Origin of the sequence: Streptomyces asoensis, assembly GCF_013085465.1 — a bacterium.
In the GTDB taxonomy this organism is placed as follows: Bacteria; Actinomycetota; Actinomycetes; order Streptomycetales; family Streptomycetaceae; genus Streptomyces; species Streptomyces cacaoi_A.
In genome coordinates, this window is the sequence record NZ_CP049838.1 from 8,697,336 (window position 1) to 8,755,006 (window position 57,671).

A 57,671-nucleotide genomic window follows, 5' to 3' on the forward strand; every position below is an offset into this window, starting at 1 on the left:
CCCGCCTCGCCAAGTACGGCCGGCGCGCCGACCAACTGCTGATCCTGCCCGCCGCGAGCTTCGTCCTGGGCGACACCGACGCCGAGGCCGAGGAGATAGCCAAGGACGTACGCCGCCAGCAGGTCAGCGGCGCCACCGCCCTCAAGCACCTGGAGTTCGTCTGGAACAGGGACCTGTCCGGCTACGACCCGGAGGGCCCGCTGCCCGACATCGACCCGGATCTCGGCGAGAACCACATCGCGCGCGGCCGCGCCCAGGTCCGGATGTACCGCGACCCGCTGGCCACGGCCCGCGAATGGCGGGAGCTCGCGCAGGCCAACAACTGGTCGATCCGCGACCTGGTCATCGAGACCGGCAACCGGCAGAACTTCGTCGGCTCCCCGGCGACCGTCGCCAGGACGATCAACGAGTACGTGCAGGCCGACGCCGCCGACGGCTTCATCCTCGTCCCGCACATCACCCCGAGCGGCCTCGACGCGTTCGCCGACCAGGTCGTCCCGCTCCTCCAGGAACAGGGCGTCTTCCGCACCGAGTACGAGGGCACCACCCTCCGCGACCACCTCGGCCTCGCGCTCCCCCACTCTCGGCTCCGCTCGAGCGGGGGGACCCCCATCGACGAGGCGGCCGGCACCGCGCGGGCGGCCTCGTGAAGTTCCTCGCCATCACCCTGATCGTGCACCGTCCGGACCCGGTCACCGGCATCCGGAAGCCGACCCGGGACCGCTTCCGCGAGGTGCTCGACAACGCCCTGCTCGCCGAGGAACTCGGATTCGACGGCTTCGGGGTGGGGGAGCGGCACGAGCGGCCGTTCATCTCCTCCTCCCCGCCGGTGGTGCTGAGCCATGTCGCCGCCCTCACCCGTCGCATCCGGCTCTTCACCGCCGTGACGACCCTCAGCCTCCTCGACCCGGTCCGCGCCTACGAGGACTACGCGACTCTCGACCACCTCTCCGGCGGCCGCCTGGAGCTGATCATCGGCAAGGGCAACGGCGCCGCCCAGCGCGAGCTGTTCCAGGTCACGCCCGACGACCAGTGGGAGCGCAACGCCGAGAGCTACGAGGTGTTCCGGCAGATCTGGCGCCAGGACAAGGTCACCGCGGCCACCCGTTTCCGCCCCGAGCTGACGGACGCGGAGGTGTGGCCCCGGCCGTACCAGCAGCCCGTCCGCGTCTGGCACGGCAGCGCCACCAGCAAGGAGTCCGTCGACCTGGCCGCCCGCTACGGCGACCCGCTGTTCTCGGCGAACGTCACCCACCCCATCGAGCCCTATGCCGAGCTGATCCGGTACTACCGGGAGCGCTGGGAGCACTACGGCCACGACCCGGGCGCCCTCGCGGTCGGCGCCGGCTCGGCGGGACTGTACGTGGCGCGCACCTCCCAGGAGGCCGTCGAGACCTACCGGCCGGTCTTCGAGGGCACGCTCGCCTTCCAGAGACAGGCCGGGCTGCCCGTCGTCTTCGAGACGGTGGAGGACTTCGTCGAGCGCAGCTCCGCCCTGATCGGCAGCCCGCAGCAGGTCATCGACAAGGTGCACCGCTACCACGAGCGGTTCGGCCACACCGTGCTGCATGTGCACGCCGACGCGAGCGGCCTGACCGACCCCCGGCACCGCGACTCGCTGGAGCTGTTCCAGTCGGAGGTGGCGTCCGTGCTGCGCAAGGACATACCGGACCCGCCGTTCGACTGGGGGCCGGTGCTTCCCACACCGTCGACCACCGAGGAGCCGGCCCATGTCTGACATCCCCCTCGGCGTGCTCGACCTGGCCCCGATCTCCTCGGGCTCGACGGCCGCGGACGCCCTGCGCAACTCCATCGACCTGGCCCGGCACGCGGAACGGCTCGGATACGCCCGCTACTGGTTCGCCGAACACCACCTCAACCCCGGTGTCGCGGGCACCTCCCCGGCCGTCGTCCTGGCCCTGACCGCGGCCGCCACCTCCACCATCCGGCTCGGCTCCGGCGCCGTACAGCTCGGACACCGCACCGCCCTGTCCACGGTGGAGGAGTTCGGCCTGATCGACGCGCTGCACCCCGGCCGCTTCGACCTGGGCCTGGGCCGCTCGGGAGGCCGTCCGCCGGGGGGCCAGGCGAGCCCGCCGGCCACGGCCACCCCGGTCGTCGACGGCCGTGCCCCGAACGGTCTGCTGATCCCGCCCCGCTTCTCCTTCGAACGTCTCCTCGGCTCGCCCCGGATCGCCCTCCAGCGCAGGCTGCTGCTCCTGCCGGACGCCACCTCGCAGGACTACGCCGAGCAGATCGACGACATCCTCGCCCTGCTGGCCGGTACCTACCGCTCCCCGGAGGGCGTCGAGGCGCATGTCGTACCCGGCGAGGGCGCCGACGTCGACGTGTGGATCCTGGGCAGCAGCGGCGGCCAGAGCGCCGAGGTCGCGGGTGCCCGGGGCCTGCGCTTCGCCGCGAACTACCACGTCAGCCCGGCCACCGTCCTGGAGGCGGTGGACGGCTACCGGGCCCGCTTCAAGCCCTCCGCATCCCTCGACGCGCCCTATGTCAGCGTCTCCGCCGATGTCGTCGTCGCCGAGGACGACGCCCGCGCCCGCGAACTCGCCACCGGCTACGGCCTGTGGGTGCGCAGCATCCGCACGGCCGAGGGCGCGATACCGTTCCCGACCCCGGAGGAAGCGCGCGCCCACGCCTGGACCGACGAGGACCGGGCGCTCGTCCAGGACCGGGTCGACACCCAGTTCGTCGGCTCCCCGGCCCGGGTCGCCGACCTCCTGGAGCAGCTCCAGGAGGCCACCGGCGCCGACGAGCTGCTCGTCACCACCATCACCCACGACCACACGGACCGTGTCCGCTCCTACGAACTCCTCGCCGAGGAGTGGCGCCGCAGGGGTCACTCCGCCCCGTCGAGCTGATCCACCGGCTACCGCAGGGTGCTCGCCGTGGCTCGCCCGCGCTCGGCGCCGACGGCATGGGCCACGACGTCCAGCAGGCGTCCGCCGTCGTCGCCGGCGAACCACTCGGCGTGCCCCACGCAGTACTCGTACGCCAGCCGGGTGTTCTCCGCGGACCGCGTGACGCCGTGGAAGTAGCCCAGCTCGGACAGCGCGAACTCGGCGTGCACCAGGGGCAGCAGTGCGGGGAGCGCGGCCGATTCGGCGGGGGTGAGCGGTCGTACGGACTGGTAGCCGTCGACGAGCGCGGTCACGTCCTCCTCCCTCACCGGACAGCCGGGCCGGAGCCACTGCACGGCGTTGCGTTCGATCGCCGTGGCCAGGTCGTGCACGGCCGTCGTGCGGTCGCTCATGCCGAAGTCCAGGACGGTGCGGACCTGTCCGTCGCCGCCCCACAGGAGATTGGAGGCGTGCCAGTCGTTGTGGGTCCACAGGGGTTCCAGGCCGGACAGCCGGGGTGCGAGCCGTTCGTGCAGCGGCAGCAGCACCCGCCGGACGTCCTCGCGCCACGGGAACCGCCGGATCCCCGAGGCCAGTTGGGGCCGCTCGGCCAGGAACCGTTCCAGTGCGTCCCAGGGATCCTGCGCGGCGAACACCGTGAACGAGGCGACGAGCGGCTGCACCCGACGCCGTGGCGCGTCGAACCCCCGTGCCGCCAGATGCAGTCGGGCCAGCGCCGCGCCCGCCGCCGTGGCGTGCGCGGAGGAGTGGAAGGGCGACCAGGACAGCGCGTCCCGGTACAGGTCCTCCCCGGCGCCGGTCGAATGCACCTCGTACGTCCACGTGCCGCGTGCCTCCGTGTGCAGCACCTCCACCACCGGCGCGCCGTGCTCCCGCAGGTGCCGCAGGAAGGCGTGCTCCTCGGCCAGCCCTTCCGGGGAGCGCACGCCGACGTGGTGCCGCTTCACGAACAGCCGCCGGCCGTCCCTCTCGACGACGGCCGCCGCGGACAGCGGGCGCGGGCTGCGCCACACCACCCGGGCGCCCGCCCCGACGACGTCCGTCACCTCGTCGTCGGTCAGCGGCGCCCAGTCGGGCTCGACCGGGTCGGTGCCGAGACCGTGGGCCAGATGTGAACTCACGGAGTCTTCACCGCCGTTGTGCCGCGCAGCGCTTCCAGGACCCGGCGCTCGGTGGCCGCGAACTCGGGCGCCGTGAAGTCCTCCGCCCCGCGCGGGCGGGCCAGCGGCACCTCCACGCGTGCGACGACGCCGGCCGGGCGCGGCGACAGGACGTGCACGGTGTCCGCGAGCAGCACCGCCTCGCGGATGTCGTGGGTGACCAGCAGCACCGTCCACCGGTGGCGTTGCCACATCTGCGCCAGCCACAGCTGCATCTCGGTGCGGGTCAGCGAGTCCAGCGCCCCGAACGGCTCGTCCAGCAGCAGCACCGGACGCTCCAGGACGACCGTGCGCAGCAGCGCCGCCCGCTGCCGCATGCCGCCGCTGAGCTGCGAGGGATACGCCTTCTGGAAGCCGTCGAGCCCGAAGTCGGCGAACAGCGCGTCGGCCCGCGCCCGGGCCTCCTTCTTGCGCACGCCCTGCGCCTCCAGGCCGAGCGCGGTGTTGTCCAGCACGGTCCGCCACGGGAACAGCAGGTCCTTCTGCGGCATGTAGGCGACCTTGCCGGATTCCACCCCGGCCGGTTCGCCCTCCACCAGGACCCGGCCGGTCGTCGGCCGGTCGAGCCCCGAGACGAGGTTGAACAGCGTGCTCTTGCCGCTGCCGCTCGGCCCGATCACGGCCGCGAACTCGCCCGGCCCCACCGACAGTCGGAGACCGCGCAGGACCTCCAGCGCGCCGAAGGACTTACCCACCTCCTCGATACGCAGACTGCTCATGACCTCTCCTCCCGCTGCGCCCGCTCCCACGGCAGTACCAGCCGCTGAAGCAGGCAGGTCGCCCCGAACAGCGCGATGCTCAGCGCCGCGGTCACTCCCACCGCCGCGAACACCAGGTCCGTCCGGAACGCGCTCTTCTGGGCCTGCATATAGATCCCGAGCCCGGCCTCCGCGCCCGCGTACTCCGCGAACACCGCGCCGACGACGGCGTAGGTGATGCTCACCCGCAGCCCGGCGAAGAAGTACGGCATCGCGCTCGGCACCCGCACCAGCCGGAACGTCCGCAGCCGGCCCGCGCCCAGCGAGCGCAGCAGCCGCATCGCCTCACGATCGGTCGCGGCGAACCCGGCGGCCAGGTTGGCGGCCAGCGGGAAGAACGTCGTCAGCGTCACCACCAGCATCTTCGGCAGCAGCCCGAAACCGAACCAGATGATGAGCAGGGGAGCCACGGCGACGATCGGGACGGTCTGCGAGGCGACCAGGAGCGGGTACAGCCCCCGGCGGGCCGCCGACGAGAAGTCCAGGAGCACGGCGACCAGCCAGGCCGCAGCGAAGGACAGCGCGAAGCCGAGCAGGGTCTCCTGGAGCGTGGGGACGGTCTGTGCCCACAGGTCCGTGCGGTTGGCCCAGCCCTGCTCCAGCACCCGCGCCGGCGACGGCAGCATCGTCGGATCGACGCCCGCGCCGGTGACGTACAGCTGCCAGCCGCCGACCACGACGGCCAGCACCAGCAATGGCGGCCACAACGACCGCAGCACCGACCTCACTTGGCGCTCCCGGCGTCCTTGGAGTCCGGCAGATAGGCGTTGGTGAAGAACGACGCGGCGTCCGGGGCCTCGGTCAGCCTGCTGCCGTTCGCGTCGCTCAGCAGCCCCGCCCGGTACTCGAAGTCGGCGAAGGCCTGCCAGCGCTCCTCGCTCTGGGTGCCGATCGTGCCGTCGGCGGCCCGGTAGTACTCCTTGGCGAGCAACTCCTCGCTCTTGCGCACGAGTTCGGTGTTGGTGAGCACGCTCTTGTTGGCGTCGATGAGGAGATCCGCGGCCTGGTCGGGGTGGTCGGCCGCGTACCGGTACCCCTTGTCCACGGCGGCCAGGAACTTCCTCGCGACCTCCGGGTTCTTCTTCAGGAACCGGTCGGAGGACGCGAGGAGCGTCGAGTAGATGGCCGGGAAGCCGTAGTCGGACAGCTGGAAGTTCTTCAGCGGCTTGCCGCTCAGCTCCGCCTCCAGCCCCTCCCAGGTGGGCATCGGCATCGCGAAGTCCGCCTTGCCCGCGTAGAGCGCCGCGTACGCCGAGGTGCTGAGGGTGACCTGCTTGAAGTCACCCTTGCCGCCCGCGTTGCGGATCACCTTCTGAAGGAGCGGCTTCTCGTAGGGCGCCCCGAAACCGGCGTACGTCTCGCCGTCCAGGTCCTTGGGGGACGCGATGTCCGTACGGCCGGCGCGCACCGCGATGGTGACGTTCGTCTTCTGGGTGACCGCGTAGACGGAGGTGATGTCCTGTCCGGCGGCGCGCGCCGTGGTGACGCCCTCCTGGTAGGAGATGCCGAAGTCGGCCTTGTGGCCGGCGATCAGCGTCTCGGGCGCGGTCGAACCGTAGGGCACGATCTTCAGATCGATGCCGGCGGCCTTGAACCAGCCCCTCTGCTGGGCGACGTAGATGCCGGTGTGGTTGGTGTTCGGGGTCCAGTCCAGGGCGAGGGTGACGGTCGTGGTGCCGTCCTTCGCGGTGGCGTCGGCCGAGGGGTCCGCCGAGCAGCCGGTCGCGGCGAGGACGGCCGACGCGGCTATGACGGACAGGACGGTACGGCGGTGCATGAGGGTTCCTTCGGGGGCGAGGGGGGTCGGGGCGGCGTCGGCGCGGTCACGCCCGGCGACACAGCGCGCTGTCCACCCGCTTGAAGTCGACGGCCAGCCGCCGGGTGAGCCCCCGCGCCTGGCAGGACAGGACACTCATGCGGTCACGGCCGGCAGCAGCGCGTTGGTGAAGGAGCGGTCCCAGTCCCGGTCGTGCGCGAGGGCGCCGTGCTCCGCGAGCCAGTGCGCGTACGGGCCCGTGCGCGCCGGGTCGATCACTCCCCAACGGCCTTGCGGGTCGGTCCAGGTGGGTGCGATCAGGGCGAGGGAACGGGCTATCAGCGGGCGCGGGAAGTAGGGGATGACCCCTTCGAGCAGCTCCAGCGTCCGCTCGGTGTCCTGCGCGGCGGCCGCGTAGCCCCGGGCCGTGACGGCGAGGAAGTCCCGTACGAGAGACGGCTGTTCGGCGAGCAGGCGCTCGTTCGTGCCCAGCAGGTAGCTGTGGTAGAGGGGTGCGCCGATCTCGTCGACCGGCCAGGTCACGCGCCGCTCCTCGGGGAGGTCGCCGCGCAGCGCGTCCCAGGACCAGTAGGTGCCGAAGGTGGCGTCGGCCTCGCCCGCCTCGATGTCGTCGACGGTCAGCTCGCGCGTGCCCGCGTCGATCGTGACGACCGCGTCCGGGTCGCCGCCGTCGGCCGCCACCAGATGGCGGACCATGGCCAGGCCGCGCGGGGTCGGGTTCAGGGCGAGGCGACGGCCCGCGAGCTCACGGGGGCGGGTGATCCCGGTGGACGCGGTGGTCTGGATCGCCTCCAGACCCCGGTGGTTGACGGCGGCCACGGCGATCAGCGGCTGGCCGTGCGCGGCGCGCCGGGCCAGCAGCCGGTTGGGCGGGAAGACACCGAAGTCCACCTCGCCGCGTGCCAGGTACTCCAGGGTGTCACCGCGTCCCGGGTCCTGGACCACGAGTTCCACGTCCAGTCCGGCCTCCGCGAACCAGCGGCGGGCACGGGCCACATAGAAGCCGGAGGAATTGGGCCAGGGATGGAAATAGTCGAGCATGACCCGGATGTGCGGCATGAGGGAACTCCGAAGGCGGCGCGCGAGAACGCGGAAATGGCGGAGGGGGAGAAAAGGTGTGGCGTGCGGGGCGGTGCGCGGTCAGACGGACCGGCGACAGCGGCACCCGCGACAGTTGCGCGTGCGACAACAACAGGAGCTGCCCGCCGGGGTGGAGACCACCGGAGGCTTCGGCTCTACTGCTGCGGACACGTGAACTCCTACGCGGGGCGCCAGGGCGCGATTCGTGCGGTCGGCGTCCCCATGGGGACCGCGTTCGACGAACGGATCCCAGACGCCCTCTCAGCCCGTCCGGGGAGGGGCTCCCGCGTAGATGGCCGAAACCATAACGGCAGCCGACGGTCCTTGCGCAACCTTGATCCGAAATATGAGACGGCCATGATCAGTGGGTAAGACGCCCAGCTCACGGGCGTACCATCGGCCGCCATGACCACCTCCCCGCTGCCCGGCCCCCTCGTCGACGACACCTGGCTGGCCGCCCGGCTCGACGATCCCCGGCTGGTCGTCCTCGACGCCACGGTGCTGCTTCCCTCACCCCGGCACGACGGTGACCACCGCAGTGCGAGCGGCCGTGAGGGATGGCTCCGACGACACCTCCCCGGGTCCCGGCACGCCGACCTGACCGGGGACTTCTCCGACCGCGACGCGCCCTGCCACTTCACCGTGCCGGGCCCGCAGGCGCTGGCTCGCGCGCTCGCCCGGGTCGGCGTGGGGGAGGGGAGCGCGGTGGTCGCGTACGACACCGGGGGCGGGATCTGGGCGGCCCGGCTGTGGTGGATGCTGCGGGCGATCTCCGTGCCGGTGGCCGTGCTCGACGGGGGCCTCGCGGCCTGGGAGTCGGCGGGACGGCCGCTCGCGTCCGGCGACGACCCGGCGCCGGTGCCCGAGGTGACCCCCGTCGCGCCCGTCCCGCGTCCCGAACTGTGGACAGATGTCCACGAAGTGGGGGCCATCAGCCGGGGTGAGCAGCCCGGCACACTGGTCTGCGCGCTGCCCGCGGCCGGCTTCGACGGGTCCGTGCCCACCCGGTACAGCCGACGCGGACACATCCCCGGCAGCCGCAGCCTTCCCGGTCGCGAACTCCTGGACGCCGAAGGGCGCGTGCTGCCCGCGGCCGAGCTCGCCGCGCGCGTCGGTGCCGGTCTCGACGCCGCCGACACGCCGGTCGTCCTGTACTGCGGCGGCGGTGTCTCGGCCGCCGGGGTCGCCCTCGCCCTCACCCTGCTCGGGCGCGAGGACGTGTCCCTCTACGACGGTTCCCTGGAGGAGTGGTCGAAGGATCCGGCACGACCACTGGAACTGGGCGGCGCGGCCCGGCCCCGACCGGAACAGGGCGACTGACCCGCCGACGACCTGGGTCGTGTCCGTAGAGTCCCGCCTGGTTCGCGACGCCCGGCACCCGCTCGTTGTGTGGTCGGGATCGCCCACGTACACCCGGTAGGAGGGCGACCCTCCGCCTCGCGATCGCACGCACCGGACGCCGCGAGCCCTGCCATCCGGGCAGACGGCGCCACTTTGCGGACTCGACCTACGGCGCCTCGCTCGACGTACGGTCCGCAGCCCCCGCACGCCCGCGTACCCGTCCCGCACCGGACGGGACGCGAGGCAGCGCCAGGCTCACCGGCAGGGCCGCCGCCAGCAGGCCCGCGCAGACGACCGACGCGACCGCGAACGCCGTCCTCGGCACGCCCTCCGTCGAGGACGCACCCCTCAGGTAGATCCCGGAGACCGCGCTGAGGCACACCGCCGCCGCGATCCGCTGCGTCATCTGGAGGATGCCGCCCGCCACCCCGGCCGCCTCGGCCGGGGCGTGCTGGAGGACGCGCGCCTGGTTGGGCGAGACGGTCAGCCCGGACGCGGCCCCCGAGGCCACCTGGACCGCCGCCAGCACGGGCGGCAGCGCGGCCAGCGGCAGCGTCACCGCCGCCAGGGCGCCGCCCAGCAGGGCGACGACACCCACCGACAGGCCGAGGGTGACCGTACGGGCGCCGATCCGCCGCACCACTCGCCAGGCCACCGCCGACGACACCCCCATCGCGACCGCCGACGGGAGCGTCACGGCAGCCGTGGTGAGGGCGGAGAGGCCGAGCCCGCTCTGGAGGAAGAGCGTCAGCACCAGCCCGGCGGCGAGGGACGAGCCGAAATTCGCCATCGCGACCAACGTGCCCAGCGTGTACGGCGCCGAGCGGATCAGCGAGGGGTGCACCAGCGGCACCCGCCCCCGCCGGACCCGCCACCACTGGCCCAGCACCAGCGCGCCCGCCGCGGCCGGCGCCGCCGCTCCCCACAGCGCGGCCGCGCCGCCGCTGTCCGGCGTGCTGATGAACGGCAGCATCAACGACAGGGTCAGGGCCGCCACGCACAGCAGTCCCCACAGGTCGGGACGGCCGGGCGCCGCGACCCGTCGGGGCGGCGGCAGCCGGCGTGCCGCCAGCCACAGGGTGACCGCTCCGCACGGCGCGCTCAGCAGCAGACACAGCCGCCAGCCCGTCCCGGGACCGCACAGCGCGACCAGCGCCCCGCCGAGCGCCGGGCCCAGCGCAGCCGCGACCCCGCCGGTGACCGCGTACAGGCCCAGGGCGCGGGCCCGGTCCAGGCCGTGGAAGACGTCCTGGAGCGTACCGATCACCTGGGAGTTGACCAGTCCGGCGCCCGCCCCCTGCACCAGCCGGGCCACGACCACCGTGGCCGGGTGGGTGCCGGTGGCGGCGACCAGGCCGCACAGCACGAACGTCGAAAGACCGACGAGGAACAGGTGTTTGCGGCCGCGTACGTCACCCAGGCTGCCGCCCGGCACCAGGGCGAGCCCGAAGGCCAACGAGTAGCCGGAGACGATCCACTGCACGTCCGTGGCGCCGGCGGACAGTGACCGGCGCAGCGCGGGGACGGCGATGTTGAGGACCGACTGGTCCAGCAGGGTCGTCGCCCCGGCAGCCAGACAGACCGTCAGTACCCGCCGGGCCGCGCGATCATCTCCCGGAAGCATGCCGTCATGCTCACACCGGCCGGACGCTCCTGTCCCCGTCCCGGCCGGCCTGTTCGCACGATGGAAACACGCCGGGCGGGCCCGCCCCTGAACGGCGGACCCGGTGTGGCCGGGGACGCGTCCCCCTCCCCCGAAGGCGACGCGTCCCCGGCGCTTCCCCCGGCGCCGGACTGTGGTTTCCGGGTGGCCTCTCGGCTCACCAGCACATGACCGCCGTCTCGCCCGAACCCCAGCCGGAGTACAGGCGTACGCGGACGAAGTAGCGGCGGTCCCTGACGAGCCGGACCCTGATCGTGGCGTTGTGCGGAGTGCCTCCGTCGTCGTGCCCCGCGAGGAAGCGGGGCTCTCCGTCCCGCTCCTCGAAGACCACGACCATGGAGTCGCTCTCCCCGAAGGTGGCGAAGGTGTACTCGCGGGTCTCGCGCGGCTCGACGGTGAAGTCGACCTGCTCGCCCGGCCCCAGCGACAACGGCACCGAACGGAACGGCACCAGCGTCGGCGGCCGCGCCCCGCCGGGCGGCGGATACCAGCCGAGGACGAACTCCTTGTCCAGCGGCGACAGCCCGCCGGACGGATGGACACCCCCGCGGAACTGCTCCGGCTCCAGGATCAGCCCCGCCGAGAAGGGGTACTCCATGACGGACTGCGAGTCCCACACCGACCCGTTCACCTCGGCCGGGTCCAGCTTGCGCAGGATGTTGAACCAGGTCCGGTCCCGGCTCCAGTGGTTGGGCGGGCCCGCGAGATCGGCGTACACGGCCTCGTCGTCCCAGTGGAGGCCGGCGAACGGGCTCTGGTGCTCGTGCTGCATGCCGAGCGCGTGGCCGATCTCGTGCAGGGCCGTCGCACGCTCCCCGGGCGCGGTCAGGTCCCAGCCGAAGTTCATGGTGCGCTCGTTGAGACCGGCCGACAGCGCGTCCCGGCCCACCGCCGACCAGGAGCCGTCACCCGGCTGGAACCCGATGCGCAGCTCCGCCTCCGAGCGGTCGGCGACCTCGGCGAAGGACACCCCGATCCCCAGCTCCCGCCACTCGCGGAAGCAGTCCCGCACGACCTCCCGCTGGTCCTCGCCGCCGACCCACGACACCCAGCGGGTCCCCCCGGAGCCCGGCAGGGCGATGACCGACCCGTCGCTCTCGCCGTCGAGGAAGCAGTAGTGCAGCACCGTGCCGTTGACCCACATCCGCCGCCCGCTCAGCAGCGCGCCGAGCCGCTCGACGGCCAGCCCCGGCGCGAAGGCGGGGGCCGACTGCTGGGCGAGCGAGCAGTAACGGGCGGTCATGGGTTCCAGGTTGCCGTGCGCGGCCGGCGCCCGGCCTGAGTCGGGGGCTACTCAAGTCGCCCTGTATCAGGCGTGAGTATGCCGACTCCAGTTGAGGTGAAGACGTTCGAACCGCAATACAGGACCCTGCGACTGCCGTGGCCGTTCACGGGCCGGGACGAGGAACTGGAACTCGTCCGCCGCTCCTTGGCCGTGGGCCGGCCCGGCATGGTGATCACCGGACCGGCGGGCTGCGGCCGCACCCGGCTGGCCATGGAGGCGATCCGCGGCACCGACTGTGCCCGGGTGGCCGGCACCCCCGGGACCCGCGACCTGCCGTTCGCCGCCTTCGCCCACCTGCTCCCCGAGGGCGTCACCCTGCACAAGGCGGTCCAACTCCTTTCCGGCGTGCGGCAATTGCTGGTCGACGACGCGCATCTGCTGGACGACTCCTCCGCTGCCCTGCTCCACCAGCTGGCCGTCCAGGGCCGCACCCGGCTGCTGGTCCTCGTCACGGACGGAGCACGCCCGCCCGGCGCGGTCGCCCGCCTGTGGACCGGCGAACTGCTGCCCCGCCTCGCCCTGGAGCCGCTGCCCCGCGAGGAGACCACCCCACTCCTCGACGCCGGCGCCGGTGGCCCCCTGGAGCCCCTCGCCGTCAACCGCCTGCACCGTCTGTGCGGCGGCGACCTGCGCCTCCTGCGCGACCTGCTGGACGCGCTGCGCGAGCAGAGCCTGCTGACCAGGGACGCGGACACCGACGAGCTGAAGTGGCGCGGCCGCGTCCCGGTGACCCCGGCCCTGCGGGAACGCGCCGCCGCCGTGCTCGCCCGCAGCTGCCCCGACGAACGCGAGATCCTCGACCGGCTCGCCTTCGCCGAACCGCTGGCGCCGGCGGCGGACACGCTGGACCTGCGGATCCTCGAACGCCTGGAGGCGGACGGCCTCCTCGACGTCGACGACGACACGACCGTCCGCCTGGCCCACCCCCTGCACGGCCCGGTCCTGCGCGCCGAGGCCGGCCGGCTGCGCGCGAGGCGGCTCACCGGCCGTCGACGGTCCACCGCGTCCGCCCTCGACGCCGAGGCGGCCGAGCTGACCCGCCGTATCGAGCGGGCCGACGTCCGTACGACGCCCACGCCCGTGGGGGAGTGGCTCGTCGCGGAGGGGGAACCGGTACCGGCGCGGTACGCCGCCGTCCGCGCGCGGTTCTCACGGCTGCGGGGAGAACTGCGCGAGGCGGCGGCCTGGGCGAGGGAGGGCCTGGCCGCCGCCCCGCAGGACCGCGCCTGCCGCACGGAACTCGCCCTGGCCGCCGCCCAGTCGGGCGAGACGGGCGCACCGATCGACCTCCTCGCCGAACACCCCGCCACAGCCGCCTGGCCACCGGCCGCCCGCGGAGACCTCGACACGGCCCTGAAAACACTCGAAGAGACCGACACCGACACCCGGACCGGCACCGACACGGGCACCGGGACCGGCACCGACACGGGCACCGGGACCGGCAGCGACACGGGCGTCGGGACTGGGACCGGCAGCGACACGGGCGTCGGGACTGGGACCGGCACCGGGACCGGCACGGGCACTGGGCCTGGGGCTGGGACCGGCACGGGCACTGGGCCTGGGGCTGGGACCGGCACGGGTACGGGCACTGGGACCGGGACGGGCACCAGCACCGGCACCGGGACCGGGACGGGCACCAGCACCGGGACGGGCACCGGCACCGGGACCGGGACGGGGACGGGCACCGGCACGGGGACGGGTACCGGGACCGGGACGGGTACCGGGACCGGGACGGGTACCGGCACCGGGACGGGTACCGGCACCGGGACCGGCACCGGCACCAGCACCGGTATCCGCGACGCCCACGCGACACGCGACCTGCCCGCAGGGGGCCACACACGCCTCCACGACCCCGACGCGGCCCACGACTTCCGCGCGGCTCGCGACCCCCACGGGCCACACGACCCTTACACCGCCTACGACGCCGTACGCCTCGGCGCTCCCCAGCACGCCGTTCGGCTGCTTCCCCCCGACGGTTCCCTCGCCCGGCACGCCCGGGCGCTGGCCCGGGGTGACGGACCCGCGCTGGACCTGGTGGCCGCCGAGCTGGAGGAGCGCGGTTTCCTTCTCTTCGCGGCCGAGGCGTACGCGCAGGCGGTACGCGTCCACCGGGACGCCGGCGCGGCCCGTACCGCCCGTACGCGTGCCGTCGCCCTGGCCCGGCGGTGCCAGGGAGCCTGTACCCCGGCCCTGTCCGGTCTGGTCCTGGGCGAACTCACCGCCCGCCAACGGCAGATCGTCACCCTCGCCGCGGCCGGCCTCAGCAACCGGCAGATCGCCGAACGCCTCACCCTGTCCGTCCGGACCGTCGGCAACCACCTCTACGGCGCCTACACCCGGCTCGGTGCCGGCGACCGCGGCGCCCTTCCATGGCTGGTGCAGCAGCCGGCCTGAACAGGCCGGGCGCGGGGTCGGCTCACGCCGCGCCGAACGCCGTGAACGCCCACCCCGTCGCCTGGTGCAGCGCGTCGTCCGGCAGCGCGGCACGGGCGTCCCGCAGGGCCTCGGCCAGGGAGAGACCCGCGCTGATGCCCTTGTGCAGGGCCAACATCAGCGGGACGACCGCCGCGTCGTTGACGGGCGCGCTGCTCGCCAGCACACCCGCCGTACCCAGCGGCAGCAACGCCGTGACCAGGCCGAGGAGTTCGTCCGCGCCGACCGAGGCGAGCCGGGCGGTGTCGCAACTGGAGAGGATGATCCGGTACGGGCTGCGGGCGAGCCGCTCGAAGTCGTGGACGATCAGCGGCCCGTCCGCCATCCGCAGCGAGGAGAACATCGGGCTGTCGCCGCGGAACGTGCCGTGCGCGGCGATGTGCGCCAGCGCGGCCCCGTCCAACTCCTGGAGCACGCGCGACACATGGGCGTCCTCCTGCTCCAGTACGATCGGCCGGCCGTACCGCCCGGCGACCTCCGGCACCTCCGCCCCGCAGGACGCGAGCCCCGGGCCCCGTACGAGGACCTGCCGCCCGCCCGGGGGCGGTTCGGTCTCCCGCGCGCGCAGCCAGCCGCTGGCCGACGGCGACACACTGACCACTCGCTCCCGCAGCGACGGCAGCAGCGCCCACGGCACCCGGTGCAGCCGGGCCGGCGGCACCACGACCAGCGGACCCGGGCCCAGGTGCCTCGCCGCCTCGCCGAGCAGCAGTTCCTCCAGCTTTCGCCCCGCCGCCTCCACCACCGGCAGTCGGCCCTCCGCGCCGGGGTGGGCCAGCCGCCGCAGCCCGGCCTGTACGTGTTCGGCCTCCCGCTCCGCCTCGGCCAGCAGCCCGCCCGCGAACCGGCGCACCCGCCCGCCCCCGCACAGCAGCACCTGAACCCGCCCGTCCAGTACGGCCAGTTCGACCAGCCGCCCGTCGCCGAGCCGCTCCAGCAGCCGGCCCGCGTCGAACCGGTCGCCGCCCCAGGGCGTGACCCCGCGGATGTGCAGGGTCCGGGACCGGATCTCCCGCTCCAGGCGCCGCTGTTCACGCTCCAGCGTCGGCACCGGCTTGCCGTCCATCCGGGCGGCCTCCGCGCGGGCGGCGATCACCCGGAAGGCGGTCAGCCCGCTCAGCAGCGCCGGGTCGGCCGGCGGCCGGGTGGGCGGCGTCGACAGCGCCGTGGCCCGCCACCGCTCGCTCCACACCAGCAACTGCCGTGGCCCGCCCCGCTCCAGACTGACCTCCTGGGCCAGCGCGGCGAGCTCGGCGCCCTGTGCGGTGGCCCGGGCCCGCAGCTCCGAGGCGCCCAGCGTCGTCCGGTGGTCGTCGAGGACGTCGAGCCCGCGCCGGCAGGCCTCCAGCACGCCCCGGCCCGAGCCGGTGGCCCGCGCCCAGAGCGCCTGCGCCGCCCAGCCCGTCATCCGAGCCAGCGGCGGCCCGCTGCGCCGGCTGCGGGCCGCGATCTGGAGATACCGTTCGGCGTCCGTGGTCCAGTTCAGGTCCAGCGCGATCCGGCCCGCGAGCAGCCAGGCCTCCGGTGCGGCCGGCGCCTGGAAGGCGGCCAGCCGTTCGGCGAGCCTGGCGGCGTCCGCGACCAGCCGCCCCGAGGCGCGTCCGGTGGCCACCCGCGCCTCGATCAGCACCAGCCGGGCGTGCGTCTCCCACCAGGTGCGCCGCTGTCCCGCGAAGAGCCGCTCGGCCACCGCCGCGCGCGCGATCGCCGTCCCCGGATCGCCCGCCAGCCGCGCCGCCCTCGCGGCCGCCAGCAGCAGCTCCGCCTTGCGCGTGGACTGCCCGCCGATGCCGTCCAGCACCCCGATCGCCGCGTCCGCCTCGGCCAGCGCCTCCGGCGCGAGACCGGCCGCCATCAGGACCTCGCAGCGCCGGATGTTGAGCATGAACGTCGGCGTGCCGAGCTTGGCGTACCGCTCCTCGGCCTCGTCGAGGAGCCGCAGGGCTGCGGGCACGTCACCGGAACGGAAGGCGGCGAGCCCCCGGCTCTCCACCGCGTCCGCCTTGTCGTGTTCCTGGCCGGTGGTGTCCCACAGCGCCTCGGCCGCCGTGAAGTCCGCCTCGGCCCGGTCCACCGCCCCGAGGGCCAGGTGCACGGTGGCGCGCAGGGTGAGGGCACGCGCCGTCCAGATGACGTCGTCGGCCTGACGCAGCACGGGGATCGTCCGGCGTACGTCCTCCAGTGCCTCGCGATGATGGCCGAGGACCCACAAGGAGTAGGCCCGCCGGTACATCACGCGCGCGCGGGTGTGGCCGGTCCCGCGCTCGACCCCCCGCTCGAAGGCGGCGAGCCCCTGCCGGGTGCGGCCCGCGTGCACCAGCGCCACGCCGAGCGTGCCGAGGACGTCCGCCTCCCGCTCGGCCGAGTCCGCGCGCGCCGCGAGGTCCCGGGCGCGCCGCAGATGGTCCAGGGCCAGACGCATGTCGCCCCAGTCCCGCTGCCAGATGCCGATCACCTGGTGGGCGACCGAGGCGTGCAACGGCGTCGGATCGGTGTCGAGCACTCCTTCCGCCCGCGACAACGCGTCGCCCGGGGCGGCGAACACCATCGGCAGCAGTTCGAGAACCGAGTCGTTTCCCGCTGTCACTCCACGGATGGTAGTGCTCAGGCCTGCACGCCACACCGGTTCGGCACTGTATCCACCAGTAACAATTGGACGTCGTGTCAACGGAGTCGGCATCGTGAGGGGGCGCGCGGCCGCAACCGCACCACCCCCATCCGCCGTCGCACCACCTGTATCAGACGGCCGTCCCGCGGGTCTTGCTGTCGACCACCGGCACAGGGGAGGACACGCCATGGCACCACAGCGATTCCACGAGCAGTTCGACCACCTCCAACGTTCGCTGCCCGACGTCCCGTTGGCGATGGGGCCGGACGACTCCGCCGAGTTCATCTACGAGAAGGGCGTCGTCCTCGCACGCGACGGCGAGGAGGCCCGGGTCGTCGAGGACGCCGTCCGCTCGCACTTCACCGCGACCGAGGGCCTGGTCCCCGACCATGTGCGCCGGGCGGGCCCGGAGACCAACCGCTCCGGCATCACCCGGATCCGGGTCGGCGACCCCGGCGAGGGCGGCCGCGGCGCCGACCACACCGTCGCGGGGGCCCTGCGCGCGCTGCGGGAGACGGAGGGCCGCGCGGGCCGCCGCCTGATCAGCCGCAACCACCTGGTGTCGATCGCCGTCAACGCCTGCCCCGGCGACGAACCGGTGCCCGCCCCGCGCAGCGCCCAGCCCAACCCCGGCGCGGCACCGGCGGCCGACGGCGCGGAGGACGCCGACGCCGTCGGCGTGCTCGTCGTCGACACCGGCCTGACCCACGACTACCGCTCCTACCCGCTGCTGGCCCGCACCGAGGGCGACGCCCAGGTCAGGGAGACCGACGAGGACGGGATCCTCCAGCAGTACGTCGGCCACGGCACGTTCATCGCCGGGCTCGTCGCGGCCGTCGCGCCGAACACCGACGTCACCGTGCGGGGCACCCTCAACGACGCCGGCGCGATCCTGGAGTCCGAGTTCGGCGAGCGGCTCTTCGACGCCGTCCAGGACGGCTGGCCCGACATCATCAGCCTCTCCGCGGGCACCTCCAACGGCCGGGTGGACGGCCTGCTCGGCGTGGCCGCGTTCATGGAGGAACTCCAGTCCCGGGGCACCCTGTTGGTCGCGGCCGCCGGCAACAACGGCAGCGCCGCGCCCTTCTGGCCCGCCGCCTACGCCTCACTGCCCGAGTACGCCGACGCGGTGCTGTCGGTGGGTGCGCTGCGCGGCGACGGCGAGTTCGGCGCCTGCTTCAGCAACCACGGCCCCTGGGTGAAGGTCTACGCCCCCGGCGAGCGCCTCACCAGCGCCCTCACCGGGTTCGACACCCCCGTCCCGTACGTCTACCAGCACTCCACCTACGAGGCCTGCCGCTACGGCTTCACCTACTCCTGCACCTGCCGCTCCCCGCGCCACACCGGTGTGTTGAGCGAGGCGCAGCAGGTCAGCCCGGGCAAGCCGGACCAGGTGATGTTCGAGGGACTGGCGTCCTGGAGCGGTACGTCCTTCGCGACCCCCCTGGTGGCCGGGCTGGTCGCGGCCTACATGACCGCGCACCGGCTGACCGATCCACGGGCCGCCGCCCGCCGGCTCCTCGCCACCGGTTCCGAGTTCGCGGAGGTGCGGGGCGCGCACGTCCCGGCACTGCTTCCGCCCACCTGGCAGCCGGTCGAGGTCGGTACGGCGTGAGGGCGGCATGACGTCCGAGAGGGGCCCCGCCACGGCGTACGATGACAGGCCGTACACGAGGGGTGGGGCCGTGGACCGTACTGATGTCGGTGCGCTCGTCCAGTCCGCCGTCGACGGTGACACGGCGGCCTGGAAAGCGCTGGTGGACGGGCTGAGCCCATTGGTGTGGTCGGTCGTGCGCGCGCATCGGCTCTCCGATGCCGACGGGCACGAGGTGTACCAGACCGTGTGGTTCCGCTTCGCCCAGCATCTCGGGCGGATCCGGGAGCCGCACAAGGCCGGTTCGTGGCTCGCGAGCACCGCGCGCAACGAGTGCCTGAAAGTGATCAAGAGCTTAAGGCGGCTGACCCCGACCGACGATCCCCTGCTGCTCGACCGCGCCAGCGAGGACCTGACTCCCGAGCAGTCGGTCCTGGACTCGGAGGAGGCGGCCGCGCAGAGCGAGCGGGTCCGGTTCCTGTGGCAGGAGTTCGAGGCGCTCGGCGAGCGCTGCCGGCAGCTGCTGCGGGTCCTGATCGCCTCGCCGCCGCCCAGTTATCAGGAAGTGTCGGCCGCCCTGGGCATCGCCGTCGGCAGCATCGGACCGATGCGCCAGCGATGTCTGCGCCGCCTGCGCGCCCGACTCGACGCACGGGGAGCTCTGTGAACGGCATGAACGGCAGGAACGGTATGAACGGCAGGAACGAGGACGAGCAGGACGACATCTTCGGCGAAGTCCCCTTCGTCGACGAGGAGTTCGACCACGACCGGCTGGAGGAGGAACTCCGCCAGGCCGCCGCCATCCTGGACCCGGTCCCCGCCGAGCTGCGGCGGGCCGCCATCGAGGCCTACACGCTGCACGACCTGGACGCCCGGATCGCCGAGCTGACGTTCGACTCGTTGGTCGACGCCATCCCGGTGCGGGGAGCGGTGGACGTGCCGCGGATGCTGACCTTCCACACGGGTGGGCTGACGGTCGACGTGGAGGTGACCGACGAGGGGCTGATGGGTCAGCTGCTGCCGCCCCAGTCGGCCTCGATCGAGGTCCTGCACGGCCCCCGGGCGGGCGCCCCGCTCACCGCCGACGACATGGGCCGTTTCGCCTGCGACACGCCTCCGGGCGGCCCGTTCGCCCTGCGGCTGCGGACCGGCGCGGAGGTGGTCGTGACGGAGTGGCTGCGCGCCTGAGGCCGGAGGCGACGGGCGGGTTTGGCGGCCCCCGGACGACGGTCCTCCGCGGCGGGGCGACCCGGTCGGCCGGGACCGCGAGCCGCAGCCCCGGCAGCCGGCCGACGGCGCGTCCACCGGCGTGCCCACCGGCGGCCGGGGGCCCGGCCGACCGGCGCGGCGGTCTCCGCGGCCCCGGTCGTGCCACCCGCCGTCACCCGGCCCCGGCGGCCCGTCCGGTGCGGGTGCGCGGGCCGGAGGTCAGCCGCTGACGGCGTCCACGAGGGCTGCGAGTGCCGAGGCGAGCCGGGTGAGTCCCGGCCCGGCCGGTCCGCCCGGCTCGGTCATGTACGTGTCCCGCCGGATCTCCACCATCAGCGCGCTCACCCGCGGCTCCTTCCCGTAGTGCTCCAGGGGCACATAGGCCCCCGCGAACGGGCTGTCGAGCCCGATTTCCCCCACCGCCTCCCCGAACGCCTTCCGCGCGGCGCCGAGCAGCTCGGGCGGGGTGTGGAAGGCGTCGGTGCCGAGGCAGACCGGCGGCCGCGGTCCCTCGCCGTGCAGCTCGTAGGGCAGCGGTTCGGTGGGGTAGGAGTGCACATCGACGACCACGGCCCGTCCGACGGCCGCCAGCCGCTCGGCGACGGCGTCGGTCATCGCCTGCGCGTACGGCCGGAAGTAGCGGGCGACGAGCGGCTCGGGGTCGGTCTCCCGGGGCCGCAGCACCTCGCGGTGCGTGGTCCGCGTGTACACGGCGCCCATGCCGACGGCCCGCATCTCCTCGCGCTCGTCCGGGAACCGCTCCGGATCGACGACCAGCCGCGACAGCCGGTTCACGAACCGCCAGGGCGTCACCCCCGCCAGCCGCGCCGCCGCCTCGGCGAGCTCCGCGGTGTGCGAGTCGGTGATGTGGTCCAGTTCCCGCTCCAGCGCCCCGTCGTCCAGCACGATGCCCGCCCGCACCCCGGCCGGTATCTCCCGCGCCGAGTGCGGCACATGAAGGATCACCGGCGAGTCGGCGGCGCCGGGAAGGAAGGCGTAGGACGGTGCGGCAGGGGTCATGAGGCTGCTCCGGGGCGTTGTCGGTGGCATGGCGCATGATCAAGATGCCATATCCACCCGTCCGGGCGACATGTGCCGCTGTTGCCGTCACGAAAGCCGGTTTGCCCCGACCCCGGCGGACACACGGCCGCCCCGGCCGGGAGAGACCCGGCCGGGGCGGAGGTGGGTGTTCCGGTGCGTCAGCTCAGGGACGCCAGCGCCTCGTTCCAGGTGGTCGACGGGCGCATGAACGCCGCCGCCTTCGCCGGGTCGGGCTGGTAGTAGCCGCCGATGTCGGCGGGCTTGCCCTGGACGGCGTTCAGCTCGTCGACGATGGTCTGCTCGTTCGCCGCGAGGGTCTCGGCGAGCGGCGCGAAGGCCTTGGCCAGGTCCGCGTCGTCGGTCTGCGCGGCCAGCTCCTGCGCCCAGTACAGGGACAGGTAGAAGTGGCTGCCGCGGTTGTCGATGCCGCCGACGCGACGGGTCGGGGACTTGTCCTCGTTCAGGAAGGTCGCCGTGGCGCGGTCGAGCGTGTCGGCGAGGACCTTGGCGCGGGTGTTGCCCGTGAACCCGGCGTACTGCTCGAGGGAGGGCACGAGCGCGAAGAACTCGCCCAGGGAGTCCCAGCGCAGGTAGTTCTCCTTGACCAGCTGCTGGACGTGCTTCGGCGCGGAGCCGCCGGCGCCCGTCTCGAACAGACCGCCGCCCGCCATCAGCGGGACGACCGACAGCATCTTGGCGCTGGTGCCCAGCTCCAGGATCGGGAACAGGTCGGTCAGGTAGTCACGCAGGACGTTGCCGGTCACCGAGATGGTGTCCTCGCCGCGGCGGATGCGCTCCACCGACAGCTTGGTCGCCTCGACCGGGTTGAGGACACGGATGTCCAGGCCCTCGGTGTCGTGCTCCGACAGGTACGCCTCGACCTTGGCGATCAGGTTGGCGTCGTGCGCGCGGGTCGCGTCCAGCCAGAACACGGCCGGGCTGCCGGTGGCGCGGGCACGGGTGACGGCCAGCTTCACCCAGTCCTTGATCGGCGCGTCCTTGGTCTGGCAGGCGCGGAAGATGTCGCCGGCGGAGACCGTCTGCTCGATGACCGCGTTGCCGGCCTGGTCGACGAGGCGGACCGTGCCGGTGGTCGGGATCTCGAAGGTCTTGTCGTGGCTGCCGTACTCCTCGGCCTTCTGCGCCATGAGGCCGACGTTCGGGACGGAGCCCATGGTCGACGGGTCGTAGGCGCCGTTGGCGCGGCAGTCGTCGAGGACGGCCTGGTAGACGCCGGAGTAGGAGGAGTCCGGCAGCACCGCGAGGGTGTCGGCCTCCTGGCCGTCCGGGCCCCACATGTGGCCGGAGGTGCGGATCATGGCCGGCATCGAGGCGTCGACGATCACATCGGACGGCACGTGCAGGTTGGTGATGCCCTTGTCGGAGTCGACCATGGCCAGCGCCGGGCCCTCGGCCAGCTCGGCGTCGAAGGAGGCCTTGATCTCGGCGCCCTCCGGCAGGGACTCCAGGCCCTTGTAGATACCGCCCAGACCGTCGTTCGGGGTCAGGCCGGCCGCGGCGAGCGCCTGGCCGTACTGCGCGAAGGTCTTCGGGAAGAAGGCGCGGACCACGTGACCGAAGATGATCGGGTCGGAGACCTTCATCATCGTGGCCTTGAGGTGCACGGAGAACAGCACGCCCTCGGCCTTGGCCCGGGCGATCTGCGCGGTGAGGAACTCGCGCAGCGGCGCGACGTGCAGGACGGAGGCGTCGACGACCTCGCCCTCGAGGACCGGTACCGACTCGCGCAGCACCTTGGTGGAGCCGTCGTCGCCGACCAGCTCGATCCTCAGGGAGCCGGCCTCGGAGATCACGACCGACTTTTCGGTGGAGCGGAAGTCGTCCACCCCCATGGTGGCGACGTTGGTCTTGGACTCCGGCGACCAGGCGCCCATGCGGTGCGGGTGGGTCTTCGCGTAGTTCTTGACCGACGCGGGGGCGCGGCGGTCGGAGTTGCCCTCGCGCAGGACCGGGTTCACGGCGGAGCCCTTGACCTTGTCGTAGCGGGCCTGGATCTCCCGCTCCTCGTCGGTCTTCGGGTCGTCCGGGTAGGCCGGCAGCGCGTAGCCCTGCGCCTGGAGCTCGGCGACCGCGGCCTTGAGCTGCGGGATCGACGCCGAGATGTTCGGCAGCTTGATGATGTTGGCCTCGGGCGTCTTGGCCAGCTCACCGAGCTCGCTCAGCGCGTCCGGGATCCGCTGGTCCTCGGTCAGGTACTCCGGGAACACGGCGATGATCCGCCCGGCCAGCGAGATGTCCCGCGTCTGGACGGCGACACCCGCCTGCGAGGCGTACGCCTGGACCACCGGCAGGAAGGAATACGTCGCCAGGGCCGGGGCCTCGTCAGTGTGCGTATAGATGATGGTCGAGTCAGTCACCGGGTGCTCCGCTCCACGTCTGCAACATTGCTCGACATCAAGATATCTCGTGACCGGCGTCGGCTCGACAGGGGTCTCCTCACACGCCGGGATGTCCGGATGTTTCCGCTGGTGCAACCGAAGCGGCTGTTTTCGTGGTCATGCAGGTAGAGCGTCGACCTCATCCGACGGCCGGACCGACCACCCGGCCGCCCGAGCGAAAGCGGACCATGAGATATCGCAGCAGAGTGACGGCCCCGGCGGCCGCGCTGATCGGCACGGCAGCAGTCCTGGCCGGGGGAAACACGGCATTCGCGGACACGGACACCAAGCCCGGTGACACCCCGGGTCCCGAGACCCTCGGCGACCCCGTCTTCCCGGCCCTGGGCAACGACGGCTACCGCGTCGGCGCCTACCACCTCGACTTCTCCTACGACCCGTCGACCTCCCTGGTCGACGCCACGGCGACCCTGGAGCTGCGCACGACGCAGGCCCTCAGCCGCCTCTCGCTGGACGCCCTGGGCCTGGACATACGCACGGTCCGCGTCGACGGCCGCACGGCCACCTTCGAACAGGTGGACGAAAAGCTGCGGATCACCCCGGCCCGGCCGCTGCCCGCCCGGGCCCGGGTCACCGTGTGCGTGACCTACACGGCGGACCCGCGCCGTGCGCTCGCGCACACCGCCTGGGTCCCGACGGCGGACGGGTTCGCGATCTGTCCCCAGCCGGACTCGGCGCACACCGTCTTCCCCTGCAACGACCATCCGTCGGACAAGGCGGACTTCACCTTCCGTATCACCGTCCCCGCCGCCCTGCGGGCCGTCGCGAGCGGCTCGCTCGTGTGCACCGAGAACCTGGCCGGCGACCGGACCGCGTACACCTACCGCTCCCGCTCGCCGATCGCCACCGAACTGGTGCAGATCACCGTCGGCGACTATGTCGTGAAGGAGCGCCGGGGACCGCACGGACTGCCGCTGCGCGACGTCGTCCCGACCGCGCGGGCCGAGGCCCTGGAGCCCGCCCTCGCGCTCACCCCCGGCCTGGTCGAGTGGATCGAGGCACGGCTGGGCGCCTACCCCTTCGAGACGTACGGACTGCTGCCCTGCAACTCCGACGACCCGAACGCCTTCGACTTCACGGGCCTGGAGACCCAGACCCTCACCCTGTACAAGCCGAACTACCTGCTCCAGGCGGAGCCGAAGATCGGCTCGCACATGATGCACGAGCTGGTCCACTCCTACTTCGGCAACAGCGTCAGCCCCGCCACCTGGGCCGACCTGTGGCTCAACGAGGGCCACGCCGACTTCTACGGGCTGCTGTACCGCTACGAGCGGGGCTGGGCGGACTCCCTGGGCCTGACCACCTTCGAGGCCCGGATGAAGGACACCTACGCCCGCGGCGACCAGTGGCGCAGGACCTCCGGCCCGGTCGCCGCGCCGAACGCGGTCAACCTCTTCGACAGCCAGCGCTACCTGGGCGGCGTCCTCGTCCTGTACGCACTGCGGCAGCTCATCGGCGAGGACGCCTTCCACGCGGTCGAGCGGACCTTCCTGGCCCGCCACCGCAACTCCTCGGCGTCGACGGAGGACTACATCACCCTCGCCTCGCACACCTGCGGGCAGGACGTGTCCGGCTTCCTGCGGGACTGGCTGTACGGCACGACGACACCGAGGATGCCCGGCCATCCGGACTGGACGGTCACCCCGGTGACGCCGTCGCTCACCGCCCCGCGCCGGCAGGCGGGCGTGCGCTGGCACGAGAACTCGGCCACGCTCTGACCCGGCGGCCGACGCCGTCGGCCGCCGTCAGTCGTGCAGGGCGGTCATCCCGCCCTGCACGAAGTCGTCGTCGCCGGTCCGCTGCTGCGGGATGACGACCGTGCCCGACTGCAACGCCACCGTGCGGGCCGGCGCCGGGATCCGGATGCCCTCCTCGCGGTAGCGGCGGTGCAGCCGCTTGATGAACTCGTGCTTGATCCGGTACTGGTCGCTGAACTCGCCGACGCCCAGGATCACCGTGAAGCCGATCCGCGAGTCGCCGAAGGTGTGGAAGCGGATGGCGGGTTCGTGGTCCGGGAGGGCGCCGTCGACGCCCGTCATGACCTCCGCGATGACCTCCGAGGTCACCCGCTCCACATGCTCCAGGTCACTGTCGTAGGCCACACCCACCTGCACCAGGATCGTCAACTGCTGCTCGGGACGCATGTAGTTGGTCATGTTCGTCTTGGCGAGCTGCCCATTGGGGATGACGACGAGGTTGTTGGAGAGGGCGCGCACGGTCGTCTGACGCCAGTTGATGTCCTCGACATAGCCCTCCTCGCCGCTGCTCAGCTTGATGTAGTCACCGCGCTGGACGGTCTTGGAGGCCAGGATGTGGATGCCCGCGAACAGGTTCGCGAGGGTGTCCTGGAGGGCCAGCGCGACGGCCAGACCACCGACGCCCAGGGCGGTGAGCAGCGGGGCTATGGAGATGCCCAGCGTCTGGAGCACCACCAGGAAGCCGATCGCCAGGACCAGGATCCGGGTGATGTTCACGAAGATCGTGGCCGACCCGGCGACTCCGGAGCGCGAGGAGGTCACCGACTGCACGAGCCCGGCGACGACCCGCGCCGCCGACACGGTCACCACGAAGATCAGCAGCACCGTCAGACACTGGTTGACGGTGTGCTGGACGGCCTTCGTCAGCGGCAGCACCGCGGCCGCGGCCGCCGCGCCGGCGGCGATCAACGACCACGGCACCACGGTGCGCAGCGCGTCCACGACGACGTCGTCGCCGCTCCACTTCGTGCGCTTGGCGTGCTTCGCCAGCCAGCGCAGCAGGGTGCGGGACAGGAAGGCGGCCAACAGGCCGGTGGCCAGGGCGATTCCGGCGATGACTCCGTCGTCCAGGGTCAGGGCGCGGTTCACCGGTCACCTCCGGGAAGTCGATCCGCGGCACACGGGGCCGCCGACGGCCGGCTGTGAAGTCTCGTCACGATGTCACCTGTTCGGTTCCGGGATGTGCGGTCGGGCCCGCCGTTCGCGGAGCGGGCGCGACCGCTCATCCTGCCGTATCCGGCACGGGAGTTCGTACCCGAGGATCCGGTCGCGGTGGCGGGATCCCGCAGCTCAGACGATTCCCTCGGCCAGTTCGGCCTGCTCGCGGTCCGATCCGTAGGCCGCGGTGGTGGGCGTTCCGTACGAACGGCGGGCCACGAACCACCACACCGTGGCGAGGAGCAGTACGACGGCCAGGGCCACGGACGCGTAGTTCATCGTGTCCACCGTCACCGGCGACGACTGGGGCAGGCAGAACAGCACCGTCACACAGGCCACCCACACCACGGCGACCCACCCGACCGGGCGGCTCCAGCGGCCCAGATGCCACGGACCCGGCCGGAAACGGTCCCCGGCGCGCAGCCGCAGCAGCACCGGGATGGCGTACGCGGGCGTGATGCCGATGACGTTGATGGCGGTGACCGCGCCGTACGCCGTCGCCGAGTACAGGGACGGCAGGGCGAGCACACCCGCGACGACCACCGACAGCCACACGGCCGCGACCGGCGTCTGGGTACGGCTGTTGACCTTGCGCCACAGATCCGAGCCCGGCAGGGCGCGGTCCCGGCTGAACGCGAAGACCATGCGGCTGGCGGCGGCGACCTCGGCGTTCCCGCAGAACAACTGGGCGGTGATCACCACGAGGAGCAGCGCGCTCGCGCCGTTCGTGCCCAGCCCGTCGAGGAGGATCTGCGCGGGCGGCACGCCGGTGTCGGTGGCGCGGGTGGCGGCGTAGTCCTGGATGGCGAAGGTCAGCCCCGCCAGCAGCGCGAAGCCCGCGATCCACGACACCCAGATGGACCGCACGATGCCCTTGGCCGCCGCCACCGAGGCGTTGGAGGTCTCCTCGGAGAGGTGGGCCGAGGCGTCGTAGCCGGAGAACGTGTACTGGGCCAGCAGCAGCCCGATCGCGGCCACGTACACCGGGTTGTGCCAGCCGGTGTCGTTGACGAACTCGGTGAACACGAACGACGGCGACCGGTGGTGGTCCGGGACGATCCACAGGGCGCCGACGATCAGCGCCACCCCCGCCAGGTGCCACCAGACGGAGACGGAGTTGAGAACGCTGACCAGGCGGACGCCGAACAGGTTCAGCACGGCGTGCAGCAGCAGGATCGCCACGAAGATCAGCATCGTCTTCTCCGGCGTCGGCTCGAAGCCCCAGCGGAGATTGGCGAACGCGCCCACGAACAGCGCGGCGCCGTAGTCGATGCCGGCGATCGCGCCGAGCAGGCCGAGCAGGTTCAGCCAGCCGGTGTACCAGCCCCAGCGCCGGCCGCCGAGCCGGTCGGCCATGTAGTAGAGGGCGCCGGAGGTCGGATAGGCGCTGGTGACCTCGGCCAGCGCGAGCCCGACGCAGAGCACGAACAGACCCACGCCCGCCCAGCCCCAGAGCATCACCGCGGGGCCGCCCGCGCCCATGCCGAAGCCGTACAGGGTCATGCAGCCGGACAGGATCGAGATCACGGAGAAGCTGATCGCGAAGTTGCCGAATCCGCCCATCCGGCGGGCCAGCACCGGCCGGTAACCGAGTTCGCGCAGCCGCTGTTCCTCGTCGGGACGGGGTACGGCGGGTACGGCGGGCAGAGCCGCCGGGTCGGGGATGCTGGACATGACAAACCTCCGAAGAAGGAAGGGCCACGAGGGGAGCACGGGGGGAGGGGGGAGGGGAGCGGAGGGGAGGGTGGCGCGTGAGGGGACCCGGACGGTGTCAGGAACCAGGCCCCCGCGCCGCGGGCCGGCTGCGCGTACGGGCCTGGAGGAACACCTGCACGGCCTCCGCGTGATCGCCCGGAGCCGGGACGTGGTACGCCCAGGGAAGCGGCGTGCAGTACGGGCCGATCGCGTCGAACACCTCGGCCGCGTCGGCGAAGCGGAGCGCTCCCCACAGGGCGTGCGCCAGATGGTTGAGGTCGAGCGGCGAGCGTTCGGCGGGACCGGCGCGGTCGAACCACCCCTCCCGCGCCCGCAGCGCCTCCCGGGTCGCGTCCTCCGCCACCCAGTGCAGGTCGAGGGCGGCGCCGCGCCCGCCACCGCGCCGGTAGCGCTCGGCCCGGACGTACAGCGGCAGGACGTGCAGCGCGGAACCCGGCGGGGCGGTGCCCGCGACCAGGTGCGCGAAGCCCGCCGCCCCGGCCAGCCGTCCGGAACCCGCCTGCGTGTACAGGAACTGGAGCATGCGGTGGTGCGCCTCGCGGTTGTGCGGGTCACGTCGGCCGGCCTCGTCCAGCAGCCCCCACGGGCCCGGCGGGAGGCTCGGCTCGGGCGGCGCCGCCCGGTGTTCCTCCCACAGCAGCTTGCGGTCCAGTTGGGCCAGTGCCAGCAGACACACCCACGGCACCGGGTCCGGCGGCGCGGTCCGGGCCGCGGACTGGCTCAGGTCCCAGGCCTCGATCCACAGTTCGTGCGTACGGAGATGGCGCTCACGATGCGCCCGCAGCGCCCGCTCGACGGCGACCCGGGCCTGCATCACCGTGGCCGGCACACTGTGCGGCTCCTCTGCGAGCCAGGCCCGCACCACGTCCGTCCCGGCCGCCGCCGCGGCCAGCACCTGGGTGCGGCGCGTCCACTGCCACCACGCCGTGGTGCGCTCCAGAAGGACGCGCATCGACAGCCAGCGCCCGGTGCGGACCTCCTGGAGAGCGGCCCGCAGATCGCCGTCGTGCCCGGCGGGGTCGTAGGCCGGCCGTGCTCCGTCTCTCGCCATCAGCCACCCGCCCGCGGGCGTGGCACCGGCACGACGGCAGGGTGGAGTAACAACAGCCCTCCTCGGGGCGGCAGATGGGGCGGCGGGTGAGGGGATCGCTTTGGTCGGCCGTCACTATAGAGGCGCCGGAAACGCATCACACTCGTTTCCCGCTCGATCCAACTCTCCTTTTGGCGCATATGAATTGACTGACCATCAGCCAGTGAAGGAGGTCGGGTCGCCGCTGGTCGGGGGCCTCTTGACGGGACCCGTGGCCCGACGGCAGGCTGTCGGATCGTGATCACCCGACCGATCACCGAGGGAGGGCACGATGACGGGTCCGGTGCTCGCCGTCGACCAGGGCACCTCCGGCACCAAGGCCCTGGTGATCTGCCCCGAACGCGGCGTGATCGGCAGCGGGTTCGCCGCCGTGCACCCCCGCTACCCGTCCGGCGGACTGGCCGAGGTCGACCCCGACGCGCTGTACGACTCGGTCGTCGCCGCCGGCCGCCACGCGCTGGCCGAGGCCCGCGAACCCGTCGTCGCGCTCGGCCTCGCCAACCAGGGCGAGACCGTCCTGGCCTGGGACCCGGCCACGGGTCGCCCGCTCACCGACGCCCTCGTCTGGCAGGACCGCCGGGCCGCTTCCGTGTGCGCCGAACTGGAGCCGCACGCCGACGAGTTGCGCCACCTCACCGGCCTGCCGCTGGACCCGTACTTCGCCGCGCCCAAGATGGCCTGGATACGACGTCACCGCACCACCGAGGGAGTCGTCACCACCAGCGACGCCTGGCTCGTCCACCGCCTCACCGGCGCCTATGTCACCGACGCCGCCACCGCGGGCCGCACCCAGCTGCTCGACCTGGACCGCTCGCAGTGGGCGCCGCGCGCCCTCGACCTCTACGGGCTGTCCGGCGAACGGCTCCCCGACATCGTCGACAACGCCCAACCGGTGGGCACCACACGCGCGTTCGGCCCGGAGATCCCGCTCACCGGCCTCGTCGTCGACCAGCAGGCCGCCCTGCTCGCCCAACGCGTCACCACACCCGGCATCGCCAAGTGCACCTACGGCACAGGGGCGTTCCTCCTCGCCCCCACCGGCGACACGGCCCGCCGCAGCGCCTCCGGACTGGTCGGCTGTGTCGCCTGGCGGCTCGGCGGACGCACCGCCTACTGTCTCGACGGCCAGGTGTACACCGCCGCCTCCGCCGTCCGCTGGCTCACCGGCCTCGGTGTCATCCAGGGCGCCGCCGACCTCGACACCGTCGGCGCCACCGTGCCCGACAGCGGCGGCGTCACCTTCGTCCCCGCCCTCGCCGGACTCGCCGCCCCCTGGTGGCGCGGCGACCTGCGCGGCTCCCTCACCGGACTCGGCCTGGACACCACCCCGGGGCACCTGGTGCGCGCCCTGTGCGAGGGCCTGGCCGCACAGATCGTGGAGCTGGCCGAGGCCGCGGCGGCCGACCTCGGCACGCCCGTGTCCACCCTGCGGGTCGACGGCGGCCTGACCCGCTCGGCCCTGCTCATGCAGACCCAGGCCGACCTGGCGCAGCGTCCCGTCGAGGTGTCCCCGCTGCCCGATGCGACGGCCCTCGGCGCGGGCGCCCTGGCCCGCCTCGGCGTCACCCCCGGCCTGAGCGTCGCCGACGCGCTGCCCGACGGCAGGCCCTCGGCCGTGTACGAGCCCCGTATCCCGGCGGCGGAGGCGGCGCGGCGGCTGGGCGCGTTCCGTGCTGCGGTGGGCGCGTTGCTGGAGAGGGCGCCGGCGTGACGGTGACCGCGGAGGGGCCGCTGCCCACGGCGCCGTACGACGTCGCGATCGTCGGCGCCGGAGTCGTCGGCTGCGCCATCGCCCGCGAACTGGCCCGCCGGCCCCGCCTGAAGGTCGCCCTCGTCGAGGCCCAGGACGACATCGGCCAGGGCACGTCCAAGGCCAACACCGCGATCCTGCACACCGGATTCGACGCGGTTCCCGGCTCGCTGGAGGCCCGTCTGGTCCGCGAGGGCGCCGCCCTGCTCGCCGCGTACGCCGCCGAGTCCGGCATCCCCGTCGAGCCGGTCGGCGCGCTGCTCGTGGCCTGGGACGAGGAGCAGCTCGCCGCGCTGCCCCGCCTGGCGGAGAAGGCCGAACACAACGAGTACAAGGACGCGCGTCTGATCGGGGCCGACGAACTGTACGCGCGCGAACCGCACTTGGGGCCCGGCGCGCTCGGCGCCCTGCACGTGCCCGGCGAGAGCGTCATCTGCCCCTGGACGACCCCGCTGGCGTACGCCACCCAGGCCGTCGGGCACGGCGTGGACCTGCACCTCGACTGCCGTGTCCGACAGGTGGACCGGCAGGGCGACACGCATGTGATCGGCACCGGCCGGGGCACCCTGCGCGCCCGCTTCCTCGTCAACGCGGCCGGTCTGCACGCCGACGCGCTCGACCGGCTGCTCGGCCACGACGACTTCACCGTCACCCCGCGCCGCGGCCAGCTCATCGTCTTCGACACGTTCGCCCGCGATCTCGTCCAGCACATCCTGCTGCCCGTGCCCACGGCCCTCGGCAAGGGCGTCCTGGTCGCCCCGACCGTGTACGGCAACGTGCTGCTCGGCCCCACCGCCGAGGACCTGGACGACAAACGGGCCACGCACTCCACGGCCGACGGCCTCGCGGGGCTGCGCGCGCAGGGCGGCCGCATCCTGCCCGGACTCCTCGACGAGGAGGTCACCGCCGTCTACGCGGGACTGCGCGCCGCCACCGGGCACGACGACTACCGCATCACCGCCCACCCCGGTCGGGCCGGTGTCACCGTCGGCGGGATCCGCTCCACCGGTCTGACCGCGTCCCTCGCCATCGCCGACCACGTCGTCGGCCTGCTCGAAACCGAGACCGGCCTCGACCCGGGACCGGTGCGCGAACTGCGACCGGTCCGGATGGACCGGCGGGGGACCGGCCCCGAGTACGGCATCCTCGTCTGCCACTGCGAACGCGTCTCCCGGGGCGAGATCCGTGACGCCCTCGCCCATCCGATCCCGCCGCGCACCCTCGACGGACTGCGCCGCCGCACCCGGGCCCGCGCGGGCCGCTGCCAGGGCTTCCACTGCGGGGCCGCCGTGCGGGCCCTGCTGGAGGAGGCCCGGACATGACCGGAGTACGCCGGGTCGACGTCCTGGTCGTCGGCGCGGGCCCCGCGGGCCTCGCGACCGCCGCCCGGCTCGCCGCCGCCGGAGCGGGCCGCGTCGAGATCGTGGAACGGGAGACACAGGCCGGGGGAGCGCCGCGGCACAGCGCGCACGGCGGCTACGGCACCCTGCTGCATCCCCTCACCGGCCCTGCCTACGCCCGGCTGCTGGTCACCGCGACCCGGCAGGCCGGGGCAACCGTCCGCACCGGTGTGACGGCCCTCGACTGGGCCGGCCCCCTGGCCCTGCACACCCTCGGCGCCGAGGGACCCGGGACGATCACCGCACGGGCGGTCGTCCTGGCCACCGGCGCCCGCGAACGCCCCCGTGCGGCCCGGCTGGTGCCCGGCACCCGCCCGGCCGGTGTCTACACCACCGGCGAACTCCAGCAGGCCGTACACCTCTACGGGCAGCGGATCGGTACGCGCGCGGTGGTGGTCGGCGCGGAGGACGTCTCGTACGCCGCCGCCGACACCGTACGGACCGCCGGCGCCACGGTCGTGGCGATGCTCACCGACCTGCCCGGCCCGCAGACCACCCCGGCCCGGGCCGCCGACTCCCGGCTGCGCCACGGCACCGCGCTCCTCACCGGCACCACGGTCGCCGAACTGCTGGGCCACGGACGCCTGTCGGGCGTGCGGGTACGGCACCGCGACGGCCGTACGGCCGTACTGCCCTGCGACACCGTCGTGTTCACCGGCGACTTCGTCCCCGACCACGAACTGGCCCGGCGCGGCGGGCTCGCCCTGGACGCCGGCACCCGAGGCCCGGCCGTCGACGGCGCCCTGCGCACCTCGCGCCCCGGTGTCTTCGCCGTCGGCAGCGTGCTGCACGCCGTGGAGAGTGCGGCGACTGCGGCCCGTGAGGGCGCCCATGCCGCCGGTGCCGTCCTCGACCACCTCACGGGCATCGACCACCTCGCGGACGCCGGTCGGCTCTCGGGCGCCGACCGCGCCGACGCCGTCCCGCTCCTCGTGGACCCGCCCCTGCGCTGGATCGCCCCGAACCGCGTCACCCCGGCCGACCGCCTCCCCTACGTCCTGCGCACCGCGACGAGACTGACCCGCCCCGTCCTGCGCGTCACCCAGAACGGGCGCGTACTGCACAGGGAACGGCTGTGGACGGCCGTCCTGCCGAACCGCACCCTGCGTCTGCCGGCCGGCTGGACGCACCGGGTCGACCCGCAGGACGGTCCCGTCCACGTGAGCGTCCTGCCCTGAGCGCTTCGCGGCCTCGCGGGTGCCTCAGATGACCTTCATCCGTACCAGCGCACCGAGCGTCAGCGCGCCCGGCACCAGCGGCAGCCAGACCGTGATGATCCGGTAGCCGAGCACCACGGCCGTGGCCACCGCCACCGGACCGCCCGCCGCCACCAGCGCCACGATCAGCGCCGCCTCCACCGAGCCGATCCCGCCCGGCATCGGGACCAGCGCGACCGCCACCGTCGCCGCCAGGTAGGCGACCGCCATGTGCGCCACCGGCACCGGCAGTCCCAACGCCAGCCCCACCGCGGCCAGACCGGCCGCCTGGAGCACCGGGAACGCCAGCGAGCCGCCCCACAGGGCCAGTGCCCGGGCCGGGCGGGAGTGCACCGAGCGCGCCTCGCCGAGGGCGGTGCGCAGGAAGGAGCACACCGCCGACCGCAGCCGCCGTACGAGGGCGAGCACGACCGCCACCGCCAGCACGGCCGCCCCGAGGACGCCCAGCAGCGGGCCGAGCGCCCCGTCGGGCAGCAGGGAGCCGAGCCGCAGCGCGTCGGGGAAGACGAGCAGCAGCACGGTCAGCAGACCCACCCGGGCCACGCCCTCCGCCAACAGATACAGCGCGAGGGCCGCGGAGGAGCGGGCCAGGGGCACCCCGCACACGGTCATGAACCGCAGGTTGACCGCGCTCGCGCCCAGCCCGGTCGGCAGCAGGTGGTTGGCCGCGCCCGCCGCGAACTGCGCGGCCAGCAGCCGCCGTCCGGGCAGCCGCTCCACCACCGCGCCCTGCCGGGTGACGGCCGCCGCCACCCACGTCAGGCAGGTCGCCGCGAGCGCGGCCAGCAGCCAGGGCCACTGCGCGCTCCGCAGCTGTGCGAAGCCCTCGACGAGAACGGACCGGTGCCGCACCGCGACCACGGTGACGAGCAGGAGCGGAAGCAGACACAGGATCTGGCGCACCGGCACACGCCGGGCGGGCCTGCCTGGGGGAAGGGGAACGGGAACCGCTGTCACACTCGGAGAGGTTCGCCGCACGGCGCCAACGGCGGGTTGCGGAAGCGGGGACGGAACATTGCGTACGGTCATCGGGTCCTTCGTCTGATCCTTTGCCTGATCCGCTGGCTGATCCCTCGGCCGATCCCTTGTCGTCGAGGATGTGGGGGTCGAGGATGTGGGGAGAACCTTGACCTCAAGGTTGCTTGAGGTCCTACGGTCACTCCCATGAGCATGGAGAGCACCGCCTGGACGCAGCTTTACAGCGTCATGCACGCCCAGCAGGAACGCCGCCCCTTCGACCGGGTGACATTGCGCCGCATCGGCGCATTCGCCCGCCCGCACCGCCGCCGGATCGCCCTGTTCGTCCTGCTGGGGGTGTTGACCGCGCTGCTGGCCGTCGCCACCCCCGTCCTCGCCGGGCGGGTCGTCGACGCGATCGTGTCGCACGGCGACGCGGACGCGGTCGTCCGGCTGTCGCTGCTCATCGCGGTCATCGCGGTGCTGGAGGCGGCGCTCGGCATCCTGGGCAGGAGGCTCTCGGCGACGCTGGGGGAGGGGCTCATCCTCGATCTGCGCACGGCCGTGTTCGATCATGTGCAGCGGATGCCGGTCGCGTTCTTCACACGTACCCGTACGGGAGCGCTCGTCTCCCGACTCAACAACGACGTGATCGGCGCTCAGCGCGCCTTCAGCAACACCCTCTCCGGAGTGGTCTCCAACCTGGTCACCCTGGTGCTCACCCTCGCCGTCATGCTCACCCTGTCCTGGCAGGTCACCCTGCTCGCGCTGGCCCTGCTGCCGGTGTTCGTGCTGCCGGCCCGGCGCATGGGCAGCCGGATGGCGGGCATGCAGCGCGAGGCGGCCACGCTCAACGCGGCGATGGGCACCCGGATGACCGAGCGCTTCTCCGCGCCCGGCGCCACGCTGGTCAAGCTGTTCAGCCGGCCCGAGGAGGAGTCGGCGGAGTTCGCGGCCCGCGCCGCCCACGTCCGGGACATCGGCGTCCGTACGGCCACCGCCCAGTCGGTGTTCATCACCGCCCTGACCCTCGTCTCCGCCCTGGCCCTCGCCCTCGTCTACGGCCTCGGCGGCCGTCTCGCACTGAACGGCACCCTCGAACCGGGCGCCGTCGTCGCCCTCGCCCTGCTCCTGACCCGCCTGTACGCCCCGCTGACCTCCCTCGCCGGGGCCCGGGTGGAGGTGATGAGCGCGCTGGTCAGCTTCGAGCGGGTCTTCGAGGTGCTCGACCTGAAGCCGCTCATCGAGGAGAAACCGGACGCCCGCGAGGTGCCGCCGGGCCCTGTCTCCGTCGAGTTCGACGACGTCCGCTTCGGCTACCCGTCCGCCGACAAGGTCTCCCTGGCCTCCCTGGAGGAGGTCGCCTCACTCGACTCCCGCGGCGGCGCCGAGGTCCTGCACGGCGTCTCCTTCCGCGCCGCTCCCGGGCAGACCGTCGCCCTCGTCGGCTCCTCGGGCGCCGGCAAGTCGACCATCGCCCAGCTCCTGCCGCGCCTGTACGACGTCGACGCCGGCGCCGTCCGGATCGGCGGGGTCGACGTCCGTGACCTGAGCGCGGGCTCCCTGCGGGCCACCCTCGGCATGGTCACCCAGGACGGCCACCTCTTCCACGACAGCGTCCGCGCGAACCTCCTGCTGGCCCGTCCCGGGGCCACCGAGGACGAACTGTGGGACGCCCTGCGCCGCTCCCGCCTCGACGACCTCGTCCGCTCCCTCCCCGACGGCCTCGACACGGTCGTCGGGGAACGCGGCTACCGCCTCTCCGGCGGCGAGCGCCAGCGCATGACCATCGCCCGGCTGCTGCTGGCCCGCCAGCGCGTCGTCATCCTCGACGAGGCCACCGCGCACCTCGACAACACCTCCGAGGCGGCCGTCCAGGAAGCCCTCGCCGAGGCCCTCGCGGACCGTACGGCGATCGTCATCGCCCACCGGCTGTCGACCGTGCGCGCCGCCGACCTGATCCTCGTCGTCGAGTCCGGCCGGGTCGTGGAACGCGGCACGCACGAGGAGCTCCTGGCGACCGGCGGACGGTACGCGGAGCTGCACCGGACACAGTTCGACCAGCCGGGGATGACGGAGGCGGTCGCGCGCTGAGGCGGGGCGAGGGCGGCGCGCCGACAGGCCGCCGCTTCCCGCGCCGCGTTCGGGAGGTCAGCGCTTGGCGAGCAGATCCGCCGGGAAGGCGCCGGCGGCGAGCGCGGTGCGTACGAAGCCCGTGCCGAGCTCGGTCAGCCGGGCCACGCCGTCCGCGCCCAGGTGTGCGTACGGGGCGCGGTCCAGCCGGTCCGTCTCCCGCTCGATCTCCTGGCGCAGCGCGCGGCCCTGCTCGGTCAGCTCCCCGTCCTCGTCCAGCAGACCGCGCTCCCGCAGCCGGCCGGCCGCCGCGTCCCAGTCCTCCCGGCTCCAGCCGCGGGTGTCGAGCACCCACTGCGGCGACATGCCCTTGCCGGTCGCCGTGTGGGTCACCATCGCCTCCAGACCGTCGAGTCCCGCGGCCATCAGCACGGCGAGGTGCCCGTCGCCCCGGTGCTCGCGCAGCAGCGTGGCCGCGTGCCAGTACGCCAGGTGCGGCTCCTCGGGGACCGGCAGGTCGGCGTGGGCCGAGTACAGGGGCCGGGCGCTGCGCGAGCAGGCCTCGGTGGCGCGCAGGGCGAGCCGTGCCGCCTCCGCCATCTCCGCGGACGCGACCACGTCCGCGCCCAGCTGGCGGCGCAGCGTCGAGTCGACGGCGCGCGTGCGTGCCGCCAGGACCTGTTCGGGCGTGGCCGACTCCCAGACCGCGGGCACGTGCCGGGCGACGAGCGTGTGCTTGTAGTTGTAGAACGTCGCCGTCACCGCGCCGGCCCCGACGGGCCCCAACGCGGCGGCCCGCACGGCGAAGTTGACGGCCCGCGGGTGCGTGACGCCGACCGCGCCCAGCTCCCGGCCCAGGTCGGGGGAGAAGTAGTGCGTCGCGTGCAGCGAGTTGAGTGTGCTGTGACAGTGGCGGCCCGCGCGCGGGTCCAGAGCGACGGTGGTCATGACGGGCACGGTACCGACCGGTCGGTAACATTTCCAGAGAGGTGGCGCCGTCGGCCCGTCGAGCAGATGGACCCTGGAGCTGCTGCCGACCGTCGTGGACGGTCAGGGTGCGTCTACTGCGCATGCAGTAGGGGCGTACCGGCGGCCACACGAAGACGGGCGGGGGCTGCGCGGACAGCCTGGAAGGGTTCCCCGAGTTCGGATGTGGAGACCCTTCCTGTGGCTGTTTTCCTTGATCGACTGGGCCGGTCGGCCTTCCGGCGGCGCTGGCGTGTCGTGTTGATGTGGGTGGTGGCGCTCGTCGCCGCGGGGACGGCCTCGGCGCTGGCGCCGGCCGTACCGGACGGTTCCTACTCGATGCCGGGGACGGAATCGCAGCGGGCGTTCGACCTGATCGAGCAGCGTTTCCCGGGGGCGAGCGTCGGTGGCAGCGCCGAGGGCGCGAGCGCGAAGATCGTGTTCGTGGCGCCCGACGGGCAGCAGGTGACCGACCCGCAGAACCGGTCGGTCGTCGATGAGGTCGTGGGCAGGGTCGGCACGGTGGATCAGGTCGTCCGGGCGGCCGATCCGTTCCAGGCGGGCACGGTGAGCGAGGACGGGTCGACGGCGTATGCGTCGGTCACCTTCGAGGTGAAGGCGAAGGACGTCGGCGACGCCGCGAAGCAGGACCTGGAGAAGGCCGTCGAAGAGGGCCGGGACGCCGGGCTGACGGTCGAGGTCGGCGGTTCGGTGCTGGCGTCCCAGCCCTCGGGCGGTGTGACCGAGCTGGTCGGTGTCGTGGTGGCGGCCGTGGTCCTGCTGGTCACGTTCGGTTCACTGGCCGCGGCAGGGCTGCCGCTGCTGACCGCGCTGATCGGTGTCGGGATCGGCACCGCGACGATCCTCGCCCTGAGCAGCGCGCTGGGCCTGTCCAGCGCCACCAGCACCCTGGCGCTGATGCTGGGGCTGGCCGTGGGGATCGACTACGCGATGTTCATCGTCTCCCGCTACCGGGAGGAGTGCGCCCGGGGCCGCGCGCCGCAGGACGCGGCGGGAGTGGCCGTGGGCACGGCCGGATCGTCGGTGGTGTTCGCGGGCCTGACCGTCGTCATCGGCCTGGCCGGGCTGTCGGTCGTGGGGATCCCGACGCTGACCCAGATGGGACTGGCCGCGGCCGGCACCGTGGCCCTGTCGGTGCTGGTCGCGGTGACCCTGATCCCGGCCATGCTCGGGATCTTTCCCCGCGCTGTCCTGGCCCGCTCGGTGCGCCGGGCCGCACGCGCCGGTGCGCGACCTGCCGCCGGCGGGGACAAGCCGAACCTCGGCAGCAGGTGGGCCCGCCTGGTGGTCCGCCGGCCGCGGGCCGTGCTGCTCGTGGCGGTGGCGGCCCTGGGCGTGATCGCCCTGCCCGCGGCGAAGCTGCACCTCGGCACGGCGGGGGACGAGTCCAAGCCGACCTCGACCACCGAGCGCCGTGCCTACGACGACCTGGCCAAGGGCTTCGGCCCCGGTTTCAACGGTCCGCTGACCATCGTCGTGGACGCCGGGTCGGCCAAGGATCCCAAGGCCGCCGTGGCCGCGACCGCCCGGCAGATCGGCGCCACCGAGGGCGTCGTGTCCGTCTCGGCGGCGAGCTTCAACACGGCGGGAGACACGGCGATCTTCACCGCCACACCGGCCACCGCTCCCACCGACGAGCGCACGGTCGAACTGATCCACACCCTGCGCGGCGACCGCCCGGCGATCGAGAAGGCCACCGACGCCACCTTCATGGTCAGCGGCAGCACGGCGGGCAACATCGACAGCGACCAGAAGGTCCAGGGCGCCCTGGTGCCCTACCTCGGGCTCGTGGTGGGCCTGGCGTTCCTGCTGCTGCTGATCGTGTTCCGCTCCGTACTGGTACCGCTCAAGGCGGCCCTGGGATTCCTGCTGTCGGTACTGGCGGCCCTCGGCGCGGTCGTCGCCGTCTTCCAGTGGGGGTGGCTCGCCGGGCTGCTGGGCGTGGACCAGACCGGCCCGATCATGAACACCATGCCGATCGTCATGGTCGGCATCGTCTTCGGACTCGCCATGGACTACGAGGTCTTCCTCGTCACCCGCATCCGGGAGGCCCACCTCCAGGGAGAGCGTCCCGGACAGGCGATCGTCTCCGGCTTCCGCCACAGCGCCCGAGTGGTGGTCGCCGCCGCGGTGATCATGATCTCGGTGTTCTCCGGCTTCATCGGGGTCGGCGAAACACTGATCAAGATGATCGGGTTCGGCATGGCCGTCGCGGTACTGTTCGACGCCTTCTTCGTGCGGTTGACGATCGTGCCCGCCGTTCTCGCGCTGCTGGGTGAGCGTGCCTGGACGATGCCCCGCCGACTGGAGCGGATCGTGCCCCACGTCGACGTCGAGGGGCACGCCCTGACCCGCGACGCGGCGACCACTGCCGTGACGACCGACGCCGCGGCGACCGACGGGGCGACCGACGGGGCGGCGACCGACGGGGCGGCGACCGACGGGGCGGCGCGACGGGACCTCCCGGTCCGGGATCTCCCCGTCCGTCAGTGACAGCCTGGAGGGGCCGCCCGCGGGCCGGCGGCGGGCGGCCCCGCGAGCGCTCCGCCGGGCCGCCATGCACCATGATCGATCAGCACATCCGACAGGAAGCACGATGACCACCACCTGGCAGGGCCACCTGCGCAACCACCCGCGTACGGTCGACTCCGCGCTGGCCGTCGTGCTGTTCGTCGTCGCCTTCCCGGGCAGCATGTACAGCGTCTCCGACGCGGCCGCCCCTGACCGGTGGTGGCCCTGCGTGCTGCTGGCCGGCATCTCCTGTACCACGCTGGTGTGGCGCCGCACCCGGCCCCGCCCCGTCACCGCCGTCGCGGTCCTGTGTGCCACCGGCATGGCCCTGGCGGGCTATGTGATGACGGCGCTGCTGCTGGCGCCCCTCATGGTCGCGCTGTACTCGCTGGCCGCGCACACCGAACGCACCACGACCCGGAACCTCACCCTCGCCGCCGTGATCCTCGTCGCCGGCGCCGCCCTGATCGCCGATCCCGCCGGGGACGCGCTCGCCCTCAACGTGATCGGCCCCGTCGCCTGGCTGTTGCTGCCGGCCGCCCTGGGCTCCACGGCACGGTTCCGCAGGGCGTATCTGGAGTCGGTGCACGCCCGCGCCGAATACGCCGAGCGGACCCGGGAGGAGGAGGCCCGGCACCGCGTCGCCGAAGAACGCATGCGCATCGCCCGCGAACTCCACGACGTCTCCGCGCACCACCTCGCCCTGGCCAACGCCCAGGCCACGACCGCGGCCCTCCTCATCCGCAGCCACCCCGCCCAGGCCGAGAAGATGGTCAACGCCCTCGGCGACACGACCGCCGCGGCCCTGCGCGAGCTGAAGGCCTCCGTCGGACTCCTGCGCCGGAGCGACGCCTCCGAGGACTCGACCCAGCCCGCCCCGGGCCTCGCCCAGCTCCCCGACCTGGTCGCCGCGCACACGGCCGCGGGACTCACCGTCACCCTCACCGCCCATGGACAACCGCAGCCGCTCTCTCCCGGCGCGGACCTGACCGCCTACCGCATCGTCCAGGAGGCACTGGCCAACGTCGCCAAGCACGCCCGCACCAGTACCGCGGAAGTCGACCTCGTCTACACCCACGACCGGCTGGCCATCACCGTCACCGACCACGGAACCGTGCCCTCCACCGCGACCGACTCCACCCCCGGCAGCGGCTACGGCCTCATCGGCATGCGGGAACGTGCCTTGTCCGTCGGCGGACACCTACGCGCCGGGCACCGCCCCACCGGCGGCTTCGAAGTCAGCACCGAACTCCCCCTCCACCCCTACGCTCCCGCCGAGGACAGCACCCCATGACCATCCGCGTCCTGCTCGCCGACGACCAGGCCCTGCTGCGCGAGACCTTCCGGATCCTCGTCGACTCCCGCCCCGACATGGAGGTCGTCGCGGAAGCCGCCGACGGCGCCGAAGCGGTCGCCCTCACCCGCGCCCACCACCCCGACATCGTCGTCATGGACATCCGCATGCCCGGCACCGACGGCCTCACCGCCACGGCCACGATCTGCGCCGACCCCGCTCTGTCGGGCACCCGCGTCCTCATCCTCACCACCTTCGAGACGGAGGAACACGTCGCCAGGGCCCTGCACGCCGGGGCGAGCGGCTTCCTGGGCAAGGACGTCGGCGCCGAGGGACTCGTGGCCGGCATCCGCACCGTCGTCGCCGGCGACGCCCTCCTCTCCCAGCAGGCCACGCGCAACCTCATCGCCCGCTTCCTCACCGCCCCTCAGCCCGGCATCCACCCCGCGGCCCGGAAGAACCTGGCCGACCTCACCGAGCGTGAACGCGAAGTCATGGCCATGGCCGCCGAAGGGCTCACCAACGCGGACATCGCCGGGCAGCTGTACCTCAGCCCCCTCACGGTGCGCACGCACATCCACCACGCCATGGCCAAGCTCCACGCCCGCGACCGCGCCCAACTCGTCGTCATCGCCTACCAGACCGGCCTCGTGCAACCCAACCCACCCAGGCCCTGACATGGCACCAACTGGACACGGGGCAGTGACTGGACCAGCCGCACATACCAGGAGCTTCATCGGCTTCATCGGCCGCCGTTGCGCGGTAGGCGCTCAGCGGGACGACGGCTTCTCCGGGTCCTGACCGTGCGGCGCGGAGAGCTCCGCGGCGAACTGCGCCCCGGTCAGCAGGGCGAGGTTGGACAACCACAGCCAGACGAGGAAGACGACGACGCCCGCGAGCGAGCCGTAGAGCCTGCTGTACGCGCTCAGGCCGGAGGCGTACCAGGCGAAGCCCGCGGAGACCACGAGCCACAGCGCGGCTGCCAGTACGCCGCCGGGCAGACTGCGCCCGTGCAGGCGGGCCGGGGCCGGACCGGTGTGGAAGACGACCACGACCAGGAGGGCGACCAGGCACACCAACAACGGCCAGCGCAGCACGTACCAGGCCCAGGTCACGGTGTCGTCCACGCCGACGACCCGGCCCGCCGCCTCGGCCAGCGGACCGGTCAGCAACAGGACGAGGGAACCGGCGAGGAGCAGTCCCAGCAGAGCGAGGGCGGTCAGCAGGATGCGGGGCGCCTTGCGCCAGGGTGAGCGCCGGTCCTCGACCCGGTGCATGCGGTGCAGGGCGCGGCGGAAGACGGCGAGATAGCTGGAGGCCGACCACAGCGCGCTTGTCGCTCCGGCCACCAGCAGCGGCCAGGCCGTACCGTCGGCGCCCAGCGCACGGGACAGCACGGCGTGCAGGTCGGCGCCGGACTCGGCCGGGGCGTAGGCGGTGACATGGGTGACGAATTCCTCGGCCGTGTCCGGGCTGATCAGCCCGAACGCGAGGACGGTGACCATCATCGCGGGCAGCACGGCCAGGATCGCGTAGTACGTCAGCGCCGCCGCGTAGTCCGTGATGTCGTCGTTCCACAGGGACATCGGTGTACGCCGCAGCGCCGGCCACCAGGCGGCGGGCCCCCGGGGCCGGAGGATGCGGTGTGCCTCGCCGGTGTACGGGTCAGCGGACATGGCACCTCCGGTGAGTCCGGGTACCGAGCCGCAGGCGGGTGCGCGCGGTGTACGGCGCGGCCGCGTCCTCGGCCATGCCCGTGGTCATCCCTGCGAACGGTGTGCTCATGTCCCTGCACAACTCCCCCGGATCCGCTCCCGCACACCCGGCGCCGAGCCGCTTGTTGCTCGACCCGGCCTCGGTCGTGGTCGCGGGCTCCTCCTCGTCGGGCAGGGGCTGACGGGAAACCCGTCGGGCAGGCGGAGCCGGGGTGGGCTGTGTCTCAGGAATCCGAGGGACGGATGATCTGCCATTCCTGGTCGTCGCTGTTGGAGCAGGTGAAGAGCGTGAGGTGGGCTCCGTTGCCGCCGGTGCTGTATCCGGCGACGTCCAGGCATGCGTTGTTGCTGGCGTAGTTGCGGATCCAGTAGTTGCCGCTGTCCTGTTTGTCGAGCCACCACAGCTGGTTGTCGGCGGTCGTTCCGGCGCAGGCGTACTCCAGGATCGGCGACCTGATGGGCTTGGCGCCGTAGTCCGGCAGATCCACGCACAGCTGGTCCTCGACGTTGCGGATCTGGAAGAGAGCCGAGCCGCCGGGGCCCAGCTTCGGGTACCTCACCTCCAGGTTCCACCGCTGGCTGCCGTCGGTGTTCTCGTCACAGGTGGCCTGCACCACCCGGCCCGCCGAGTCGGCGTCGTCGCCGGCAGGGAGGTCGGCGCACATCTTGGTGGTCGGGTTGCGCAGCATGATGTCGGACGCCGGCAGCACGCTCGGGGTCTTCTTCTTGGCCGGCGGGGACTCCGCGCCGCCGCCTCCGCCGCCTCCGCCGTCCTGGGCCGAGGCCGACGCGGCAGGCGGGGCGGTCTCGGCCGGCGGGGCCGACGCGGAAGGTGCGGAAGGTGGCACCTGCGGCGGTGAAGGGGAAGGCGCGAGCGTGCTGACGGCGGCCTCCTGCAACTCCCGGGCGGAGCTGGTGACCTTGGGCTTGTAGGCGATCCACAGCATCACGAGGGCGATCGCGAGCGCCAGGAAGATCCCGAGCAGCCTGGTGAGCCAGCCGGGCAGGAAACTCCGCTGCACATAGGTGCCCTCGACAGTCAGCGGCGTCACCCCCGACCGCTTCACGGCGAGGGTGTACGGCCGTTCCGTCTTGGTCCCGAACCAGATGATCTGTCGAGGCTTCAGTGTGGCCTTCACGAACGCGGCACGGCCGGGCTCGATCTGGAAGTTGCCCGGTTGGATGTCGTAGGACAGTTGGTCGCCGTTGTCGCTGCCGCTCAGTGACCCGGTCACCTTCGTGTTGCCGAGGTTGTCGACAGCCAGCTTCGGCCGCCCCCGGAAACGGCCCTTCACCGTCGGAGGGACGAGCTCGGCCCGCACCTCCGTGAAGGGGGAGATCGTCAGATTCCCCTCGGGAACGGTTGTCGACTCCGGGTGCTCGGTCGGGGTGATCCGTATCGCGTACGGGTTCGGGCCGGCTGTCGCGTCGGGGGTGCGCGGCGGCGCGAAGGTCAGCTCCACCGTCCCCGTCGTCCCCGGGTACAGCCGCAGGGAACCGGGCTCCACCGTGGTCCAGGGCGCGATGTCACCGATGGGTTCGAAGCGGTACTCGTCGACCACGTCACCGGTGTTGCGCAGACGCAGCCGCACGGTCGTACTGCCACCGGGATCCACCGTGGCCGAGGAAGGTTCGAGGGAAGTCCAAATACTCACTGCTCGACGCTACGGGGGCGGACGGCATCCGTCAGGAGCCATCGGGGCAGGCCGAGCTGCCCCGACGGGCACGCCCACCGGCGGGAACCGCCACGACGTCACCCCGACGTCACCTCGCTCGGGGCATACGAGGTGGCGCACCGTCACGTCCCACGGTGATCTGCGCGTCGTAGGTGTGCATCGCGACCTCCTGGAGCTGGTGCCGGGCGACAGCACCGGACGTCTGCGGCGACTCCGACGTACCCCACCACGTCCAGCAACCGCGATCCGGGCCGGACTCCCGCAGCGCGTCCAGTAGTTCCTGCGTCGACTCGGCCAACCAGGCCGGCAGTGCCTCGCGCTCCCGGGGCGCGGCCGGGGCACCCTCCGATGCGGACTCGGCCGGGGGAGCGGCGGCAGGCCCTGCGGCGACGGTGGCGGCCCGGAAGCGGCGCCTCTCACCCAGATGCTGCACCAGATCGAACGACGGGTGGTGCGGACGGTGGCGGGGACCCGCGAGCGGTTGCGTGCGAAGACGACGAGGCGCAGCACCGCGAACCGTGCGGCACCGGCGAGTGCGGAGGCGGACAAGTAGACGACCTGCACGAGTACCGTGCCGGGTGCCGCCACCAGATGCTGAAGGACAAGCATCGCCACGCAGGTCACCGCATATGCGGCCGCCGCGGATCCGGCCGACTGCGCATGTTGGCGCCAGGTCGCGCGCTCGCCCGTACCGAAGGTGAAGCGGGCGTGCAGCTCGGTGGCGAGGAGCGTGGAGGCCACGGTGATCAGGGCGTTGGCCAGGATCCAGGGAATCCACGAGGTGAGGGCCGCCACGGCGAAGCTGGAAGCGAGCCCTACTCCGCCGCCACAGAGTACGAAGCGGGCGACCGTACTGAGGGCGCCGGGTGGCGCCTGCCGCATGCTCTGTGCTGTCTCCATGATCCGCCCCCTGGGATCGCTTCTTCGTGAACGCGCAGCTCTCGGCCTGTGAGGCCTTCGGCTCGTTGTTTCTTGATATGGAAACGCTACGTTGCATTCATCTATCGGGCAACAAGATAAGTGCGCGCATTCTTCATAATCCCAGCTAGTGGCGATGGAATCGTTGCAATGGCTTGAATGTTAACGCAACAAGCCTCTCTCGTTCGTTGCAATGGATGGAAAGTGAACGCTCTGCTTGTCGGTGCCGGATGGCACCATCCGGCCATGAGTGACGAGCCTTTCAACTGGCACGATTTCCTGGGGCGTTGGCAGGAGGAGTGGGTTCCGCGCACGGATGAGGACGACGACGACGAGGACGACGGCGGACAGACCGTTGTCCGCCCGGGCAGACCCGGGGCACAGGAGTCGGCGATCGCCGCGGCCGAGGAGCGGCTGGGGCGGCGGCTGCCGACCTCGTACCGGGAGTTCCTGACCGTGAGCGACGGGTGGCGGGTGGACGAGACGGCCGGGGTCTACCAGCTCGGCGGTGTCGCGGACATCGACTGGTTTCGGGATCCGTACGACATGACTCCGCTCTACGAGGAGAGTCTCGGCGACAGCCCGCGCAAGGAGGACATTCTGCTGGCCGGGATGTGGCGACGGGCGCTACGGCTGGAGACGGACTCCGACATGTCGTACGCGCTGCTCGACCCCGGCGACAGCGACCAGGACGGCGAGTGGGCGCTCTACGTCTACAAAGGCTGGAGCGGTGAATTCCCGGACCGTTACCCGTCGTTCCGCGCGTACATGGAGGCCATGTACCGCGGCTTCCACTCCGACCGGGTGGAGCGACCCGACTTCGTCAACGCCACCACGCGCGCTCAGGACGCCCATGTGCAGGAGGCCCGCCTGCTGGCCCTGCGCGGACGGTACGAAGAGGCCCTGCCCCTGCTCGAGGAGGCGCTGTCCTTCGGGCGGCCACACAGTGCCGTCCTGCTGAACCAGCTCCGGCATCTGCTGGCTCCCCGCAGCCCCCGGGATTACGGGTACCTGGTGGCCGACCCGCGCTACCTGCCGGAGATTCTGCCCGTGGAGGCCATGACGCCGGCCCGCGGCGAATGGCGGCTGGGCGGGGACGACCACTGGCTCGGGATGATGAGCGCCCGCGGGGCCGCCCGGGAGACCGCCGAGGCCGTCCTGGGCGCGATGCGGGACGGCACCCATCGCTACGCGCCTCCCGGTCCGTGGGGCCGGGCCGTCGCCGAGGCCCGGGAGGCGGCCCGCTGGGGGGCGACCGACGCCGCGTGGCGAGTGCTGCGGGACGCGCTCCCGCTGTGGGAGGCACCCGGGCCCTCGCTGATCGCCCCGATCGGCCTGCTCGCCGATCCGGTCCTGGGCCCGCTGATCACGCCGGAGCGTGGACGGGAAGTCCTTGCGACGCCGCGAGCCGGAGAAGCGGGACCCGCTCCCGAGCCGGTGCCCGATCTCGACCCGCCGGGCCTCGCCTGGCTGACGGAGCCCGCGGCGAACGGGCGGCCGCTCGACGGATACCGCTGTGTCTGGGTCGAGGGGATCGACCCCGCCCGCCTGCCCGCTCTGATAGGAGAGGAAGGCGCCGAACTGGGCGCGCCCGCGGACCTGCGCGAGACGTCCTGGCGCGTACCCGGGCCCCACGAGCGCGAGGGCGTGGAACTCTGGGAGGACCGGGCCGTGGTTGCCGTCGGCCGCACCGCAGAAGCGTGGGCCTTCGCCTTCGACGGCGACTCCCGGTACCTGAACAAGCTGTTCCTGTCCCCAGCCGCGGCCGCCTCCTCGTCCGGCCGCGCGGTGGTGGTGTGGCGCGACCCGAGGCGCTCGACCCCGGGTGCCCACCCGGCCGTGTTCCACCTGTCGGTGGCCGAACAGGGTGAGGAGCTGTACGCGTTCACCGTGCGGGGTACGGAGATCCAGCGCTCCGGCACGATTCCCGAGGCGTTGGACCCCGCACGGCTGTTCCGCCCGCAGGACACTGAACCGGACGGCGAACTACGTGTGTTGGAGGCCCTGCACACCGAACTCGGGCTTTCGCTTCCCCGCTTCGCACTGACCCAGGGCAGGCTCCGCACCTTCACCACCCGGTCCTGGACCCGGGCACCACGCGAGGGCGAGGGGTTCGCCTACGTCAGCATCGGGCGGCGCCGGTCCTGAACTCGGGCGGGCCCCCGGTGGACGGCGGGCCCGCCGACGACCACCGGCTGTGGCTCGGCTCAGGCTGATCGCGTGAACACCGCCACGCCGCCCGCCGCTCGCCGGCCCGACGTTGTCGGCTCGACGGTCGGCGGGTGGGTGAGGTGGGTGAGGTGGGTCAGCGGGTGTAGGTGGTCCGGTGTTCCTTGAGCGAGGCGCAGTTGGAGCCGATCACCTGTACATAGGTGTTGGCGATGCCGCCGCCCCAGTCGACGCAGTGGCCTTTGCCGATGACGTAGGAGGGTCCTGCGTACGAGGTGTAGCGCCCGTAGTCGTCGTCTCCTTCGTTGGTGTCGGGGACGTAGATCCAGGCGGACATGTCCACGGCGGTGCCGGGGTTGTTGCGGATGGTGACGACGCAGTTGTTGCCGTTGGCGGCGTTGTAGGCGAGGTAGACGGTGCCCAGCGAGCCGACGGCGGCGGAGTTCACGGTCTTGTAGCCGCTTCCGCAGACTTTCTGTGGGGTGGTGTTGGGTACGGCGGAGGCGGGTGCCGCCAGGGCGGTGGTGGCCCCCACCGACAGAGCGGCCAGTGCGGCGGCGCCCAGTATGGAGTGAGTGAAGCGCATATTTCCCCCTTGTGTGCTTAGGAGTTGGTTGCTCCTGCCTTATGTGACGGGCGAGGCCTTGGGATGGTTGTGCCGGAGTTACCGGCATTTTCAGTCATAACTGGCGGTGTGATTGGCCGAGTTGGGACGCAACCGGAGGGGCGTGAGCGGTGCGTGCCAGGTTCGGGCTGCATGGGTTCACGGTCGGCCCGTGGATGCCGGAGGGGCGCGCGGCCAGTCGCGGGATGCCTGTCACCGGCCGTTGATTATCGGCCAATGCATCAGTTGACGGAATTGTTGACGAAATCTCTGGCATGCTCGTGGGGCCGCTGTTGACATGTCCGCCTCAAATACGTCGTGAGCATACGCGCCCACGGCGTCCCCCACATGGGAGACCACGTTGTCACTGCGTCACATCGAATACCGCCTCGCCACGGCCGTCGCGGCCACGGCCCTGGTCGTGACCTGCACCTCCGGTGCCGCCGTGCCGTCCGCCGCCGCGCCGACGGCCGGCACGTACCGCACGGACGCGGCCGCTGCGGCGGCCTCGCAGGTCCTCACCGCGGTCAACACCTTCCTGGGCACGCTGAGTTCGTCCCAGAAGACCACCGTCCAGGCGACCCGCACCCAGGCCAACCTGTCGAAGTGGTCCAACCTGCCCGACGCCCTGTACACGCGTGCGGGGTTGCGGATGGACGCGCTGACCTCCGCCCAGCAGACCGCGGTCCTGAACATACTGGGGTCCGCGCTCAGCCCGGCGGGTTTCGAGCAGGTCACCGGCATCACCTACGGCGACGGCGTCCTGAAGGCACAGGGCGGCATCGACCTCGACTTCGGCGCGGACCACTACTGGATCCGCATCCTCGGCACCCCGTCCGCGACCGGCAAGTGGACCGTCCAGTACGGCGGCCACCACCTGGCCGTCAACATCACGCTGTCCGGCGACACCATGACGCTGGGCCCCACCCTGTGGGGAGCGCAGCCGGCGTACTACACGAAGTCCGGCGCGACCGTCGAACCGCTGGTGGGTGAGACCGACAAGGCGTACACGGTCCTCCAGTCGCTCAACTCCACACAGCTGGCCGCCGCCATCCTGGACACACCGGTGAAGGAGATCGTCCTCGGCGCCGGCCAGGACGGAAAGACCCTCGCCTACGACGGCGTCCGGGCGTCCACCTTCACCGCCGCCCAGAAGACCCTGCTGCTCGACCTCGTCAACGAGTGGATCACCCCGCTCAACACGGAACAGGCCGCGGCGAAGCTGGCGGAGGCGCAGGCCGTCCTCGACCAGACGTACTTCGCCTGGTCCGGGTCCACGGCCGCCAACCAGCCGGTCTACTACCGCGTCCAGAGCCCCGCCTTCACCATCGAGTTCGCCCACCAGCAGGGTTCGGGCGCCAACGCGGGCGGCATCACCCACATCCACTCCATCTACCGCGAGAACGGCAACGACTACGGCGCCGAGGACTGACCGGTGACCCTCGCACGCCGCCTGGCCCGGTGGACGGCAGCCCTCGTGCTGGCCGCCGCCGGGTCGGGCCTCGCCGCCGCGCCCGCCGCGGCCCACCCGACCGACGAAGTGCTCCAGCAGGCCTACCTGACACCGACCGTGTCCCGCTTGGAAGTCCAACTCGACCTCACCCCAGGCGTGTTGGTGGCCCCCGCTTTCGCCCGGGCCGTCGACACCGACAGGGACGGCGAGTTCGGCTCCGCCGAGACGGCCGCGCACCTGCGGCGCGTGACCTCGGCGCTCGCGGTCCGCGTGGACGGGCGGGCCGTCGCGCTGGAGGTGACGGGGAGTACGTATCCGCCGTACGAACTGCTGGCGGCGGGCGGGGGCGCGGTGAGCGTCGAGGCGGTGGCCGATCTTCCGGCCGGCGCCCGCGCCGTCACCTTCACCGACGCGTACGACCCCGGTGCCCGCACGACCGTGCAGGAAGACGTGCTGGTCGCGGCCCACCGGCCGGTACGCCCGGCGGGCATCGAACGCGGGGACGGGGGACGCACGATCACCATGGCACTCCCCGGGCTCGTCGGGCCACCGAGTCCGGCGAGTCCGGCGGGCCCGGAAAGTCCGGCGAGTCCGGACAAGGCATCGGCACAGAAGGCGGCGGACTTCGGCGGGGGCAGCGGGGGCACCATGCTCAGCGCCCTTCGCTCGCCCCGGTCGTCCCCCTGGGCGCTGCTCGCGCTGCTCGGCACCTGCGCCCTGCTCGGCGCCTTCCACGCCCTGACGCCCGGCCACGGCAAGGCCCTCCTCGCTTCCTATCTGGTCGGCGCCCACAGCACCCCCAGGCAGGCAGTGGTCCTCGGAGCGGTCATCACCTTCACGCACACGGTCTCCGTGATCGCACTCGGTACGGCGGTGCTACTCGCGGGGCACTTCGTGGTGCCGGAGGTGTTGGTGCCGGTGCTGGAGGTCGCCAGCGGGACCGTGGTACTGATCCTCGGGGCGAGACTGCTGCGGCGTCGCTGGAGGCAGCACACCGGCCACGATCACGCAGACGGCCACAGCCACACCCACGGTCATAGCCACACCCATGACCACAGCCACACCCACGACGACGGACACGCGGCCGCCCATCACCACCCGCCCGCCCTGCCCACCACCTTCCGCTCCATTGCCACCATGGGGGTGTCCGGCGGGATCATCCCGTGCCCCGAGGCGCTGAGCGTGCTCCTGCTGGCCATCGGCCTGGGTCGCACGGCCCTTGGCCTGACCATGATCGTCTCCTTCAGCGCGGGCCTGGCCGGGGTCCTCGTCGGACTGGGTCTCGTGCTGGTGAGCGCCCGTACGAAACTGGAGCGCTTCCGGCGCTCCGGCGACAGCCTGCTCGTTCAGTGGCTGCCGGTCGTCTCCGCGGCCGTCGTGACCACCCTCGGCCTGACCATCGCGGTGGGTGGCGTGACGGGACTCGTGGGCTGAGAGCCGTCCTGATGACCGGCTCGGTGTGCTCGACGGTGAACGCGTGCACGGCTGTCATGACCCGGTCGAAGACGGGGGTCCCGGTCGTCAGGACAGCGCATCCGCACGGCTGGTCGGGCAGGAGCAGAACGCGCCGCGGAAGCGTGACGGTGCAGCGAACGACTCGCCGGACAGCGTGGTGCGACAGAGGGGACGTTCGACACTCGTCGTTCAAGATCGAGCCAGGGTCGGCGAACCTTGCACCGGGGCACCGCCGGGCTCCCCGAACACCCTCCGATAGGCCCCCGGAGTGGTCCCCAGCACCGCCCGGAAGTGCCGTCGCAGATTCACCGCCGACGACAGTCCGACCCGCTCGGCCACCGTCTCCACCGGCAGGTCGCTCTCCTCCAGCAGCACCCGCGCCGCCTCGATCCGCCGCGCGAGCACCCACTGCCCCGGACCGACCCCGAGCTGCCGCACGAACCGCCGGGCCAGCGTCCGCTCGGACACCCCGGCCCGCCCGGCGAGCCGTCCCACGCCCAGTTCCTCGCCCAGCCGGCCGAGCGCCCAGTCCAGCAGCGGCGCGAGCGAGTCGTCCGTCTTCTCCGGCGCCCCGGGCGGACTCACGTACTGGAGCTGGCCGCCCTCCCGGTGCGGCGGCAGCACCATGCCGCGGGCGACTGCCGCGGCGTACCCGGCGCCCTGGTCACGGCGTACGAGCTGGAGGCACAGGTCGATCCCGGCGCCGCTGCCCGCGCTGGTGGCGACGTCGCCGTGGTCGACGTACAGCACGTCGGAGACGACCTCCACCGCCGGGAAGGCGGCGGCCAGTTGAGCCGTCCGGCGCCAGTGCGTGGTAGCCCGGCGGTCGTCGAGCAGCCCGGCCCGCGCGAGGACGAACGCGCCCGTGCAGATGGACGCGACCCGCGCCCCACGCCGGTGAGCGCCGCGCACCGCCTCCAGCACCGCCCCGCTCACCGCGCCCCCGGGCGGCTGCCACCCCGGCACCACCACGGTGTCCGCCTCCGCGAGCGCCTCCAGCCCCGCCTCGACGAGCAGCGCGTGCCCGACGGTCGTCCGCAGCGGTCCCGGCCGCTCGGCGCACAGCCGGACGTCGTAGCGGACGGGCACATCGGGCCGTACGCCGCCGAACACCTCGGCGGCACAGGCGAGTTCGAAGGGCGACTGGGGTTCGTGGAGCAGCGCGACGACCCGGTGGACAGTCATGGCAGGAATATACCCACAGATGTCATTCCAGACTCTCGTACGAGCCCGGAGGCCCCCGCAGGATGGGTCCATGACCAGCGAACCCAGCGAACCCAGCGCTCTCGTCACCGTCGTGCACACCGACCAGGTCGACGCCGAGGAGGTCGCCCCCGGCATCGTCCGCCGTCGCCTTCCCCGTACCGACCACGCCCGGGGCTGGCTCATCGACTTCGGCCCCGGCAGCCAGTGGCCGGAGGTCGACGTCCACGAGTCCGAGGAGCGCTACTTCGTGCTCGCCGGCGAGGTCATCGAGGGCGAGGAGCGCCACGGCCCGGGCACGTACGTGGTCTTCGCCCCCGGCAGCCGCCACCGCCCGCGCACCGAACACGGAGCGCGCATGCTGGGCATCACAGTGCTGTAGCCGCGTCGCCGGTCCGGGTCCGCCACCGACGCCCAGAGACGGCTGTGGCACACGTCTGGTCACCCCGCTCGCAGAGGGCGGGGGAGACCACCAGGCATGACACCACGAGGCATGACCCGTGCCGTACGTGGCACACGTGGTGAGCATGAGCACCACTGAAGTACGGCGGGGCGAGCCGGTCACCACGGTTCTCACCTGGGAGGTGCGCCCGGGCCGGGAGCAGGAGTTCGAGGACTGGACGCATGGGATCTCCCGTTGCGCCAGACGGTTCCCGGGCAACGAGGGCGTCTCGTGGCTGCGCCCCGAGGAGGGCCACCGCTTCCACGCGATGCTGCGCTGGTCCGATCCGCACCGGCTCGCCGCGTGGCTGGAGTCGGACGAGCGGGCGTCCTGGCACGCGCGGATCGAGGGCGTCGCCACGGAGATCGGCAGCGAGCGGCAGTCGACGTCCGGGATGGAGACCTGGTTCAACCTGCCCGGCACCACCGTGCAGGCCCCGCCCCGCTGGAAGATGGTGCTCACCACGTTCCTCGGCGCCTATCCGTTCACGCTGCTGATCCAGTGGCTGGTGACGCCCCGCACGGGCGCCTGGCCCCTGCCGCTGCGGGCCGCCGTGTTCCCCCTGGTGCTGCTGCCGACGCTGACGTATGGGGTGATGCCGAGGCTGAGCCGCCTGCTGCGGCGCTGGCTGTACCCTCCGCCGGACCGGTGATCAGGTGTTCTCCGACGGTCGCGCGCCACACGTCGCCCCGTGCCGACCGGCGCGCGGGTTAGCAGCAGTGCGGCCCTGTCGGGCAAGGGCTCGCGCGGTACTGGTCTCAGGGGACGGTGAGGATGATCTTTCCGTGAGCCTGGTGGGAGCGAAGCCGTTCGGCGGCCTCTGTGGCGGTGGCGAAGGACAGGGTGGTGTCGATCAGAGGGCGGACCCGGCCGTCTGCGACAGCGGCCAGCAGGTGCTCGCCGGCCGCGGCGATGACGGCGCCGAGTTCGGCGGGCCGGGTGAAGCCGAAGGAGACCCCGGCGACGCGCAGGTGCCGGTAGGACAGGGCGTCGAGGTCGATGGTGGAGGCGGCCGTGTCGAGGCGGCCGATGTTGACCACGGCGCCGTCGGTGCGGGTGGCCGGCAGACAGGCGGCAAAGGTCTGTCCGCCGACGTGATCGAGAGTGACGTCGACGCCTTCGCCGCCGGTGGCGTCCAGCACCGCCTGGGTGAGGTCCTGTGCGTCGGTGACCACGACGGTGTCGGCCCCGGCCCCCATGAGCAGGTCGCGCTTGGCGGCGCTGCGGGTGGTGGCGATGACCTGTCCGGCACCGAGGGCCTTGGCGATGCGTACGCCGATCAGGCCGATGCTGGAGGTGGCCCCGGTGATCAGCACCGACTGTCCGGCCCGGAACCCGGCGGTCATGAGGGCGCCGTTCTCGGTGAGCAGCCCGGTGGGCAGCGCGCACGCCTCCTCGTGGGCGAGTTCGTCGGGGACGGGTAGGACGTGGCAGTGGTCGGCCAGGACGTACTGGGCGAAGCTGCCCGGTGTCGTGCCCATCACCCTCTCACCCACCGCGGGGGTGCCCACGCCGTCGCCGACGGCGGCGACTTCGCCGGCGAATTCGTAGCCGGCCTGGTACTCCTTGCCGGTGCCGCCGGAGGTGGGGTCGGCGGCGGCGAGCATGGAGGCGTCGGCGTTGTTGAGGGCTGCCGCGCGGGCGCGCACGACGATCTGCCCGGGGCCGGGCTGAGGTACGGGGGCCTGGCGGGCGGTCCAGTCGGGGCCGGTGCCGCCGAACAGGGCGGTCATCGTCTCGGGCATGAGGGGCTCCTCCTTCGTGTGGGTGCGGGTCGCCGGCTGCGTGTGCGCGCGGCGTTGAACTGTTCGTCGGTGATGTGCTCGAGCCAGGTGGTCCCGGGCCGGTCGTCGTCGGGGGCGGTGCGGTCCCGCAGGGCGAGGTGCCGGCAACCTGGGATGAGGGACAGCGGGCGCTCGGACACGGTGCGACACGATCAACCCTGCCCCTTGATGCCCGCCGCAGGCAGGCCGAGCCGTGCCGGGGGTGTCCAGCGGGGGTGTGACAGGGCCCCCTCGAAGAGCAGGTCGCGGCGAAGCGGAGAGACAGCCCTGGAAGGCACCCCGTGGCGAAGGTCACGGAGGGAGATGAAGCCCGGTGCGTAGGCTGGTCGCCGTCGTTGTGACAGCAGGCCCAGGGGAGCTGGACGGGCTCACGGGTCCCTGGAGCTGGTCTGGCGATGTGTCAGAACAGTAAGGTAAGGAAACAGCCCTTGACCTGCAAAAACGCAGGCAGGGAGCCTAGGTCCGGGAGTGTTTCAATGCTTCGTACGATGTTCAAGTCCAAGATCCACCGTGCCACCGTCACCCAGGCCGACCTGCACTACGTGGGATCGGTGACCATCGACGCCGACCTGCTGGACGGGGCCGACCTGCTGCCGGGGGAGCTCGTCCACATCGTCGACATCACCAACGGGGCGCGGCTCGAGACGTATGTCATCGAGGGCGAGCGCGGCTCGGGGGTCGTCGGTATCAACGGAGCCGCCGCCCATCTCGTGCACCCCGGTGATCTGGTGATCATCATCAGTTACGCTCAGGTGACCGACGCCGAGGCGCGGGCTCTGGAGCCGCGGGTCGTGCACGTGGACCGTGACAACCGGATCGTGGCCCTCGGAGCGGACCCCTCGGAGCCGGTACCGGGCTCCGACCAGGAGCGCAGCCCGCAGGCGGTGTCGGTCTGACCGAGTCATCGCACGCATCGCACCGGGAGTGCCCATGAGCGACATCGAGATCCGCGACGACCGGGCGGCGGGCCGCCTCGAGGCTTTCGGCGACGGCGGTGAAGTCGTGGGGCACATCGAGTACTTCGTCCTGGAATCGCCCGCGCCCGCCCTGGTGCCGGTGCACACCATCGTCGAGCCGGCCCACGAGGGCAAGGGCATCGCCGGGTCGCTGGCGCGGGAACTGTACGCCGCCTCCGAGCGCGAGGGCATCCCCGTGGCGCCGCTCTGCCCGTACGTCGTGAAGTGGGCCGAGCGTCACCCGGACGAGGCTCCGGCCGCCGACCCCGAGCTGCTGCGCGCCGCCAAGGACTGGCTGCGCGCGCACCCCGGCCGTTTCTGACCGACGCGCCCCACGGCACCTCGTCGCCGGGGACCGGCCGGTTGGGCCCAGCCGGGTGAGTGGCCGCAGCCGCCCCGGGTACGCGGGGGATGAGTCCAGAGCCAAGCCTCACATCTGGCCGGAGGACACCATGACCAACCCGTACGCCGACCCCGTCCACCCCGACCCCGTCCAACCCGATCCCGTCCAGCCCGGACCGCCGCCGAGCCCGGTCCCCGGCCCCCCGGAGCCGTTCCCCAGCCCGGTGCCCGCTCCCGAGCCGCCGCCGGGCCCGGATCCGACGCCGCCTCCGCGGCCCGGCCCGCCTCCGGGTCCCTCGCCGTCCCCGGTCCCGCCGGGCCCGGAGCCGGTCCCGAGCCCGGAACCGGGCCCGCCCCTCACCTGACGCACCTCACGGGACGACGGTGGGCGGAGGGAGATCGCCGCCCACCGTGCTGCCCGCGAAGAGGACTACGCCTCCGCCTCCGACCGGTCGCCGCCCCAGAGGGTGTGGAACGCGCCTTCGCGGTCCACCCTGCGGTAGGTGTGCGCCCCGAAGAAGTCCCGCTGCCCCTGCGTGAGCGCCGCGGGCAGCCGCTCCGCACGCAACGCGTCGTAGTACGCGAGCGCCGCCGCGAACCCGGGCGTGGGCACACCCTGAAGCGTCGCGGACACCAGCACCTCACGCCACGGGTCCTGCGCCGCCGCGATCTCCGAGGCGAACGTCTCGTCGGACAGCAGGCTCGGCAGATCCGCCCGGTTGTCGTACGCGGCGCGGATCCGGTCGAGGAAGGCCGCGCGGATGATGCAGCCACCGCGCCAGATCGAGGAGACGGCGCCGAGATCGATGTCCCAGCCGTACTCCTCGCTGCCCGCGGCGATCTCGTGGAAGCCCTGCGTGTACGACACGATCTTCGAGGCGTACAGCGCCTGCTCCACCCGGTCGGCGAAGGCCTGCGCCTCCGCCTTGCCCAGCGCGGACGCCGTCGGTCCTGCCAGGCCGCGCGAGGCCTCGCGCAGCTTCGCGTGTCCCGACAGCGACCGTGCGAAGACGGCCTCCGCGATGCCCGACACCGGAACGCCCAGGTCGAGCGCGATCTGGACCGTCCAGCGGCCGGTGCCCTTCTGTTCCGCCTGGTCGACCACCACGTCCACGAAGGGCCGGCCCGTCGCCGCGTCCACGTGGGACAGCACCTCGGCGGTGATCTCGATCAGGTAGGAGTCGAGGCGGCCGGTGTTCCAGGTGCGGAAGATGTCCGCGATCTGCGCGGGCTCGTACCCGGCGACATCGCGCAGCAACTGGTAGGCCTCGCCGATCAGTTGCATGTCGGCGTACTCGATGCCGTTGTGGACCATCTTCACGAAGTGGCCGGCGCCGTCCGGGCCGATGTGCGTGACGCAGGGCGCCCCGTCCGCCGCCTTCGCCGAGATCTTCTCCAGCATCGGGCCCAGCGACTCGTACGACTCCGGCGAGCCGCCCGGCATGATGCTCGGGCCGTGCAGCGCGCCCTCCTCGCCACCGGAGATGCCCGCGCCGACGAAGTGGATGTCCTGCTCGCGCAGTTCGCGCTCGCGGCGGCGGGTGTCGGCGAAGTGCGCGTTGCCGCCGTCGATGATCATGTCGCCGGGTTCGAGCAGCGGGGCGAACTCCCGGATCACCGCGTCGGTCGGCTCACCGGCCTTCACCATGATCACCAGGCGGCGGGGCCGCTCCAGTGCCGCCACGAACTCCTTGGCGGTCTCGGTGGCGACGAACTCGCCCTCGTGGCCGAACTCCTCGACCAGGGCGTGCGTCCGTGCCGCCGTGCGGTTGTGCAGCGCGACCGTGTAGCCGTTGCGT

Annotated in this window: 44 protein-coding genes and 2 pseudogenes (2 of these 46 cut by a window edge); 23 read left to right on the top strand and 23 right to left on the bottom strand. The window is 72.7% G+C overall.

Annotated features, from left to right (window positions below; all coding sequences use genetic code 11):
- The 3 genes in view from G9272_RS38685 to G9272_RS38695 are tightly spaced (each overlapping or abutting the next) and all read left to right on the top strand, a layout consistent with a single transcriptional unit that may run on beyond the window.
- Positions 1-650, top strand: partial view of an NtaA/DmoA family FMN-dependent monooxygenase gene (locus tag G9272_RS38685; protein WP_253268072.1) — the end only. It extends 763 nt beyond the left edge of the window; 650 of the gene's 1,413 nt are visible here — the last part of the coding sequence; its start codon lies beyond the left edge, outside the window; its stop codon occupies positions 648-650.
- Positions 647-1,738 (top strand): LLM class flavin-dependent oxidoreductase, encoded by a 1,092-nt coding sequence (locus G9272_RS38690; protein ID WP_171400876.1) that lies wholly within the window; start codon positions 647-649, stop codon positions 1,736-1,738. The genes G9272_RS38685 and G9272_RS38690 overlap by 4 nt, the downstream gene beginning before the upstream one ends.
- A complete protein-coding gene (locus G9272_RS38695) occupies positions 1,731-2,879 on the top strand; it encodes an LLM class flavin-dependent oxidoreductase (RefSeq protein WP_171400877.1) in 1,149 nt (382 codons plus the stop codon). Before G9272_RS38690 ends, G9272_RS38695 begins: the two co-directional genes overlap by 8 nt.
- An 8-nt stretch (positions 2,880-2,887) precedes the next feature.
- Here G9272_RS38695 and G9272_RS38700 read toward each other — a convergent pair whose 3' ends face one another.
- The 5 genes from G9272_RS38700 to G9272_RS38720 form a co-directional block, all read right to left on the bottom strand.
- Positions 2,888-4,000 (bottom strand): phosphotransferase enzyme family protein, encoded by a 1,113-nt coding sequence (locus G9272_RS38700; RefSeq protein ID WP_171400878.1) that lies wholly within the window; start codon positions 3,998-4,000, stop codon positions 2,888-2,890.
- A complete protein-coding gene (locus tag G9272_RS38705; protein WP_171400879.1) occupies positions 3,997-4,758 on the bottom strand; it encodes an ABC transporter ATP-binding protein in 762 nt (253 codons plus the stop codon). The genes G9272_RS38700 and G9272_RS38705 overlap by 4 nt, the downstream gene beginning before the upstream one ends.
- Positions 4,755-5,525 carry an ABC transporter permease gene (locus G9272_RS38710; RefSeq protein ID WP_171400880.1) on the bottom strand — a complete coding sequence of 257 codons (771 nt, stop codon included), beginning with the start codon at positions 5,523-5,525 and terminating at the stop codon, positions 4,755-4,757. Before G9272_RS38710 ends, G9272_RS38705 begins: the two co-directional genes overlap by 4 nt.
- The gene (locus tag G9272_RS38715) at positions 5,522-6,574 is read right to left on the bottom strand and encodes an ABC transporter substrate-binding protein (protein WP_171400881.1); all 1,053 of its coding nucleotides are present in this window, start codon (positions 6,572-6,574) and stop codon (positions 5,522-5,524) included. Before G9272_RS38715 ends, G9272_RS38710 begins: the two co-directional genes overlap by 4 nt.
- 135 nt (positions 6,575-6,709) lie before the next feature.
- Positions 6,710-7,633, bottom strand: a complete 924-nt coding sequence (locus tag G9272_RS38720; RefSeq protein WP_171400882.1) for an ABC transporter substrate-binding protein — start codon at positions 7,631-7,633, stop codon at positions 6,710-6,712.
- A gap of 426 nt (positions 7,634-8,059) precedes the next feature.
- Between G9272_RS38720 and G9272_RS38725 the strand changes: the two genes are divergently transcribed.
- On the top strand, positions 8,060-8,974 hold the full coding sequence (locus tag G9272_RS38725; protein WP_171400883.1) for a sulfurtransferase: 915 nt from the start codon (positions 8,060-8,062) through the stop codon (positions 8,972-8,974).
- Positions 8,975-9,161: 187 nt separating this feature from the next.
- Here the strand turns inward: G9272_RS38725 and G9272_RS38730 are convergent, their stop codons facing one another.
- Together G9272_RS38730 and absR1 are read right to left on the bottom strand one after the other, a co-directional pair.
- Positions 9,162-10,619 carry an MFS transporter gene (locus G9272_RS38730; protein ID WP_171400884.1) on the bottom strand — a complete coding sequence of 486 codons (1,458 nt, stop codon included), beginning with the start codon at positions 10,617-10,619 and terminating at the stop codon, positions 9,162-9,164.
- A gap of 196 nt (positions 10,620-10,815) precedes the next feature.
- Positions 10,816-11,901 (bottom strand): beta-glucuronidase AbsR1, encoded by a 1,086-nt coding sequence (absR1, locus tag G9272_RS38735; protein ID WP_171400885.1) that lies wholly within the window; start codon positions 11,899-11,901, stop codon positions 10,816-10,818.
- Positions 11,902-11,979: 78 nt separating this feature from the next.
- Between absR1 and G9272_RS45595 the strand changes: the two genes are divergently transcribed.
- Positions 11,980-14,337 carry a helix-turn-helix transcriptional regulator gene (locus G9272_RS45595; RefSeq protein WP_253268073.1) on the top strand — a complete coding sequence of 786 codons (2,358 nt, stop codon included), beginning with the start codon at positions 11,980-11,982 and terminating at the stop codon, positions 14,335-14,337.
- A 22-nt stretch (positions 14,338-14,359) separates the two neighbouring features.
- Here G9272_RS45595 and G9272_RS38755 read toward each other — a convergent pair whose 3' ends face one another.
- On the bottom strand, positions 14,360-16,963 hold the full coding sequence (locus G9272_RS38755) for a CHAT domain-containing protein (protein ID WP_171400886.1): 2,604 nt from the start codon (positions 16,961-16,963) through the stop codon (positions 14,360-14,362).
- Between the two features lie 208 nt (positions 16,964-17,171).
- On the opposite strand from G9272_RS38755, the gene G9272_RS38760 reads away from it, so the two are divergent.
- From G9272_RS38760 to G9272_RS38770, 3 genes are all read left to right on the top strand, one after another.
- Positions 17,172-18,599, top strand: a complete 1,428-nt coding sequence (locus G9272_RS38760; RefSeq protein ID WP_171400887.1) for a S8/S53 family peptidase — start codon at positions 17,172-17,174, stop codon at positions 18,597-18,599.
- Positions 18,600-18,669: 70 nt separating this feature from the next.
- A complete protein-coding gene (locus G9272_RS38765; protein WP_020127476.1) occupies positions 18,670-19,245 on the top strand; it encodes an RNA polymerase sigma factor in 576 nt (191 codons plus the stop codon).
- 23 nt (positions 19,246-19,268) lie between these two features.
- Positions 19,269-19,766 (top strand): hypothetical protein, encoded by a 498-nt coding sequence (locus G9272_RS38770; protein WP_253268074.1) that lies wholly within the window; start codon positions 19,269-19,271, stop codon positions 19,764-19,766.
- Between the two features lie 240 nt (positions 19,767-20,006).
- Here the strand turns inward: G9272_RS38770 and G9272_RS38775 are convergent, their stop codons facing one another.
- Both G9272_RS38775 and G9272_RS38780 read right to left on the bottom strand, forming a co-directional pair.
- Positions 20,007-20,807 (bottom strand): N-formylglutamate amidohydrolase, encoded by an 801-nt coding sequence (locus G9272_RS38775; RefSeq protein WP_171400890.1) that lies wholly within the window; start codon positions 20,805-20,807, stop codon positions 20,007-20,009.
- 179 nt (positions 20,808-20,986) lie between these two features.
- Positions 20,987-23,206 (bottom strand): NADP-dependent isocitrate dehydrogenase, encoded by a 2,220-nt coding sequence (locus G9272_RS38780; protein WP_171400891.1) that lies wholly within the window; start codon positions 23,204-23,206, stop codon positions 20,987-20,989.
- A gap of 209 nt (positions 23,207-23,415) precedes the next feature.
- On the opposite strand from G9272_RS38780, the gene G9272_RS38785 reads away from it, so the two are divergent.
- A complete protein-coding gene (locus G9272_RS38785; RefSeq protein WP_171400892.1) occupies positions 23,416-24,963 on the top strand; it encodes a M1 family metallopeptidase in 1,548 nt (515 codons plus the stop codon).
- 27 nt (positions 24,964-24,990) lie between these two features.
- On the opposite strand, the gene G9272_RS38790 is transcribed toward G9272_RS38785, so the two are convergent.
- The 3 genes from G9272_RS38790 to G9272_RS38800 all read right to left on the bottom strand — a co-directional run bounded on the left by G9272_RS38790 (position 24,991) and on the right by G9272_RS38800 (position 28,927).
- Positions 24,991-26,091: a mechanosensitive ion channel family protein gene (locus G9272_RS38790; protein WP_171400893.1), complete on the bottom strand. Its 1,101-nt coding sequence runs from the start codon at positions 26,089-26,091 to the stop codon at positions 24,991-24,993.
- Between the two features lie 201 nt (positions 26,092-26,292).
- A complete protein-coding gene (locus G9272_RS38795; RefSeq protein WP_171400894.1) occupies positions 26,293-27,834 on the bottom strand; it encodes an amino acid permease in 1,542 nt (513 codons plus the stop codon).
- A gap of 97 nt (positions 27,835-27,931) precedes the next feature.
- Complete coding sequence (locus G9272_RS38800) at positions 27,932-28,927, bottom strand: hypothetical protein (RefSeq protein ID WP_171400895.1); 996 nt, start codon at positions 28,925-28,927, stop codon at positions 27,932-27,934.
- Positions 28,928-29,237: 310 nt separating this feature from the next.
- Here G9272_RS38800 and G9272_RS38805 point away from each other — a divergent pair, with 310 nt between their 5' ends.
- Genes G9272_RS38805 through G9272_RS38815 form a run of 3 tightly spaced genes read left to right on the top strand, consistent with a single transcriptional unit; the run spans position 29,238 to position 33,294 of the window.
- Complete coding sequence (locus tag G9272_RS38805) at positions 29,238-30,677, top strand: FGGY family carbohydrate kinase (protein WP_171400896.1); 1,440 nt, start codon at positions 29,238-29,240, stop codon at positions 30,675-30,677.
- On the top strand, positions 30,674-32,038 hold the full coding sequence (locus G9272_RS38810; RefSeq protein WP_171400897.1) for an FAD-dependent oxidoreductase: 1,365 nt from the start codon (positions 30,674-30,676) through the stop codon (positions 32,036-32,038). The genes G9272_RS38805 and G9272_RS38810 overlap by 4 nt, the downstream gene beginning before the upstream one ends.
- Entirely contained in the window at positions 32,035-33,294 is a 1,260-nt protein-coding gene (locus tag G9272_RS38815; protein WP_171400898.1) for an NAD(P)/FAD-dependent oxidoreductase, read from the top strand. Before G9272_RS38810 ends, G9272_RS38815 begins: the two co-directional genes overlap by 4 nt.
- A gap of 24 nt (positions 33,295-33,318) precedes the next feature.
- Here the strand turns inward: G9272_RS38815 and G9272_RS38820 are convergent, their stop codons facing one another.
- Entirely contained in the window at positions 33,319-34,242 is a 924-nt protein-coding gene (locus tag G9272_RS38820; RefSeq protein ID WP_171400899.1) for a lysylphosphatidylglycerol synthase transmembrane domain-containing protein, read from the bottom strand.
- Positions 34,243-34,503: 261 nt separating this feature from the next.
- On the opposite strand from G9272_RS38820, the gene G9272_RS38825 reads away from it, so the two are divergent.
- A complete protein-coding gene (locus G9272_RS38825; protein WP_171402357.1) occupies positions 34,504-36,384 on the top strand; it encodes an ABC transporter ATP-binding protein in 1,881 nt (626 codons plus the stop codon).
- Positions 36,385-36,441: 57 nt separating this feature from the next.
- Here the strand turns inward: G9272_RS38825 and G9272_RS38830 are convergent, their stop codons facing one another.
- Positions 36,442-37,311 (bottom strand): SCO6745 family protein, encoded by an 870-nt coding sequence (locus tag G9272_RS38830; protein ID WP_171400900.1) that lies wholly within the window; start codon positions 37,309-37,311, stop codon positions 36,442-36,444.
- 219 nt (positions 37,312-37,530) lie between these two features.
- On the opposite strand from G9272_RS38830, the gene G9272_RS38835 reads away from it, so the two are divergent.
- The 3 genes from G9272_RS38835 (at position 37,531) to G9272_RS38845 (ending at position 41,832) form a co-directional block, all read left to right on the top strand.
- A complete protein-coding gene (locus tag G9272_RS38835; RefSeq protein WP_171400901.1) occupies positions 37,531-39,843 on the top strand; it encodes an MMPL family transporter in 2,313 nt (770 codons plus the stop codon).
- Positions 39,844-39,946: 103 nt separating this feature from the next.
- Complete coding sequence (locus G9272_RS38840) at positions 39,947-41,155, top strand: sensor histidine kinase (protein WP_171400902.1); 1,209 nt, start codon at positions 39,947-39,949, stop codon at positions 41,153-41,155.
- Positions 41,152-41,832: a response regulator transcription factor gene (locus tag G9272_RS38845; RefSeq protein WP_171400903.1), complete on the top strand. Its 681-nt coding sequence runs from the start codon at positions 41,152-41,154 to the stop codon at positions 41,830-41,832. Before G9272_RS38840 ends, G9272_RS38845 begins: the two co-directional genes overlap by 4 nt.
- A gap of 93 nt (positions 41,833-41,925) precedes the next feature.
- Here G9272_RS38845 and G9272_RS38850 read toward each other — a convergent pair whose 3' ends face one another.
- The 4 genes and pseudogenes from G9272_RS38850 to G9272_RS45600 form a co-directional block, all read right to left on the bottom strand.
- Positions 41,926-42,831: a YihY/virulence factor BrkB family protein gene (locus tag G9272_RS38850; RefSeq protein WP_171400904.1), complete on the bottom strand. Its 906-nt coding sequence runs from the start codon at positions 42,829-42,831 to the stop codon at positions 41,926-41,928.
- A 263-nt stretch (positions 42,832-43,094) separates the two neighbouring features.
- Positions 43,095-44,525, bottom strand: coding sequence for an RICIN domain-containing protein (locus G9272_RS38855; protein WP_171400905.1), 1,431 nt, complete (start codon positions 44,523-44,525; stop codon positions 43,095-43,097).
- A 121-nt stretch (positions 44,526-44,646) separates the two neighbouring features.
- A pseudogene (locus G9272_RS38860) lies at positions 44,647-44,988 on the bottom strand (maleylpyruvate isomerase N-terminal domain-containing protein); the annotation flags it as partial.
- A gap of 5 nt (positions 44,989-44,993) precedes the next feature.
- Positions 44,994-45,446, bottom strand: a pseudogene (locus G9272_RS45600) (hypothetical protein); the annotation flags it as partial.
- Positions 45,447-45,710: 264 nt separating this feature from the next.
- On the opposite strand from G9272_RS45600, the gene G9272_RS38865 reads away from it, so the two are divergent.
- Positions 45,711-47,612: an SMI1/KNR4 family protein gene (locus tag G9272_RS38865; protein ID WP_171400906.1), complete on the top strand. Its 1,902-nt coding sequence runs from the start codon at positions 45,711-45,713 to the stop codon at positions 47,610-47,612.
- A 157-nt stretch (positions 47,613-47,769) separates the two neighbouring features.
- On the opposite strand, the gene G9272_RS38870 is transcribed toward G9272_RS38865, so the two are convergent.
- On the bottom strand, positions 47,770-48,219 hold the full coding sequence (locus G9272_RS38870) for a spore-associated protein (protein WP_171400907.1): 450 nt from the start codon (positions 48,217-48,219) through the stop codon (positions 47,770-47,772).
- Between the two features lie 379 nt (positions 48,220-48,598).
- On the opposite strand from G9272_RS38870, the gene G9272_RS38875 reads away from it, so the two are divergent.
- Complete coding sequence (locus G9272_RS38875) at positions 48,599-49,669, top strand: DUF3500 domain-containing protein (RefSeq protein ID WP_216377854.1); 1,071 nt, start codon at positions 48,599-48,601, stop codon at positions 49,667-49,669.
- 3 nt (positions 49,670-49,672) lie between these two features.
- Positions 49,673-51,124 carry a nickel/cobalt transporter gene (locus G9272_RS38880; RefSeq protein ID WP_171400908.1) on the top strand — a complete coding sequence of 484 codons (1,452 nt, stop codon included), beginning with the start codon at positions 49,673-49,675 and terminating at the stop codon, positions 51,122-51,124.
- Positions 51,125-51,334: 210 nt separating this feature from the next.
- On the opposite strand, the gene G9272_RS38885 is transcribed toward G9272_RS38880, so the two are convergent.
- Positions 51,335-52,330 (bottom strand): GlxA family transcriptional regulator, encoded by a 996-nt coding sequence (locus G9272_RS38885; RefSeq protein ID WP_171400909.1) that lies wholly within the window; start codon positions 52,328-52,330, stop codon positions 51,335-51,337.
- A gap of 70 nt (positions 52,331-52,400) precedes the next feature.
- Between G9272_RS38885 and G9272_RS38890 the strand changes: the two genes are divergently transcribed.
- The gene (locus G9272_RS38890; RefSeq protein ID WP_171400910.1) at positions 52,401-52,730 is read left to right on the top strand and encodes a cupin domain-containing protein; all 330 of its coding nucleotides are present in this window, start codon (positions 52,401-52,403) and stop codon (positions 52,728-52,730) included.
- A 145-nt stretch (positions 52,731-52,875) separates the two neighbouring features.
- A complete protein-coding gene (locus tag G9272_RS38895) occupies positions 52,876-53,442 on the top strand; it encodes an antibiotic biosynthesis monooxygenase (RefSeq protein ID WP_171400911.1) in 567 nt (188 codons plus the stop codon).
- Between the two features lie 106 nt (positions 53,443-53,548).
- Here G9272_RS38895 and G9272_RS38900 read toward each other — a convergent pair whose 3' ends face one another.
- Positions 53,549-54,535, bottom strand: coding sequence for a quinone oxidoreductase family protein (locus G9272_RS38900; RefSeq protein ID WP_171400912.1), 987 nt, complete (start codon positions 54,533-54,535; stop codon positions 53,549-53,551).
- A 515-nt stretch (positions 54,536-55,050) separates the two neighbouring features.
- On the opposite strand from G9272_RS38900, the gene panD reads away from it, so the two are divergent.
- Together panD and G9272_RS38910 are read left to right on the top strand one after the other, a co-directional pair.
- Positions 55,051-55,470, top strand: coding sequence for an aspartate 1-decarboxylase (panD, locus tag G9272_RS38905; RefSeq protein WP_171400913.1), 420 nt, complete (start codon positions 55,051-55,053; stop codon positions 55,468-55,470).
- Positions 55,471-55,504: 34 nt separating this feature from the next.
- Positions 55,505-55,852, top strand: a complete 348-nt coding sequence (locus G9272_RS38910) for a GNAT family N-acetyltransferase (RefSeq protein WP_171400914.1) — start codon at positions 55,505-55,507, stop codon at positions 55,850-55,852.
- Positions 55,853-56,302: 450 nt separating this feature from the next.
- On the opposite strand, the gene gndA is transcribed toward G9272_RS38910, so the two are convergent.
- Positions 56,303-57,671: the 3' portion of an NADP-dependent phosphogluconate dehydrogenase gene (gene gndA / locus G9272_RS38915; protein ID WP_171400915.1), read on the bottom strand. It continues 71 nt past the right edge of the window; 1,369 of the gene's 1,440 nt are visible here — the last part of the coding sequence; its start codon lies off the right edge, out of view — the gene reads right to left on this strand; it ends in the stop codon at positions 56,303-56,305.

What these genes read in the sequence shown, in the direction of transcription:
- G9272_RS38695 (WP_171400877.1), top strand. Translation starts at nt 1,731, where the DNA reads ATGTCTGACATCCCCCTCGGCGTGCTCGACCTGGCCCCGATCTCCTCG.
- G9272_RS38705 (WP_171400879.1), bottom strand. Translation starts at nt 4,758, where the DNA reads ATGAGCAGTCTGCGTATCGAGGAGGTGGGTAAGTCCTTCGGCGCGCTG.
- G9272_RS38715 (WP_171400881.1), bottom strand. Translation starts at nt 6,574, where the DNA reads ATGCACCGCCGTACCGTCCTGTCCGTCATAGCCGCGTCGGCCGTCCTC.
- G9272_RS38720 (WP_171400882.1), bottom strand. Translation starts at nt 7,633, where the DNA reads ATGCCGCACATCCGGGTCATGCTCGACTATTTCCATCCCTGGCCCAAT.
- G9272_RS38725 (WP_171400883.1), top strand. Translation starts at nt 8,060, where the DNA reads ATGACCACCTCCCCGCTGCCCGGCCCCCTCGTCGACGACACCTGGCTG.
- G9272_RS38730 (WP_171400884.1), bottom strand. Translation starts at nt 10,619, where the DNA reads ATGCTTCCGGGAGATGATCGCGCGGCCCGGCGGGTACTGACGGTCTGT.
- absR1 (WP_171400885.1), bottom strand. Translation starts at nt 11,901, where the DNA reads ATGACCGCCCGTTACTGCTCGCTCGCCCAGCAGTCGGCCCCCGCCTTC.
- G9272_RS45595 (WP_253268073.1), top strand. Translation starts at nt 11,980, where the DNA reads ATGCCGACTCCAGTTGAGGTGAAGACGTTCGAACCGCAATACAGGACC.
- G9272_RS38760 (WP_171400887.1), top strand. Translation starts at nt 17,172, where the DNA reads ATGGCACCACAGCGATTCCACGAGCAGTTCGACCACCTCCAACGTTCG.
- G9272_RS38770 (WP_253268074.1), top strand. Translation starts at nt 19,269, where the DNA reads ATGAACGGCAGGAACGAGGACGAGCAGGACGACATCTTCGGCGAAGTC.
- G9272_RS38775 (WP_171400890.1), bottom strand. Translation starts at nt 20,807, where the DNA reads ATGACCCCTGCCGCACCGTCCTACGCCTTCCTTCCCGGCGCCGCCGAC.
- G9272_RS38785 (WP_171400892.1), top strand. Translation starts at nt 23,416, where the DNA reads ATGAGATATCGCAGCAGAGTGACGGCCCCGGCGGCCGCGCTGATCGGC.
- G9272_RS38795 (WP_171400894.1), bottom strand. Translation starts at nt 27,834, where the DNA reads ATGTCCAGCATCCCCGACCCGGCGGCTCTGCCCGCCGTACCCGCCGTA.
- G9272_RS38800 (WP_171400895.1), bottom strand. Translation starts at nt 28,927, where the DNA reads ATGGCGAGAGACGGAGCACGGCCGGCCTACGACCCCGCCGGGCACGAC.
- G9272_RS38805 (WP_171400896.1), top strand. Translation starts at nt 29,238, where the DNA reads ATGACGGGTCCGGTGCTCGCCGTCGACCAGGGCACCTCCGGCACCAAG.
- G9272_RS38815 (WP_171400898.1), top strand. Translation starts at nt 32,035, where the DNA reads ATGACCGGAGTACGCCGGGTCGACGTCCTGGTCGTCGGCGCGGGCCCC.
- G9272_RS38825 (WP_171402357.1), top strand. Translation starts at nt 34,504, where the DNA reads ATGGAGAGCACCGCCTGGACGCAGCTTTACAGCGTCATGCACGCCCAG.
- G9272_RS38830 (WP_171400900.1), bottom strand. Translation starts at nt 37,311, where the DNA reads ATGACCACCGTCGCTCTGGACCCGCGCGCGGGCCGCCACTGTCACAGC.
- G9272_RS38840 (WP_171400902.1), top strand. Translation starts at nt 39,947, where the DNA reads ATGACCACCACCTGGCAGGGCCACCTGCGCAACCACCCGCGTACGGTC.
- G9272_RS38845 (WP_171400903.1), top strand. Translation starts at nt 41,152, where the DNA reads ATGACCATCCGCGTCCTGCTCGCCGACGACCAGGCCCTGCTGCGCGAG.
- G9272_RS38850 (WP_171400904.1), bottom strand. Translation starts at nt 42,831, where the DNA reads ATGTCCGCTGACCCGTACACCGGCGAGGCACACCGCATCCTCCGGCCC.
- G9272_RS38865 (WP_171400906.1), top strand. Translation starts at nt 45,711, where the DNA reads ATGAGTGACGAGCCTTTCAACTGGCACGATTTCCTGGGGCGTTGGCAG.
- G9272_RS38870 (WP_171400907.1), bottom strand. Translation starts at nt 48,219, where the DNA reads ATGCGCTTCACTCACTCCATACTGGGCGCCGCCGCACTGGCCGCTCTG.
- G9272_RS38885 (WP_171400909.1), bottom strand. Translation starts at nt 52,330, where the DNA reads ATGACTGTCCACCGGGTCGTCGCGCTGCTCCACGAACCCCAGTCGCCC.
- G9272_RS38890 (WP_171400910.1), top strand. Translation starts at nt 52,401, where the DNA reads ATGACCAGCGAACCCAGCGAACCCAGCGCTCTCGTCACCGTCGTGCAC.
- G9272_RS38895 (WP_171400911.1), top strand. Translation starts at nt 52,876, where the DNA reads ATGAGCACCACTGAAGTACGGCGGGGCGAGCCGGTCACCACGGTTCTC.
- G9272_RS38900 (WP_171400912.1), bottom strand. Translation starts at nt 54,535, where the DNA reads ATGCCCGAGACGATGACCGCCCTGTTCGGCGGCACCGGCCCCGACTGG.
- panD (WP_171400913.1), top strand. Translation starts at nt 55,051, where the DNA reads ATGCTTCGTACGATGTTCAAGTCCAAGATCCACCGTGCCACCGTCACC.
- G9272_RS38910 (WP_171400914.1), top strand. Translation starts at nt 55,505, where the DNA reads ATGAGCGACATCGAGATCCGCGACGACCGGGCGGCGGGCCGCCTCGAG.